This window comes from Microbacterium sp. MYb66 (assembly GCF_002979435.1).
Classification (GTDB): domain Bacteria; phylum Actinomycetota; class Actinomycetes; order Actinomycetales; family Microbacteriaceae; genus Microbacterium.
In genome coordinates this window covers 395,229-451,829 of sequence record NZ_PCOV01000003.1, presented here as the reverse complement: position 1 = coordinate 451,829, position 56,601 = coordinate 395,229, and the positions used below count along the sequence as shown (strand labels likewise).

The window sequence follows — 56,601 nt, the reverse complement described above, 5'->3', positions numbered from 1 at the left end:
CGCGCTTCGGCGCCGAGTTCCCGATCCGCTTCGACTTCCTCGACACGATGGACGGCGGCAACCTCAGCCTGCAGGTGCACCCGCTGACCGACTACATCCAGAACACGTTCGGCATGCACTACACGCAGGACGAGAGCTACTACATGCTCGACGCCGGCGACGATGCCGTGGTGTATCTCGGCACCAAGGAGGGCATCGACCGCACCGAGATGCTGCAGGACCTGGCGACGGCGCAGGACGGCGAGCATCCGTTCCCCGCCGACAAGTACGTCAACTCGTTCCCGGCCCGCAAGCACGACCACTTCGCCATCCCGGCCGGCACCGTGCACTGCTCGGGCGCGAACTCGATGGTGCTGGAGATCTCGGCGACGCCGTTCATCTTCACCTTCAAGCTCTGGGACTGGGGCCGCGTCGGACTCGACGGCATCCCCCGCCCCGTGCACCTCGACCACGGCGCCCGCAACATCCAGTGGGACCGCGACACCGCCTGGGTCGGCGACAACCTGATCGACCAGGTGCAGACGATCCGTACCGACGGCGACGTGATCGAGGAGAGCACGGGCCTGCACGAGCTCGAGTTCATCGAGGTACGGCGGCACTGGTTCACCGAGGGCGCCGACCACGACACGGAGGGCACGGTCAACGTGCTCAACCTGGTCGAGGGCGATGAGGTCCGCGTGGTCAGCCCGACCGACGCGTTCGAGCCCTTCGTGATCCACTACGCCGAGACGTTCATCGTGCCGGCCGCCGTGGGCGCGTACCGGATCGAGCGCACCGAGAACTCGCGCAGCGCCCGCTTCGCGACCGTCAAGGCGTACGTGCGCGGCTCGCGCACGAGCGACAACTGAACACAGCACCGGCAATGACGCACCACCCGCGAGGATCCCGCAAGGGAATCCCTTGCACCGCACTCATCACCTTGGTAGCGTGAAACCAGATTTCTGGTAACGATACCAACGAACAAGGGAGTTCTGAATGATTTCGCGACGCACGATCGCCGCTGCCGCGGCCGGTCTCCTCCTCGGCACCCTGGCTCTGGCCGGATGCTCCGGCGACTCCGGATCCGGGGACGGCGGCGAGGTGACCGGCACGCTCAACTTCTACACCGACAAGGCGGCGTGGAAGCCCGACTTCGAGTCGCTCAACGAGGTCAGCGGCGAGGCCGTCGACATCACCCTCAAGACCACCGGCTACTCGGACGCGAACCAGTACGACGCCTTCATCAAGCAGTCGTTCCGCACCGACAAGTCGCCGGGCCTGTTCACCTGGCACACCGGCGACTCGCTCAAGCAGCTGGTCGACGAGGGCCTGGTCGCCGAGACCACCGACATCTGGACCAAGGCGGTCGACGAGGGCTGGGTGAGCGAGGACCTGCGCGACAGCTACACGTTCGACGACAAGCAGTACTGCGTGCCGATGAACATCGCCTACTGGATCATGTTCTACAACAAGGCCGCGTTCGCCGACAACGGCGTCGAGGTGCCCACCACCTGGGACGAGCTGAATGATGCCGCCGAGACGCTGAAGGACGCCGGGGTCACCCCGTACTACCAGACCAGCGTGCTCTTCACGTTCCAGTGGTTCCAGCACCTGGTCGCCTCGACCGACCCCGACCTGTACGCCGGGCTCACCACGGGCGACGTCAAGTACACCGATCCCGAGATCGTCGACGTCATGAACGTGTGGCTCGACGAGCAGAAGGCCGGCTGGTTCAGCGACGCGGGCAGCACCACCGATCCCGCGGTCGGCCTCAAGCAGGGCGACTACGCCATGATCAACTTCGGCACGTTCTTCGCGGGCAACCTCGAGGGCGCGGGCATGACCACCGACGACTACGGGATGTTCGCGATCCCGGCCGTCAGCGACGACCTGGACGCCACCCCGGTGGCCGTCGAGTCGGGTCCGATCTGCACGGCCGAGAACTCGAAGCAGCGTGACCTCGGACTCGCCTACGCCGAGTGGTGGATGTCGCCCGACGCGCAGACCGCCTGGAACGACGCGCACGGCGACGTGGCGTTCAACCCGAAGGCGAAGGTCGCAGACCCCGCCCTCGCCGAGCTCGGCACCGAGATCGCCGGCGACGACTACATGCTGTACGACCGGTTCTTCGAGGCCATGCCCACCGAGATCGTGACCACCGCGATCGAGCAGTTCGGTGCGTTCAACGCCAACCCCGGCGACCCGATGCCGTTCCTGGAGAAGATCCAGGCCACCGCTGACAAGTACTGGGCAGAGCAGGAGTAAGCGGGCGGATGGCGCACCAGAAGACGCCGTACCAGTGGTCCGCCCGGGGCTTCATCGCCCCGGGCGTGATCCTGGTCGCAGTCCTGCTCTACCTGCCGCTGCTGTGGACGGTGTTCCTCAGCTTCACGAAGTACAACGGGCTCGGGAGCCCCCAGTGGATCGGCCTCGACAACTACGTCGAGATGCTGACCGACGGCGACTTCGTGGGCTCGGCGATGAACACCGTGCTCTGGGTGATCGGCACCCTGATCGTCCCGGTCGGCATCGGTCTCGCGATCGCGCTGCTGACCTGGAACCTCGGCGGCGGCATCTGGCTGCGCCTCCCCTTCCTCATCCCCTACGCCCTCTCCGGCATCGGCGTCGGCGTGGTGTGGTCGTTCATCCTCTCCTCCGGCGGAGCGCTCGACCAGGCCCTCGCCGCGTTCGGCGTGACAGACCCGCCGCGGTGGCTGCTGGATGCTCCGCTCAACACGATCGTCATGATCATCGCCTCCTCGTGGCAGGGCGTCGGCGTGAACGCGCTGCTGTTCACGATCGGCCTGCAGGCCATCCCGAAGGAGCCGCTAGAAGCCGCGCGCATCGACGGCGCCGGAGGCGTGCGCCTGTTCACCAGCATCCTGTGGCCGATGCTCCGCCCGCTCACGGCGGTGGTCGTCGGGCTCTCGATCGTCGCGAGCCTGAAGACCTTCGACATCGTCTGGGGCATGACCAAGGGCGGCCCGGGCACGGTCTCGGAAACCCTGGCACTGACGATGTACAAGGAGACGTTCGTGAACAGCGACTACGGACTCGGCTCGGCGATCGCGGTGTTCCTCACCGTCATCACCCTGGTCGCGTCGGTGCTGTACCTGCGTCAGCAGCTCTCCCCGAAGAAGGAGATGTGATGTCGAAGATCATCCGCACCGCCGTCCTCGTCATCCTCGGGATCGTGTGGCTGCTGCCCGCGTACCTCCTCGTCGTGAACGCGATGAAGGACCCGCTCACCTTCACGTCGAAAGAGTCGTGGATCCCCACCGAGTTCCACCTGTTCCAGAACTTCGCCGATGCGTTCGAGCTCTCGGGCATCGGCGACAGCATCCTGAGCACCCTGATCTACTCGATCGTCTCTCCGACCATCGCCGTGCTCGTGGGCGCCGCCGCCGGATTCGCGATCGTGGCCCTGCGTCTCAAGCGCGGCTTCCTGTGGTTCGTCGTGATCTTCGGCGGCACGGTGTTCCCGCTGCAGATGGTGCTGCTGCCACTGTTCGACGCGTACTCGCGCATCGGCCTGTTCGACACCCGGGTGGGCATGGTGATCATCTACACGGTCATCTCGATCCCGTTCTCGGCATTCGTGATGCGCAACTTCTTCACCGGCGTCGCGCACAACGTGTTCGAGGCCGCGGTGCTCGACGGCGCCACGACCTGGCGCATCTTCGTGCGGCTGTACCTGCCGATGGCGTCGAGCGCGCTGGTCGCGATCTTCATCCTGCAGGCGACGTTCGTGTGGAACGACCTGCTCCTCGGCCTGACGCTCAGCCAGTCCGACGACATCCGCCCGATCATCACCACTCTGTCCGGCATGCAGAGCACCTACGGCGGGGCTCAGATGTCGGTCGTGCTCGCCGCGGCCGTGCTCGTCTCGCTCCCCACCGTGGTGCTGTTCCTGTGCACCCAGCGGTTCTTCGCCAAGGGCCTCGCGCTCGGACAGTACTGATCCCCTCTCCTCCCGCCCCTCGAAAGGCACCATGCATCCGCTCATCCCCACCGTCGACGACCTCGCCGCCGATGCGGTCACCCACCACTACGACGACATGATCGCGCCGACCGGCCTCACGAACATGCTCGGCACCGTGCGCGTCGACCACGACCTGACCGCGATCAGCGCCGTGCAGTTCCCGCCCGTGTCGCAGGGGCTCACTCAGACCGCGGTGCTGTTCGTCGACGGCCGTCTCTTCGCGTCGTACGGCGTGCCCGTGACGCACGAGTGGCGGGCGGACCGCGTGGTGCGGCGGGCGACCGTCGGTGGACTCGAGATCGAGACCACGACGGTGTGCGTGCCGGGGAAGACGGCGGTGGCGATCGACATCGCGGTGCGCAACACCGGCGGATCGGACCGGGAGGTGCGGATCGGACTCTCGGCGGCTGCCCGGGTCACGCGCTCGCAGGAGGCCTGGCTCGACGCCGAGTCTCCCTCGGAACGCGACACCGCGACGGTCGACGGCGAGCGCCTGGTGTTCTCGTCGGCGGATGCCGCGGCCTGGAGCGTGCAGGGGCTGGCGGGCGGATCGGCGGCGCTGAGCGGGGTGGCCGACCTCCCCGACGCGTTCGACACCGGCATCGGCGGCAACGGGCGCGGCGGTGAGCTTGCGGTGGTGCTCGCCGTGCCGGCCGGGGGGATCGCGCGCACCGCGTACGTGCAGGCGGTCGGGCTCTCCCGGGACGATGCGGCGCGCACGTACGACGCCGTGACCACCGATGTGCCCGGCGCCGTCGCCGCGGCCGAGGACTTCTGGAACCGGCAGCTGCACGCCGCGTTCGACCCCGACGACGGGGAGTTCTCCGGCGCGCTGCCGGTGCTGGAGACGGCATCCGCTCCGCTGCGCCGCCTGTACTGGTGGGCGGTGCTCGGCGTGATCTGGTTCCGCCGCGACTTCGCCGGGAACGTGCTCGGGCGCTCTTACGACACCCTCATGCCCAACTACTGGGGCACCACCACGTTCATCTGGGACTACAGCCTGAGCTCCGTCAGCCATGCGCTGCTCGACCCCGCCGAGATGCGGAACCAGGTACGGCACTGGATCTCGCTCGACATCCACTCGCACTTCGGCACCTCGTCGCTCACCGGCGGGCCGGTCGGGCGCTGGTACTCCGTGAACGACTACGCCATGACCCGGCTCGTGCACGACTACGTGCGCTTCACCGGCGACACCGCGTTCCTCGACGAGATCGTCGGCGATCAGACCATCGCCGAGTCGGTGCGGCAGTGGGCGACGGCGTGGAAGGAGTTGCGCCGAGACACAGCACTCGCCGACTACGGGGAGATCGACAACCTGCTCGAGTGCGTCAGCTCGTACACGCACGAGGTCGCGAGCCTCAACGCCGCGAACGTCTGGAGCATGCGGACGGCGGCCTCGCTCGCCGAGCTGCGGGGCGACTCCGGTGCCGGCGCGGAACTGCGCGCCGAGGCCGACGCCCTGCTCCCGGCCGTGATCGAGCGCTACCTCCCCGGCCAGGGCATCTTCGCCGCGGGGCAGCCCGACGGCACGCAGTTGCCGGTGCGGCACTGCTACGACTTCAGCGTGGTCGGCACGACGATCGCCGACGACCTCGCACCGCGCATCCGCGACGAGATGGTCTCGTTCTTCCAGCGCGAGCTGCAGACCGACAACTGGATGCGGGCGCTCTCGCCCTGGGACCCCGACGCCAGCTACAGCCCTCGGCCCGACCATCAGTGGAACGGCGCCTACCCCGCCTGGCCTGCGGATGCCGGACGAGCCCTGGCCGCGCTCGGCGCCCCCGAGGTGCTCACGTCGTGGATCGAGGGGTTGTCGCGCACGGCGAACCAGGGCCCGATGGGTCAGGCGCACTTCGTCGAGGAAGCCGTGCCGGGTATCAACGGCGGAGCGCGCAAGGCCCCGCCGCAGCTGCCGTACATCATCGACTGGTCGTGCTCGTCGTCAGGCGCCTGGGTCGAGCTCGTGATCGAGGCGCTGTTCGGCGTCTCCGTCGCGGCTGACGGCACCGTCCGCGCGGCCGGCTGCGTCGCCGCACTCGACCCGCACGCGGTGCTGCGCGGCCTGCGCGTGGGCGACAGCACCTACGACATCGACGCCTCCGGAGGGATCTCCGAGACCCCCGGGCGCTGAACACGTCCTCGCAGTACCCCACGAACACGAAGGAGTGATCGAGATGAGAAGACGCATGATCGCGGCGGGTCTCGCCGCAGCATCCCTCTGCGCGGGAGTCCTGTTCGCCGCCCCGGCGAGCGCGGCCGTTCCCGCGGGCGGCGGCCACGGCGGTGGGCACGGCCCCGGGCAGTGCTCGCTGGTCGACAAGACGCTCACGGCGACGTCGAGCGTGAACCAGAACCTGACCGAGACCTTCACGACCTACGGGAACACCGGCGGGGAGTGGACCGGCGGCGACAGCACCTACTCGATGCCGCTCGGCAAGGGGAAGACCGGCTGGCTCTTCTCGGACACCTTCCTCGGCACCGTGAACCCCGACGGCTCGCGCCCGACCGATTCTCCGTTCGTGAACAACTCGGTCGTGGTGCAGGACCGCCGCGGCGACCTCACGACCATCACCGGCGGCACCCCCGAGGACCCGGCCGGCATCATCCCGCCCGAGCCCGACGGCAAGTGGTACTGGATCGGCGACCCGACGCCCGGCCGGCACGGCACGGTGCAGGTGCCGCTGCTGCAGTTCGCGCGCACCGGCACCGGGCAGTGGGACTTCGCGTGGACCGCGAACCGCCTCGCCACGCTCGACGGTCAGACGCTGCAGCTCGACTCGATCGTCGACCTGCCATCGGCGACCGGCATCAACTGGGGCTCGTGGACCCTCGAGGAGCGCGGCACGACCTACATCTACGGCATCGCCGACCCCGGCGGAGTGCGCTCGGCCTACGTCGCCAGGGCGCAGGGGAACGACGGGCTCAAAGGCGCCTGGACGTACTGGAACGGCACGACCTGGTCAGCGGCCGAGGCGGATGCCGTGCCCGTGGTGCCCTACGTCGCCAACGAGTTCAGCGTCGCCCCGTTCCGCGACGGCTACCTGCTCGTGACGCAGGACACGTCCGAGCTGTTCAGCACCCGCATCGTCGCGCGTACCTCGTGCTCGCCCACCGGACCCTTCACCGACCCGGTCGAGCTGTACCGCACGCCGGAGACCGGGGCGCTCGGCAGCTACGGAGACCCCGACGTGTTCACCTACAACGCGCACGAGCATCCGAATCTGCGACAGGGCAACCGCATCCTCGTCTCGTACAACGTGAACACGTTCGACAACGTGGGCGACGTGTACGACGACGCCTCGATCTACCGGCCGCGGTTCATCGACGTGCAGCTTCAGGTGAGCCGTTGACCGACGACCGCGCGGTGCTCCGAGGGCTGCTCGCCTCCGGAGCACCGCTCACCTGGGTGTTCACGGGCGACTCGATCACGCACGGCCTCATCCACACCCGCGGGGCTCGCAACTATGTCGACCACCTGCACGAGCTGATCCGCGGCGATGCCGGACGGGTGCAGGATGCCGTGATCAACACCGCGGTCACGGGGTGGCGGGCCGACCTGATCCTGGGCGACTTCGACCGCCGCGTCGCGCACTGGCGGCCCGACGTGGTGACGCTCATGATCGGTACGAACGACTGCACCGCCGAATGGCTCGACCCCGTGATCGAGGTGCCGACGTTCGCGGAGTCGATCGCGGAGTTCGTGCGTCGGGTACGGATGCTCGGCGCCGTGCCCGTGCTGCAGACACCGCCGACCGCCGACCTGCGGCATGCCCCCGATCGTGCACGCCTCGGTGAGTTCGCGCAGGCGATCCGCGACGTGGCCGCGCACGACGACGTGATCCTGGTCGATCAGTACGCCGCGTTCGCGGAGTTCTCGGCCGGGACGGGCCCCGGCAACGACGGCATGCCGTGGGGACTGCTCGACGACGCGTTCCACCCGAACGCCGCGGGGCATGCCCTGCTCGCGCTCGGCTGGGCCGGGGCGCTCGGGTTCACCGGTGCCGCCGGTGCCGCGGGCGCCGCCGGTGGCGGGTCGCGCGTGCTCGCGGACCTGTCGGCGCGGGTGGCCGTGGCGCGGCATCCGCAGTGGCCTCCCGTGTGACGGTCTTCGCGCAGCCGCGTTCGGATGCCGACCCGGCCCTCTGAATCCGACCCGGCCCCTTGTCTGCGCACGCAAGGGGCCGGGCCGAACGAAAGGGGGTGTTCGGCAGCGGGGTCAGCGGGCGACGTCGAGCACCCAGGTCACGCCGAAGCGGTCGGTGAGCATGCCGAAGCCCGCCGACCAGGCCGAGGCCGCCAGCGGTTCGATCACGGTCGCGTCTTCGGCCAAGCCGTCCCAGTAGCGCTGGATCTCGTCGAGGGAGTCGGCCCGCAGCGACTGGAAGAACGTGCGGTCGGTGATCGTCGCCCCGTTCTCACGGTGGGTGTTCCCCGCCGTCGCCACCGGGTCGGGGTCGTCCTGCCCGGGAATGTCGTAGGCCATGAGCCGGATGCCGTCGGCGGAGTCGAGCTGTCCGAACACGATCTTGTCGAAACCGGGCACGCCTTCGGGCATCCCGAACTGGCCGTAGGTGGCCGCGGTGACCTCGCCGCCGAACACCGACCGGTAGAAGTCGAGCGCCTGGCGGGCCGTGCCGCGGAAGTTCAGATGGGTCGTGGTGGTGATGGTCATGAGGTGTCTCCTTCTCGTGCGTTCCGCCGTTCGGACCGCCCGAAAGCAACGATCACAGGGGTAGAGGTCAGTTTCTGTCCTCTCCTTGACGCAGACTGAATCCCATGACCGGAAGCTCTTCGCGGATGCTCGCACTGCTGTCGCTGCTGCAGACGCCGCGCGACTGGCCGGGCCGCGTGCTCGCCGAGCGCCTGGAGGTCAGCCCTCGCACAGTGCGCCGCGACGTCGACCGGCTGCGCGAGCTCGGCTACCGCATCGGCGCGATCAAGGGTCCGGACGGCGGCTATCGCCTCGCCGCGGGATCCGAGCTGCCGCCGCTGCTGTTCGACGACGACCAGGCCGTCGCGATCGCGGTGGCGCTGCAGACCGTCCCCTCGAGCGGGATCGACATCGAGGAGGGCGCCGCGCGAGCCCTGGCCACCGTGCGCCAGGTCATGCCCTCGCGGCTGCGGCACCGCGTCGACGGCATCCGCTTCACGGGCGCCGAGAACGCGACCAGGGTCGATCCGGCGGTGCTCGAGGCGGCGAGCGCGGCGGTCCGCGATCGACAGGTGCTGCGCTTCGACTACGGCGCCGACCGCGATCGCCCGGCCCGACGCACCGAGCCGCACGCGGTGGTCGCCCGCGAAGGCCGCTGGTACCTGCTCGCGTGGGACCTGGAGGCCGCGGACTGGCGCACGTTCCGGCTCGACCGTATGCACCCCCGCATCCCCACCGGACCGTCGTTCACCCCGCGCCCGCTCCCGGCGGCGGATGCCGAGACCTCTCTCGCGGCGCAGGCGAAGGGTTCCGCGACCGAAGACCGCTGGCCGTGCGTGGGCGAGGTCGTGATCGCCCTGCCGGCCCGTGAGGTCGCACCCTGGGTCGACGATGGCGAGCTGGAGGAGCTCGCCGACGGCTCATGCCGCATCACGGTCGGCTCCTGGTCGTGGGTCGGGGTGCTCGCCGCGGTCGCCCGGTTCGATGCGCCGTTCACGGTGGTCGGTCCGGCGCCGCTGCGCGAGGCCGCGGGGGTTCTCGCGGCGCGGTTTGCGGCGGTGGCGGACTCTTCCTCCTGATCCAGGAGTTTTTGCGAACATCTCCCATTCTCTGCAGCTGCGCCGCCACGGGACGGAATCATTGCAGGCGATGACGTTCACTGGTGCGATGACAAACTTTGCCATCGGCACTAGCGTGGAGGTATGGCCACGATGAACATCTCTCTTCCGGACGCACTGAAGGACTTCGTCGAAACGCAGGTGGCCGAGCGGGGCTACAGCAACAGCAGCGAGTTCATGCGCGAGCTGATCCGCCACGAGCAGGCCCGCGAGCAGCTGCGATCCCTGGTCGTCGACGGGATGACGTCGGGGCCAGGTTCCGAAGTCGGCCAGGCGTACTTCGATCGCCTCCGAGACCGCGTCCACGCAGACGCCGCCGACGCGTGACTCCGGGACGCCTCGTCACGACAAGGCGGGCCGATGAGGACGTCGACGGCGCGGTCACTCACTATCTCGGGGAAGCAGGGCAACGGGTCGCGATCGCGTTCATCGATGACCTCCAGCATGCGATGAGCCGGATCGCTTCGCATCCCTCGCTCGGGTCGGCGCGCTTCGAACTGGTGACCGAGATTCCCGACATCCGCGCCTTCCCTCTTCGGAACCACCCGTACCTCGTCATCTACACCGACGACCCGGATGCCGTGCGGGTGCACCGCGTGCTCCACACGCGGAGAGACATCGCCGCCGTCCTCATCGACCGACTCTGACTTCGCACCCCGCGAGAGAGCCGCCCCACCCACGCCGGTAGACTGAGCATGCCCCGCCGGCCCCTTCCTTTGGAGTGCGCGTGACCACCGCCCCTGCACCTTCCCACCAGCACGTCCCCGACTCCGTCGAGAACGCGATCGCGACGCCCGAGAAGGAGCAGCCCTACGGCGCCCTCGGACTCAAGGCCGACGAGTACGAGCGCATCAAGGAGATCCTCGGCCGCCGCCCCACCTCCGGCGAACTGGCGATGTACTCGGTCATGTGGTCGGAGCACTGCTCCTACAAGTCTTCGAAGAACTACCTGCGCCGTTTCGGCCAGAAGGTCTCCGACGAGATGAAGGAACGCCTCATGGTGGGCATGGGCCAGAACGCGGGCGTCGTCGACGTCGGCGAAGGCTGGGCCGTCACCTTCAAGGCCGAGTCGCACAACCACCCGTCGTTCATCGAGCCGTTCCAGGGGGCGGCCACCGGCGTCGGCGGCATCGTCCGCGACATCATCTCGATGGGCGCACGCCCGGTGGCGGTCATGGACGCCCTGCGCTTCGGCGCGATCGACCACCCCGACACCGCTCGCGTCGTGCACGGCGTGACCAGCGGCATCAGCTTCTACGGCAACTGCCTCGGCCTGCCGAACATCGGCGGCGAGACGGTCTTCGACGCCGTCTACCAGGCCAACCCGCTCGTGAACGCACTCGCGGTGGGCGTGCTGCGCCACGAAGACCTCAAGCTCGCGAACGCGACCGGCGTCGGCAACAAGGTCGTCCTCTTCGGCGCCCGCACAGGCGGCGACGGCATCGGCGGCGCGAGCATCCTGGCCTCCGACTCGTTCGACGAGGCAGGCCCGACCAAGCGTCCCGCCGTGCAGGTCGGCGACCCGTTCGCCGAGAAGGTGCTCATCGAGTGCTGCCTCGAGCTGTACCGCGGCGAGCTCGTCGAGGCGATCCAGGATCTGGGTGCCGCCGGCATCTCCTGCGCGACCAGCGAGCTCGCGGCCAACGGCAACAGCGGCATGAAGGTGTCGCTCGACAACGTGCTGCTGCGCGACCCCACGCTCACGGCCGAGGAGATCCTCATGTCGGAGTCGCAGGAGCGCATGATGGCGATCGTCGCGCCCGAGAAGCTCGACGCCTTCCTCGAGGTCGTGAACAAGTGGGAGGTCGAGACCTCCGTGCTCGGCGAGGTCACCGGCGACGGTCGTCTCATCATCGACTGGCAGGGCGAGCGCATCGTCGACGTCGACCCCTCGACCGTGGCCGTCGACGGCCCCGTCTACGACCGCCCGGTCGCCTACCCGACGTGGATCGACGCCCTCCAGGCGGATGCCGCCGAGAACCTGCCCCGCGCGACCGACCCCGAGACGCTGCGCGAGCAGTTCCTCGCCCTCGTCGCCTCGCCGAACCTCGCCGACACCCGCTGGATCACGAACCAGTACGACTACTTCGTGCTCGGCAACACGGCCCTGAGCTTCCCCGACGACGCCGGCATGATCCGCGTCGACGAGGAGTCGGGTCTCGGCTTCGCGGTCTCGACCGACGCCAACGGCCGCTACTGCCAGCTCGACCCCTACGCGGGCGCGCAGCTGGCCCTCGCCGAGGCGTACCGCAACGTCGCCGTCACCGGCGCAGTGCCCACGGCCATCACCGACTGCCTCAACTTCGGCTCTCCCGAGAACCCCGAGGTCATGTGGCAGTTCGGTCAGACGGTCGACGGCCTGGCGGACGGATGCTACGAGCTGGGCACCCCGGTCACCGGCGGCAACGTCTCGTTCTACAACCAGACCGGCGACGTGCCGATCCACCCGACCCCGCTCGTCGGCGTGCTCGGCATCATCGACGACGTCTCGCGGCGCATCCCCTCCGGATGGCAGGACGAGGGCCAGAACATCTACCTGCTCGGCACCACCTCGACCGAGCTCTCGGGCTCGGCGTGGGCCGACGTGGTGCACGACCACCTCGGCGGACTCCCCCCGAAGGTCGACCTCGCGGGTGAGAAGCGCCTCGCCGGCCTCCTCGCCGCGGCCCGCGACGAGTGGTTGATCTCCTCGGCGCACGACCTCTCCGAAGGCGGTCTCGGGCAGGCTCTCGCCGAGGGCGTCATGCGCTTCGGCGTCGGCGCGCGCGTCTGGCTGAACGAGATCATCGAGCGCGACGGAGTGGATGCCGCATCCGCCCTGTTCTCGGAGTCGACCGGTCGCGTCCTCGTGACCGTTCCCCGCGAAGACGACGTGAAGTTCCGCGGACTCTGCGAGGGCCGCAACTACCCGGTGGCCCGCATCGGCGTGACCGACACCGAGGGCGCGAAGCTCGAGGTGCAGGACGTGTTCACCGTGTCGGTCGCGGAACTGCGCGAGCGCTCGCAGGCCACGCTCCCCTCGTTCTTCGGTCCGACCGTCACCGAGCAGGTCAGCGCATGAGCGATGTCAACCGCCAGAACCCGAACGACGAGGACTACGGCGATCTCGGCGAGAAGCGCAACCGCCGCATGCGCATCGTCGCCTGGACCGTCATCATCGCGCTGATCCTCGGCGGCGGCGGCGCGACTCTCTTCGCACTCCTCCCCGTCTGATCGCCACTCGACCGCGCCCGCCCCGAGGCGTACCCTCGGGCGGGAACGGAGGGCACCATGACCATCCAGCCCGTCGACGTCGCCCGCGATGAGGACATCGAGGGATATCTCCTCGGCTCGCCCGTGAGCGTGATGCGCGAGTTCATCACGAGTCCAGGACGAGGACCGCGGCTGCACCGGCATCCGTACGCCGAGACGTTCGTCATCCATCACGGCCGCGCGCTGTTCACGGTGGGTGACGATCAGGTGGTCGGCGTCGGAGGGCAGATCCTCGTCGTACCCGCTCTCATCGCGCACCGTTTCGAGGTACTCGACGGTGGCACGTACGAGGCGACGCACATCCACGCGAACGACCGCTTCGTCACCGAGTGGCTCGAATGACGCCGCGACTCAGCGGCTGAAGAGGTACCGGACGAGCGCGATGATCCCCTCGGAGTCACGTGTCTCGCGCCCGAGCGACTCCACGATGATCGCGCCCAGGATGGCCCTGCCGATCTGTGCGATCGGAGCATCCTCCGGCAGCTGACCGTCGCGGATGCCGCCGCGCAGCCGCTCCGAGAGGTGCTGCTCGACACCGAGGCTCGCGCCGAGGTGGGCGCCGACTCCGGCGTCTTCCGCGGCGGCCGCCACGAGTGACTGCAGCAGCGCCGCACCCTGTGTCGTGGCGAGGATGGCGAAGACCGACTGCAGCCAGGTCTCGACGTCGGCGGTCAGGTCGCCGGTGTCCGGCACGTCGAAGTCCACCGGGATGAGGCGCCCATCCACGAGACAGTCGGCGATCAGCGCTCCGCGCGACGGCCACCAGCGGTAGATGGTCTGCTTGCCGACCCCGGCTTCCTTGGCGATGCCCTCGATCGTGAGCCGGTCGTACCCCTGCGCGTGGAAGAGTCTCGACGTCGCATCGAGGATCGCCTCACGGGCCGCGGTGCTGCGCACGGGCCCGCTCCGATGCTCGTTGACCATGCACTCAGGATAGCCACAGATCCCTAGACGAGACGTGCCGTATGATCTTCGAGTCTGAAGGAGACCACTGTGGCATCACTGCTGTACCGTCTGGGTTCGTTCGCCGCACGCAAGGCGTGGACGGTGATCGTCTCGTGGGTCCTGATCCTCGGCATCGGCGTCGGCGCCTTCCTCGCCCTCGGCGGAACGCTGAGCAACAGCTTCGACATCCCGGGGACAGCCTCGGGCGAGGTGATCGACGAGCTGGCGGACAAGCTCCCCGACACCGCGGGCGGCACCGGAACGGTCGTCTACCGGACCGAAGACGGCTCCGCCTTCACCGACGAGCAGAAGCAGGCCATCTCCGACCTCGCCGTGAGTGCCGAGGATCTCGACGGCGTCGCCAGGGTGATCGATCCGTTCGACGCGCAGCGGCAGCAGGACGAGCAGGCCCAGCAGCTCGCAGACGGCCAGGCCCAGATCGCCGACGGACGCACGCAGCTGGACGCCGGTCAGACGCAGCTCGACGACGGTCGGGCACAGCTCGACGCGGGCCTCGCCCAGCTCACGGCAGCCCGCGCCCAGGCCGAGCAGGCGGGCGCACCCGCAGAGCAGCTCGCCGCCCTCGACGCGCAGCTCGCCGCGCTCAACGCGCAGCTGGCCGAGGTCGAGGCCCAGCAGGCGACTCTCGCATCGAAGCGGATCGAGCTCGACGAGAACGCCGACCAGGTGGAGTTGGGCTCGACTCTCCTCGACCTCGCGGACGGGATCGGCGTCGTCTCCGAAGACGGCTCGACCGCCATCGTCAACATCTCCTTCGTCGACCCGCGCCTCGAGCTCTCGGAAGAGGTCAAGCAGGGCGCGATCGACCACTTCGAGTCCGCCCCGGTCGACGGCGTCGACGTCGACTTCGGCACGGACATCGCGCAGGGCGTGCCGGAGATCTTCGGCGTCGGCGAAGCGGTCGGCCTCGTGTTCGCGGCGATCGTCCTCATCGTGATGCTCGGCTCGCTCATCGCCGCCGCCCTCCCCATCGTCACCGCCATCGTCGGCGTCGGAGTCGGCGTCACGGCATCCCTCGCCTTCTCGGGCGTCGTGAACATGGCCTCCGTGACACCGGTGCTGGGTGTGATGCTCGGCCTCGCGGTCGGCATCGACTACTCGCTCTTCATCGTCAACCGGCACCGGAAGCAGCTGCTCGCCGGGGTCCCGGTGCGCGAATCCATCGGCCTCGCCACGGGAACCTCCGGGACCGCCGTCGTCTTCGCCGGGACCACCGTGATCGTCGCGCTGCTCGCGCTCAACGTGACCGGCGTGCCGTTCCTCGGCCTCATGGGGACGGTCGGCGCCGTGTGCGTCGCGGTGGCGGTGCTCGTCGCCATCACCCTCGCGCCCGCCATCCTCGGGCTGGTCGGTACCCGGCTGCTCGGCCGCCGCGCGCGCCGCACGATCGGCCAGGAGCACGCGGCGGGCAAGCCCGTGAAGCGCATGTCGACCCTGCGCGCCGTGGTCACCGCCCTCGTGAGCGTCGTCGCGCTACTGATCATCGCGATCCCGGCGATGTCGATGCGCCTCGGGCTGCCGGACGGCTCGAGCGAACCGAGCGACTCGACCAGCTACCGTGCGTTCCAGACCGTCGACGAGCAGTTCGGCGAGGGCGCCAACGGACCGCTGCTCGTCACCGCGACCCTCGACGACGCAGTGAGCGACGACGACCTGCTCGCCACGCAGGTCACGATCGCCCAGGCCATCGCCGACCAGGACGACGTCGTGGCGGTCGCGCCGATCGCGGCATCCGACGACAACTCCCTGCTCGCGTTCCAGGTCGTGCCCGAGGAGGGTCCGAACAGCGCCTCCACCGAGAAGCTCGTGCAGGATCTGCGCTCGATGCCCGCCGTCGGCGACGGGATCACGCTCGGCGTCGCCGGTCAGGCCGCGATCAACATCGACATCTCCGAGGCGTTGGCCGGAGTCCTGCCGCTCTACCTCGTGGTCGTGGTCGGGTTGTCGCTGCTGATCATGATCGTGGTGTTCCGCTCGCTGCTCGTGCCGCTCATCGCCACCGGTGGCTTCGTGCTCTCGCTCTTCGCGACGTACGGCCTGATCGTGGCGGTGTTCCAGTTCGGCTGGGGTGCCGAGATCATCGGACTGCACAGCACCGGGCCGATCCTGAGCTTCCTGCCGGTGATCCTCGTCGGCATCCTGTTCGGGCTCGCGATGGACTACCAGCTGTTCCTCGCCTCCGGCATGCGCGAGGCATACGTGCACGGAGCCTCGGCGCGGGATGCCGTGGCCCAGGGCTTCCGCGCCGGTCGCTCCGTCGTGACCGCTGCCGCGCTCATCATGGTGTCGGTGTTCGGCGGGTTCATCTTCTCGGAGTCGACGATCATCCGCTCGATCGGGTTCGGCCTCGCGTTCGGCGTGCTGCTCGACGCGTTCGTCGTGCGGATGCTGCTGATGCCCGCACTCATGCACCTGCTCGGCCGCTCGGCCTGGTGGCTGCCGCGCTGGCTCGACCGCATCCTGCCGAACGTCGACATGGAGGGTGCCGCACTCGAGCGCGACCACCCCGGCATGAAGGCCGTGGCTGTTCCGACCACGACCGACTCGGTGCCCACGCGCGGGACCTCGGCCTGACGTCGGGCCCAGGCGCGGGCAGGGACCTCGGGTGTCGGTGACCTCGGGCCCGGACGTCGGCGGCCGTGCATAGAGTGGGCGCATGACCGCCGACGCCCGTGACCGCCTGCTCGAGCTGCGCGCTCACGCTGTGGCGAGGGTGCAGGCCACCGCAGCGACCCTCGATGAGCTGACCCACGACCGCGAGAGCTCGAACGACGACGACGAGCACGACCCCGAGGGCGTCACGCTGTCGTCGGAGTGGTCGCGTCTGACGGGTCTCGCCGAGGCCGCGGCATCCGAGCTCCGCCACGTCGACGATGCCCTGGCCCGGCTGGATGCGGGAACGTACGGCGTGTGTGCGCGGTGCGGGAAGCCGATCCCCGCCGCACGGCTCGAGGCGCGGCCGTTCGCCACGCACTGCGTCGCCTGCGCCGAGATCCTCGGGCACTAGCCTGACAAGGGTGGCCCGCGCGAGTAGCATCCATCGCATGCGCATCACGCTCGAGAACGTCGGCATCGCCGTCCGCGACCTGGAAGCCACCATCTCCTTTTTCACCGACCTGGGCCTCACCGTGCTCGGTCGCGACGAGGTCAGCGGCGAGTGGGCATCGACCGCGGTCGGCCTCGACGGCAACCACGCCAAGATCGCCGTGCTGCAGACCCCTGACGGGCGCGGCCAGATCGAGCTGTTCGAGTACATCCACCCGGAGGCGATCGAGACGGAGCCGACCCTCCCGAACGAGATCGGCATGCATCGCATCGCCTTCTCGGTCGACGACATCGACGAGTCCCTCGCGATCGCCGCACGGCACGGCTGCCATCCGCTGCGCGGGGTCGCGAACTACCAGGACGTCTACAAGCTCACGTATCTGCGCGGGCCCAGCGGCATTCTCGTGATGCTCGCGCAGGACCTCACGAAGAGCTGACCACCCACGGCGCGGAACCCCAACCCCAGCCCCAGCCCGAGCCCGAGCGTCGGCCCTCACAGCATCAGGCGGAGAGCTCTCCGACGGGAGGAGATTCTCGGCGAATCCATCCGCCCGAGGGGGAGAACTCCGCCCGAAGTCAGACGCCGAAGCGGGGCAGCCCCCGAAAGGAGCTACCCCGCAGCGCAGAGGGTGCTACGGCATCGCCGGACCCCCGGGGCCCGCGCCGGGAACCGGGTAGTACACCGGCGGGGCATCGTCCCAGGCCGACGGCAGCATCAGCAGGTCGTCGTAGTGATGCATCGCGATTCCGCCGAACGAGGCGTCGTCCTGGAACGCGGCGTAGGTCTTGTCGAGCTCGCCCTCGAGATACGTGCGCCCCTCTTCCCAGAAGGTCACCGTCTCGGGGTCGCCCGTGCCGGAGAGGTCCTTGGTCTCGATGCCGACCACGACCGAGTTCGGCTTGCCGATCTGGTTCGCATAGTCGATCTCGTGCTGCGCCTGGGCGATGATGCCCGCGCTGCCGTCGGCCGTGTCGCGGTAGTCCATGATCGCGATGTAGTCGGTCATGTCCTGGATGTGGTCGCTGAGCGCCTTGGTCTGCCCGTTCCAGGTGATCGAGGTGCAGCAGGCCGAGGAGTCCAACCACCGCGGGATCGCCGGACCGACGAGCACGGGGAGCCCGGACGCGTCGCGGCGCTCGATGAGAGTGTCGAGGATCTCGAGCCACCGGTTCGGGAGCCCGCCGTTGCCGGGCAGCTTCCAGTCGCTGAGGATGTACGGCTCGATGTCGACGTTGATGCCGTCGAAGCGCGCCGCCTCCGGCACGGCCAGGTTGTAGTCGAGGACCTTCTCGAACTCGTCGATCGCGAAGTGCTCGAACTGCTCGAGCGCCCCGAGGTACGGCGGACGCGTGCCCCCGGCGACGGTGGCCTGCACGTGATAACCGCGGCTCCGCGCCCACGTGACGAAGTCCGCGACGTCGCTCCGCGAGTCCCGCAGCATGTCGGTGGCGCCCTGGCGATCGACCCCGAGGTAGATCGTGCGGATGGGGTCGGACCCGAAGGTCGTGGTGTCGTCCATCACGTCACCCAGGCGGTCACGGGCGTCCTCATCGAACACGGCCTCGTACGAGGCACGCTCCCAGATCCACATCGCCCGGTCCTGGTCGTAGACGACGGGTGCCTGGGCGGTCGCTCCGCCGAGGGCGACGTAGGTGGTCGGCGCGTCGGACGCATGGCCGGACGAGTCGGTGGCCCGAGCCTCGATGCTCGCGAACCCGGAGCCCGAGACCGGGAAGGATGCCGCGTACTCGCATCCGCCCTGTGCCGTGGCCGCCTGCCACGCGCCGCCGTTCACCCGCACCTCGACGGTGGAGAGCGGCCGATCGGAGGCCACGTCGACGACCACGTCGAGCGACGAGCCCGCGTACGCGCCCTCGGTCGGCGAGACGACCGTGACGACCGGGCGGGATGCGGCGGGGTTGTCGACCTCGACCGCGAGGAACTCCGACCAGGTCGTATAGAGGGTGGTGAGGTCGCGGGCGCGCACCGCGAGATCGAGCCGGCCGTCGCGGTCGGCGATGTCGAGGTCGATCGTCCAGGTCCCCGCCGTGCCGGTGACCGGGATCGGGATCACCTCCTGCGCGCCGACGACGAGCACGAGCTCGGAGGCGTTGGCGAACGTCCCCTCGACCGTGAGCGTCGATCCGCTGACGGTGCCTCCGTCGACGGGGGAGGTGATGGTGAGCTCGGTCGTGACGGCCTGCGCGGAGGAGGCGCCGCCCGCGGCGACCATCCCTCCCGCGAGAAGGCTCACGGCGACCAGCGCCGACAGCCAGCGTGTGGGTCTCATCGGTGTCTCCTTCCGCTCCGCCGGGCGCGGAGTCGTCGTGACTGCCACCGTGACGCGCGAGAATCCGGCGGTCAACGGAAGGCGCCGGAAGAGGAAGGACTCAGGGAAGGAATCCGCCGTTCCGTCACGTCGCGGCGCACCCTCCCGACGGTGGAGACCTTGTTCCGTGCGCAGGAAATGAATACGGTTGCACGGAGGCAGGAGTCGAGCCGAGGAGGGCACGATGGGGGCGTTCCCGAACACGCAGCCGCTGTTCCTGAGCCTTGCGCAGCAGCTCCGCGAACGCATCGAGTCCGGCGAGTGGGCGGTCGGCGAGCGGCTGCCCACCGAGGGCACTCTGGCCTCGTCGTACGCGGTCGGGATCAACACCGTGCGACGGGCGATGAGCCGACTGGTCGATGAGGGCATCGTGGTGCGTCGGCAGGGCTCCGGCACCTACGTGTCCACGCGGGGCTCGAGTCGCCGACGCCCGACGATCGGCGTGATCGTGCCCTCGCGCAGCTACTACTTCCCCGCCGTCCTCGACGGCATCTCCGAGGTCGCCGATGCGGCGGGCGCGACGCTGCGCATCGCATCGAGCGAGTACGACGATGCGCTCGAGATCCGGCGCATCCGGGAGCACCTGGCGTCCGGATGCGCGGGGCTGCTGATCACCCCGACGCTGCATCTGGCCGACCCCACGAGCCGCCTCGACCTGCTGCGGTCACTGCCGATCCCCGTCGTGCTGATGGAGCGGATGCCGACGGACGGCGCACCCGACGACAGGCTCTCCGCGGTCGGCACCGACGTCGTCGCCGGCGGGTACGCGGCCGTCCGGCATCTGGCCACGCAGGGACGCCGACGGATCGGCTTCCTCGGCCGGTGCGACACCGCCTCGGCCGATGCGGCCTGGCGCGGCTTCCAGCGCGCGATCGAAGACCTCGCCCTGCCGGACGTCTCGGAGGCGGTGGTGCGACGACGGACGTGGGACCGCACGGCCCTCGCCGAGTACGCGTCGCGTGCCCGCACCGCTCACCTCGACGGCATCGTGTGCCTGGGAGACCGCGAGGCCGCGGCGCTCCTGCCGCGGCTGCGCGAGGTCGGGATATCCACTCCGGAGGAGATCGCCCTGGTGGCGTACGACGACGAGGAAGCCGCGGAGGCGCCGGTCCCATTGACCGCGGTCTCACCGCCCAAGCGCGAGATCGGTCGCCTCGCGGCATCCACCCTGCTGCGACACCTGACCAGCGACGGCGACCGATCAGCGGTGCGGATCCTGCTGCAGCCGGTGGTGCGGATGCGCGCGTCCAGCGCGACGCGGGAGGCGCGCGTTTTGCAACCGCTTGCATGATGCGGCTCCCCATCATAGGTTGAAGGGAGGGTCCGCTCGCCGGGCCGTCCGGCAGCCTGAGGAGTCCCGTGCACGACAGTCCCCGCCGCACCGCCCCGCGCGCACCCGTCCGCATCGTGCACCTCGGCCTCGGCGCCTTCCACCGCGCGCACCAGGCCTGGTACACCGCCCACGCCGACCCTGACCACGAGTGGGGCATCGCCGCCTTCACGGGCCGTTCGCCGGAGGCCGCGACGACCCTCGCGAGGCAGGACGACGTGTACACCCTCCTCACGCGCGGCGCCGAGGGCGACCACGTGGAGACGATCGAGACGATCGTGGCCGCACATGACGGCGGCGACACCGAAGCGCTGCGCGAGTATCTCGGCCGCCCCGAGGTCACCGTGGTGACGCTCACGGTGACCGAGAAGGGCTATCGACGAAAGCCGGATGGGCGTCTCGACACCGCCGACCCCGACGTCGTCGCCGACATCTCCGCCCTCGCCGGAGCGCTCTCCACCCGTGCCGACGACGCACCGGGCACGATCGAGAACGGCACCCTCCGCACGATGCCCGCTCGCCTGCTCTGGGCGCTCGACGCCCGCCGGCGCATCCTGCCCGACAGCACGATCACGCTGATCCCGTGCGACAACCTCGACGACAACGGCGGCGCGGTCCGTGCGGCGCTCGGCGACCTCGCCGCGCTCACCTCCCCTGCGCTCGGCGCCTGGATCGACGCGCAGGTCGACGTGATCAGCACCTCGGTCGACCGCATCACCCCGCGCACCACGGCAGACGACATCGACGCGGTCGCCGCACGGAGGGGTGTGCGCGATGAAGCCCTCGTGGTGACGGAGCCGTTCCGCAGCTGGATCCTGAGCGGACGCATCCGCTCCGACCGCCCGCGCTGGGAGGATGCCGGCGCCTCGTTCGTGTCCGATATCGAGCCGTTCGAGCAGCGCAAGCTCTGGATGCTCAACGGCGCGCACTCGCTTCTCGCCTCCGACGGCATCCTGCGCGGACACGAGACCGTCGCCGAGGCCATCGCCGACCCGGAATGCGCAGCTCTCGTGCACGACCTGTGGGATCTGGCGGAGAGCCTGCTCGAACGATCCGCCCGCCGCGTCGGCGTGGACCTCGACCTCCCCGCATACCGCGATGCCCTTCTCGAGCGCTTCGCGAACCCCGCGATCGTGCATCGCCTGCGTCAGATCGCGACCGACGGAAGCCTGAAGATGCGGGCCCGCATCTTCGATCCGGTCCGTCGCGCCCGCGCGGACGGCGCGACCGGAGAAGCGGGCATCGCGGCGATCGCGGCCTGGACCCGGTTCGTCGTCGCCGAGGTGCGAGCCGGCCGCACTCTCGACGACGTCGCCGCGGAGGAGCTGGCGCGACGGGCATCCGCCGCCGATCCGCATCGCGCCCTGCTCGACCTGCTCGCCCCCGACTTCGCCGCCGAGGCAGCAGTGGCCGCGATGCTCGACCGCCGCATCGACTGACCCGGCACGCAGACGAAGAGCGCCGATCCCGAGGGGACCGGCGCTCTTCGGCGTCTCAGGAGCGTCAGCCCTTCACGGCACCGGCCATCATGCCGGCGCCCAGTCGACCCTGCACGAACAGGAACAGGATGACCACGGGCACGGAGATGAGCGTCGCGCCGGCCATGATGCCGGCCCAGTCGGTCGCCGACAGCTCGCTGCTGAAGGTCTGCAGCCACAGGGGCAGCGTGGCGTTGCCCGGCTTCGTCATGACGACGAGCGCCAGGGTGTACTCGTTCCACGCCTGCAGGAACGCGAAGACGGATGCCGTGACGATGCCCGGTCCGAGCAGCGGCAGCGTGACCCGCATGAACGCCCCGAACCGGCTGCATCCGTCGACCATCGCGGCCTCTTCGAGCTCGGCGGGGATGCCGTGGATGAACCCGCGCAGCAGCCACACCGTGAACGGGACGACCGTGCCGATGTAGAGGAGGGACAGGCCGCCGACCGTGTTCAGCAGGTGCCAGCCGTCGAGCATGCGGAACTGCGAGATGAACAGCGCCTCGGTCGGGATCATCTGGACGATGAGCACGAGCAGGATGATGAGCCCGCCGCCCTTGAAGCGGAAGCGGCTCACCGCGATGGCCGCGAAGAACCCGAACAGCACGGCGACCACGACCACGATCACCGTCACGCCGGCGCTCATGCCGAGCGCCGACCAGAAGCCGCCGTCGGCGAGGATGCCGGCGAAGCTGTCGAAGCTCAGCGGGAACGGGAAGAACCGCGGCGTGCGCGAGAACAGCTCCTCGTTCTCGGAGAGCGCCGTGTTCACCATCCAGTAGATCGGGAACACGAGGAGCAGGGCCGCGGCCACCGCGACACCGTTCCAGGTGCGCCGACGGGTGTCGTTGCGGCTGCCGATGGTCCGGCGCGAGCGCGGTGGCACGACGGCGGGGATGTCGGTGGTCCTGGTCATGGTCGGGACGCTCATTCCGAGACCTCCTTCTGCTGGGCGAACATCTTCGCGATGTACTTCCAGGTGAGCAGCAGCGTGAGGATGAGCACGATCGTCGCGAGCGCAGACGCATCGCCGTACTCGCCCTGGCCGATGCCGATCCGGTAGATGTAGGTGCCGAGGAGGTTGGTCTCCTCGATCGAGACGCCCGCCTGCTGCAGCACGTAGATCTGCGTGAACACGCGCAGGTCCCACACGATCTGCAGGAGTCCGACGATCATGACCGCCGGGGTGATGAGGGGCATCGTGACGTGCCGGAAGCGCGTCCAGGGTCCGGCCCCGTCGAGCTCCGCGGCCTCGAGCACTTCGGCGGGGACCTGGGTGAGGGCGGAGTAGATCATGAACACGATCAGCGGCAGGCTGCCCCAGATCACGGTGATCGCGGCGATCGTGAACACACCCATCGGGGTGGACGTCCACGGGAACCCGGCCATGTCGGGGAATCCGATGCGCGCGAGGATCCAGTTCACCAGACCGTAGCGGGCGTCGAAGAGCCACTGCCAGATGACCATGGTCACCAGCGCCGGTGTCGCCCACACCAGCAGCAGCGTCACCTGCAGGGCGATGCGCGCCCAGCTGCTCACCTTCGTCAGCAGCAGCGCGATCAGCATGCCGATCACCATCGACAGCGAGGCGCACACGGCGCAGAAGAGCACGGAGCGGAAGAACACGACCCACATGTTCGGGTCGGTCAGGATCCTGCCGTAGTTCGCCAGGCCCACCCACTCGGGCTCCTGTCCGAACTGCTGCGCCAGACCGAACTTCTGCAGCGACATCACGAACTGCTGCAGGAGCGGCCAGCCGAGTGCGATCAGCACGGCCGCGAGGAGCGGCGCGATCAGGAGGTACGGGAGCAGCGCTCCCCGCACGCGACGCGGGCGCGTGCGGGGAGCGGGCTGCTGCGGGGCCGCCTCGGGGGCGACCTCGACATCGATCACGGGCGTGGACATCATCAGTCGGCGTTGAGGGTCTCTTCGATCTTCGCGCCGATGCGCGTGACCACCTCGTCGATGTCTTCCCCCTTGGCGATCGCCGAGTACAGGTCGACCGGGATGTTGTTGCCCTCGACGATCGCCCAGTTCGGGGCGGCCGGGGTGAGCGCACTCGTCTCGGCGATCTGCTGCTGGAGCTCGGCGTCGACGATGCCGTCGGGGATGGCCGAGGCGAAGGTCGTGTTGCCGGGGACCCAGCCGGAATCCTCGGCGAGCTGGGTCATGAAGTCCTCGCTCAGGATGAGCTTCATGGCCTTCTTCGCCAGCTCCTGCTGCGACGACTTCGCCGCGATGCCGACGTTGGATCCACCGAGGAACTGGTGGCTCTCGCCGCCGGCCTCGACCGGGGGAAGCGCCATCACACCCGTGACGTCGGCGAGCTCGGGCGCGATGCTGTCCTGCGCGAAGACGCGGTACGAGAACATCGCGACCTCGCCGTTGTTGTACGGCACCCACGGATTGCCGGCGGTCTCCTTCGCGTCGAGCGCACCGAGAGCCGAGTTCTTCCAGATGGTCTGCATCTGCTCGAGCGCGGCCTTGGCCTCAGGGGTGTCGAGTCCGCTGACCCAGGCGCCGTCCTTCTCCTCGGCGTAGTTCGCGCCGTGCGAGAACAGCCAGCCCTCCAGACCGTGCACGTCGACGACGGGGAAGTAGATGCCCTTGAAGCCCTCGACCCCCTCGGGGTTCGCCTGCTGCACCGTGGCGGCCGCGGCGACCAGGTCGTCGAGCGTCTCGGGTGCCTCGATACCGGCCTTCTCGAGCAGGTCTGTGCGGTAGAAGACCACGCTGGTGCCCGCGTAGAGCGGGTATGCGTAGGTCTTGCCGTCGAGCGTCGCCTGGTCGACGAAGCTGGGGATCAGGTCGTCGCCGTCGACCTCGTCGTACAGGTCGGAGATGTCGGCGAGCGCGCCGACGTTCGCGAACGTCGCGGTCTTCGTGTTGCCGATCTCGACGATGTCGGGGGTCTCGGACTCGCTCGCGAGCGAGGTCTGGAGCCGGGACACGATGTCGTCCCAGGGCTGCATCTCCACCGTCAGCGTGGAGCCGGGGTTCTGGGCGGCGAACTCCTCTTCGAGCCACGCGACGGCATCTTCGGACACCGAGTCCTGCATCAGCCACACGCGGAGATCTCCGCTCTCGGCATCGCCTTCTCCGCCGTTGCCGGCTCCTGCGCTGCAGCCGGTGACGGCCAGCACCGCGGCCAGTGAAGCGGCCGCCGCGATCAAGGTGCGTCTTGCCATTCTCGTTCCTCCATGGTCTTCCTCGACGGGCCCCGAGAGGCGCCCGATGAACGGGTGGTTCAACCGAATCTCACGGTAACGTGCAAACGGTTGCATTACAATAGCTTCTTCGTTGAAGAGGGTGTAACGGTTTTGTTTCTGTTTGATTACCAGGGCAAAATCAGGGTTCACCTGCATCGCGGTGCAGCAACGAAGGTCGGCGTACGCGCCTTCACTGCACCGCGTTGCAGAGCGTCAGACGGCGACGGTCGCGCTCGCGCGCGCCACACTCTCCAGCACCGCGATCGGGGCGAGCAGCTGCGCCGTGGGGATGGGCGCGGCTCCGGAATCGAGCATCCCGGCGAAAGCGTCCACCCCGGGCTGCACGTAGTCGGCGCCGAGCACGATGTCCCGGCTCACGACGCCGCGGCCGCCCACTGCCGTGGCGCGGAACGGGACCTGGCCGGTGCCGTCAGGACGCACGAACTCGAGCGTCACGAGCACCCCGCCGACCCGGTACCGCGCGACGACGCCGCCCGGAAGCTGCTGCACGTCGATGTCCTCGGGCTCTCCCGGGACCAGTCGCTGGGCGACGTCGGCGATGTGGATGCCGTAGAAGAAGATGCCGCTGTACGGGCTGCCGGCGTCCGCGGGACCGGTCACGGTGACCGCCTGCAGCTCGCCGATCGAAGCGAGCCCGTCGGCGACAGCATCCGTGTCGGCGACCCAGCGCAGCGCCGACGACGACGTGAGCACGGTGCCTCCGCGTTCGGCCGCGGCGACGATCTCCTCCGCGTCGGCCACGCTCGCTGCGAGGGGCTTGTCGACCCACACCGGCGTCCCCGCCTCGAGGAAGGGGACGGCGTGCGCGCGATGGAGCGCGCCGTCGCGCGAGGTGACGATCAGCGCGTCGATCTCCCCGAGCAGATCGGCCGACTCCGCGACGATCTGCTCGATGCCGCCGAGCTCGGCCAGCTCGCGGGTGCGCTCGTCCTCCCCCGCCACGAGGGCGACGACGCGGACCGCGACCTCGGCCGGCTGCTCCACGTTGAGGTAGCGGATGATCTCCTCCGCGTGACTGTTCTCGATGCCGACGATCGCGACGTTCTTCGTTTCCATGACTCTCATCCTCTTTCAGCCGCGAAGGTCGACGGGACGGCCGGTGCGGGCGGATTCGTAGACGGCGAGCACGACCTGCAGCGCGCGGCGCCCGTCGTCGGTGGTGATCGCGGGGCGTCCGCCGGAGCGGATCGCCTGCACGACGTCGAGATACTGCCGGCGATGAGCCATGTCGACATCGCTCCATCCCTCCGGCACGTCGTGCTCGACGAGGGATTCGGGGTCGGGCTGCGGAGCGGATGCCGAGGCGAAGAACGACAGCCCGTCGTTCTCCATCACGGCCGTCCCCTCCGAGCCGTGCACCGCGAGACGCACCGGGAGACCGGGATAGGCGGCGGTGCTGGCGAGCAGCAGGCCGATGGCCTCGCTCTCGAACTCGATCGTGGCGCCGGCGACATCCTCCACCTCGATGCCCTCGTGCGCCAGACGACCGGTCTTCGCACTCACCGAGATCGGGGTGCCGAGCATCCACAGCAGCAGGTCCAGCGCGTGGATGCCCTGGTTCATGAGCGCGCCGCCGCCGTCGATCGCCGCGGTGCCACGCCAGTCGCCGGACTCGTAGTACTCCTGCGGCCGGAAGAACGCCGACTCCACGATGCCGGACGTCACCCGCCCGAGCGCGCCGTCGTCGATCGCTCGGCGGATGAACGAGGCGACCGGCTGGAAGCGGCGCTGGCTGATCACCGAGACCGTGCGGCCCGAGGCGGCCTCGGCGGCGCGGATGCGGTCGGCGGACTCCAGCGTGACGTCGATCGGCTTCTCGACGATCACGTGCACCCCCGCCTCCAGCGCGTCGACCACGGCATCCGCGTGATAGGCGCTGGGGAGGCAGACCGCGGCGAGGTCGATGCGCTCCGCCCGGTACGCCTGCGTGGCGGACGTGTGGAACGGGACGCCGTACTGCTCCGCGAGCGCGCGGCCCCGGGTCTCATCGAGGTCGACGACCGCAGCGAGCACGCCGGCATCGCCGAGGGCCGCGACGAGACGCGCGTGGACGGCGCCGATCACCCCCGCGCCGACGATCGCGATGCGCAGCGTTTCGGTCATGATGATGTCTCCTGTCGTGGATGCGGGTGCATCCGTCGGGATCGGGATCGGGTCAGTCGGAGAGACGCGACCAGGGGAGGGCGGCGCCGCCCTGGTCTGCGGATTCCTGGGCGAGCAGGGCGAGACGCGTGGCGGCGAGCGATTCACGTGTCCCCACCTCGGGCGTGCGCCCGGCGGCGAAGGCGTCCAGCGCCTCCTCGGCCGGACGGCGTCCGGCCGGCAGGTCGAGGTTCCTCGTCGACCGGTCCTCGGTCGTCACCTCCACCCGGCCCCGTGCCCAGAAGATCTCTGCGGTGCCGCGGGTGCCGACCAGGCGCAGCCGGTAGTCGCCGTGCACGTCGGAGGCCTGCGGAGTGAGCCAGCTCACCTCGGCGGAGACCACGGTCGTGGGGGTCGTGAAGGTCGCGGCGCCGTAGCGCGCGAACTGCTCCGCCCCGTCGAGAGGCGCCGACACCGCACCCCGCACGATGCCCTCGTCGGCCGGGGCGAAGAGCAGGGCGGCGTCGAGGTCGTGCACGGAGAGGTCGGCGAGGATGCCGCCGTAGCGCGCCCGATCGAAGAACCACGCGGGTCGCTGGTCGCGGTTGAGCTTGTGCGGACCCGACGAGGTGATGCCGACGATGTCGCCGAGCTCACCCGTCCGGACGACGTCGAGGGCGGCGAGGGTCTCGGGGTAGCCTCGCTTCTCGAGCAGCAGGTTCACGGTGCGGCCGGCCTCTGCCGCCGCCCTCTCGATCTCGTCGAGCTCGGCGATCGAAGTGCACAGCGGCTTGTCGGCGAGCACGTGGGCACCGGCGCGGAGCGCTGTGACGACATCGGCTCCGCGTGCTCCGTAGACCCCGGCGATCATCGCGATGTCGACGCCCTCGGCCAGCAGATCCTCGGCACAGTCGAACACGGGGACGCCGAATCGGGCGGCGTGGCGCTCGGCCACGGCACGGTCGTCGTCCTGCACGCCGACGAGCTCGAATGCGGCGCGGTCGTCACGCGTCAGCTCGTCGAGCACGTAGTCGACGTGCGGATGGGCGGCACCGATGATCGCGATCCGAGGCATGGGCGACAGTAAATCATGCGACCGGTTGCACGGTCAACCGTCGATCGAGCGCGCCGCCTCCGTCGTGGCCCGCACGACCAGGTGCGTGGCGATCGTCACACGGGCATCCGAGTGCTCCCCGCTGGCGAGGACGCCGAGCAGGAGTTCGGCCGCCGCATCCCCTGCCGCCGCCGAGGCAGCGGAGATCGTCGTGAGGGCCGGATGAGTGCCGGAGGCGAGAGTGTCGTCGCAGCCGATCACGCTCATGTCGCGCGGGACGTCGATGCCGCGGAGCGCGAGCCCCGCCATCACCCCCTGGGCCACGACGTCGTCGAAGGCGATCACGGCCGTCGCACCGGAGGTGAGGATCCCGCCGACGGCATCGCGGCCTCCCGCCGAGCTCGGTCGCCCCAGCTCCTGCACGATGACCTCGAGACCCGCGCGCTCGGCGGCCCGGTCGAGGGCGGCGCGGCGCTGCTGGTCCGACCACGACTCGCGCGGTCCGGAGAGGTACACCACCCGGGTGTGGCCCAGTCGGTGCAGGTGCGCGACCGCTTCGTCGAGGCCTCCGCTCGGGTCGATCAGCACCCGCGCCAGGCCCTCGATGTCACGGTTCACGAGCACGACGGGCCGGGCGGCATCGAGTTCGCGGATGCGCTGCTCGTCGAGCCGGGGAGAGGCGAGCACGAAGCCCTCGACCTGGGCGCTGAGACGGGAGGTGAGGTTCGCCTCGCGGTCGGCGATCTCATCGGAGTCGCCGAGGAACACGGCGTAGCCGGCGGCATCCGCCAAGGTCTGCACCCGCCGCACGAGCGGAGGGAAGAACGGGTTGGCGATATCGGGTACGACGACGGCGACATTGCCGAAGCGTCCGGTCGACAGCGCGCGAGCGGCGTGGTTCACGACGTAGCCGAGCTCGTCGGCCGCGGCCTTGACCCGCCGCACGGTCTCGGGGTTCAGCAGCTCGGGGCGGCTGAACGCGCGCGACACCGTCGAGCGCGAGACCCCGGCCACGCGCGCGATGTCGCCGATCGTCACCGATCCGGATGTCGGCTTCCTGTTGCCTGTCACGTCACACACACTAAGCCCGTGCACCGTGGCAGCGCGCGTGCGAGACCTCGGGAATCTCCTCGTCGGGGCGGCGAGCGCGCGGAACGGATCACGCTCGGGGGCTTGACTTTGCAAGCGGTTGCATTAATCTTGCGAATCATGAGCACGACGACGTTCGCCCTGCACGCCCACCCCGACCGCACCGCGATGGGGGCCGCGGCGGCCCGCTCGGCTGCCCGCACGCTGCGCGAAGCGGTGGCCGCGCGCGGGACCGCCCGGATGATCGCCGCCGCCGCCCCCAGCCAGCTCGACGTGTACCGCGCTCTTGCGGCCGAGCCCGACGTGCCGTGGGATCGGATCACGATCCTCCACATGGACGAATACCTCGGACTCGATGCCACCGCACCCCAGCGCTTCGGCAACTGGCTCCGTGCGCACCTCGTCGACGCGGTGCAGCCCGCGGCCTTCCACCCGATGCGCACCGAGCTCGGTACCGAGGCGGCGACCGAGGAGTACGCGGCACTGCTGGCCGAGGGCCCCATCGACCTGGTGTGCCTGGGCATCGGTGTGAACGGCCACATCGCTTTCAACGATCCGCCCGACGCCGACCTCAGCGACCCGTGCCCGGTGCGCGTGGTGCAGCTCGACCTCGCCAGCCGCGTGCAGCAGGTGGACGACGACTGCTTCGATACCCTCGACGCCGTGCCCACCCATGCGCTGACACTGACGATCCCCGCACTCATGAGCGGCGCGCACCTCGTCTGCGCGGTGCCCGACGCGCGCAAGGCCGAGGCCGTGCGCGCCCTCGTCGAGGAGCCCATCAGCGCGCACTGGCCCTGCACCGTGCTGCGCCGCCACTCCCGCTGCGAAGTGCACGTCGACCGCGACGCCGCCTCACTCCTGCACCCCGCTGCCGCCGCGGCGGCCCCGGCGGCACGATGAGCGCGCGGACACTGCGCGGCCGGGACGCACTCGGCTCCGGCGGCCTCGAGATCGTGGTCGAGCACGGCCGCATCAGCACGCTCACTCCGACCACGGACCCCGGCGACGGCGCCCCCTGGATCGGACCCGGACTGATCGACCTGCAGGTCAACGGCCACCTCGACGGCGATGCCAATGCGGCCGAGCCGTCGCCCGACCACATCACGGCGATGGCCCGATCCCTCGCCGCGCACGGGGTCACCCGCTTCCTCCCGACGGTCATCACGGCTTCTCCCGCCGAGATGCTCGATCGGATCCGCGCGATCGGCGAGGCCGTGAGCGCGTCGCCGGCGACCTCGCGAGCGGTCGCCGGCATCCACGTCGAGGGCCCGAGCCTGTCGGACCAGGACGGCCCGCGCGGCGTGCATCCGCTCGCGCACATCCGTCCGCCGTCGATCGCCGAGCTGCAGTCCTGGCTCGACGCCGCCCCCGGCCTCCTGCGCGTCGTGACCCTGTCTCCGCATCACCCGGGATCGGTCGAGGCCACGCGCTTCCTCGTGGCGCACGGCGTGCGCGTCGCGGTCGGGCACACGCATGCGACGGATGCCGAGATCGCCGCGGTCGTCGATGCCGGCGCCACACTCTCCACGCATCTGGGCAACGGGGCGCATGCCGTGCTCCCGCGGCATCCGAACTACCTCTGGACGCAGCTCGCGGAACCGCGGCTCGCCGCCGGCGTCATCGCCGACGGCCACCACCTGCCCGATGCCACGCTCGCGACCATGATCGCGGCGAAGCGCGACCACGGCCTCTTCCTCGTGAGCGACGCCGTGGCCACGCCGGCCTCGCTCCACCAGGACGGGGTCTCGACCGTCGGCGGCGGCGTGCACCTCGCCGACGACGGCGCCCTTCGGCATGCGGCCACCGGATTCCTCGCGGGTTCCGTGCAGACCCTCGACGTCGGCGTCGCGACCGTGGCGCGCGTCACCGGGTCCCTCGCGACCGCGATGCGCCTCGCATCCTCCGCCCCGGCGTCCGTCCTCGACGACGGTCCGCACTGGACGGCGGGGGCCCGCGCCGACGTGCTGCTCTTCGACTGGGCACCCGGCGACCGCACGATCTCTCCGCGCGAAGTCCTCATCGCCGGAGAACCCACGACCGACAGGACCGACGCACCCGCCGCCGCAGGAGGCCTCCGATGACCATCGACCGCGCAGAGGTCATCGTGACCAGCCCGGACCGCAACTTCGTCACGCTGAAGATCACGACCGCCGACGGGGTGAGCGGTCTCGGCGACGCGACGCTGAACGGGCGAGAGCTCGCGGTCGTCGCGTATCTGACCGAGCACGTCGTGCCGCTGCTGATCGGCGCCGACGAGTCGCGCATCGAAGACACCTGGCAGTTCCTCTACCGCAGCGCCTACTGGCGGCGCGGCCCCGTGACCATGGCCGCGATCGCCGCGGTCGACATGGCGCTGTGGGACATCAAGGGCAAGGTCGCCGGCCTCCCCGTCTACCAGCTGCTGGGAGGCGCGAGCCGGAATGGGCTGATGGCCTACGGGCATGCCTCGGGCAAGGAGCTGCCGGAGCTGTTCGACTCGATCCGCGCGCACCAGGAGCAGGGGTACCGGGCGATCCGCGTGCAGACCGGGGTGCCGACGCTCAAGGCGATCTACGGGATCGCCGCGCAGGGCGCCGACGTCGGCGACGCGTCGGTGCGCTACGACCACGAGCCCGCGCGCCGTGGCGCGAAGCCGGTGGAGGAGGACTGGGATACCCGGGCCTACCTGAACCACCTGCCCGGCGTCTTCGAGGCGGTGCGGAACGAGTTCGGCCCCGACCTCCCCCTCCTGCACGACGGCCACCACCGGATGACGCCCATCCAGGCCGCGCGGCTGGGCAAGGACCTCGAGCCGTACGACCTCTTCTGGCTCGAGGACTGCACGCCGGCCGAGAACCAGGAGGCGCTGCGCCTGGTGCGCCAGCACACCACGACGCCGCTCGCGATCGGCGAGATCTTCAACACGGTGTGGGACTTCAAGGACATCATCCGCGACCAGCTCATCGACTACGTCCGCGGTGCCGTCACCCACATGGGCGGGATCACGGCGCTGAAGAAGACCCTCGACTACGCGGCGATGTACCAGATCAAGTCGGGCATGCACGGTCCGACCGACATCTCGCCGGTCGGCATGGCCGCCGCGATGCATCTCGGCCTCGCGATCCACAACTTCGGCATCCAGGAGTACATGCAGCACGGCTCCCGCACCGACCAGGTGTTCCGGCAGTCGTTCACGTGGACCGACGGATACCTGCATCCCGGCGATGCTCCGGGGCTGGGGGTCGAGCTCGACGTCGACGAAGCGGGGAAGTACCCGTACGAGCAGGCGTACCTGCCGTACAACCGCCTCCTCGACGGCACCGTGCACGACTGGTGAACTCCCGCCTCGGCCGCGCGATCTCGCCTCAGATGAGGGCGGCACGCGCAGTAGGCTGAACGCATCATGCAAGAGTTCTGGCAGTGGGCGGGCAACTTCTGGTGGCTCATCTTCCCGATCATGGGAATGGCCGGCGGAGCTGCGAAGGCGTGGGAGCAGGGCTCCAAGCGCCGTCACGAGCGCCGTCTGGAGACCCTGAAGGTCAAGGCGCAGCTGAAGAACGCCGAGATCGAGGCGCGCGCGCTGACCCAGCAGGCCAAGCGCCGCGGGCCCTCGGTCGTCGACACCGCGGCATCCGTCGCCCCGAACGACCTGGTCGCGCGACTGTTCGCCGAGCATGACGAGATCACCGCACGCTGGCTCGACTACGAGCTCGACGTCGCGAAGCTCATCGCGTTCCCCGCCATGAGCGACGGACGCCAGCCGCTGACCGCCGCCTTCCTGCGCGCGAAGAAGACCGCCGATGCGCTGCGACCGGCCTCGGCCGACGCCAAGGTGTCGGAGCAGCAGGTCACCGAGTACCTGCAGGCCGTGGGCGACTACGCGGTGGCGTTCGAGATCGCCGAGAAGGATGCCCGGCGCCTGCGCGACTCGACGTTCACCGAGCCCGAGCGCAAGCGCCTCGAGCGGGCGCAGCAGCTGCTGAAGGTCGCGGTCGACGAGTCGGCGACCCAGGCCGAGCGCAACGTCGCCTACAAGCGCGTGCGTGAAGAGCTCGACGGGCTCATCCTGCTCTCCGACGACGCCGTCACGGTGCTCGAGAAGCAAGTCGCCCGCGAGATCTCCGCCCCGGCCGCGCCGCCGACCTCGGCAGCATCCGCCGGTCAGCCGTCCGCTGCCCCCGAGCCCCCGACCGCGGAGCCCGAGCGGATCAGGCTCCCCCTCCGCGACGACAAGCCCTGAGACGCGAGCACACATCCGCGGGCTCTGCCCGCACCCCGCCCTCACGGGCGCACGACGACGGAGGCATGCCGCAATGATCACCCGGTTCGAAGAGCTCGACTGGCAGGCCACCCCGATCGGCGACCTCACCCTGCGCAGGCGCACGGAGCCGGCGGTCGGTCAGGAGATCTACGAGGTCAAGCTCGGCGACGAGTACCTGATGTCGAGCCTGTTCACGGTGGCGGAGGAAGAGCTCGCGGATCTCGGCCTCGCCGCGGTCGACGGCGACGGCCTCTCGGTCCTGGTCGGAGGGCTCGGGCTCGGGTACACCGCCGTCGCCGCACTGCGCGACGCGCGGGTGGAGTCGCTCACGGTGATCGATCGTCTGGGCGCGGTGATCGGCTGGCACGAGCGCAAGCTCCTCCCCGTCTCGGCGGAACTCGTCGATGACGCGCGCACGAGTCTGGTCGAGGACGACTTCTTCGCCGTCATGCGGGCGGCACCCGCCGAAGGGCACCGCGGGTACTCGGCCATCCTGCTGGATGTCGACCACTCTCCGCGCCACCAACTGGACCCCACGCACGCCGACCTCTACGACGCGCCCGGTCTGCGGGCGCTCGACCGCCACCTCGCCACCGGAGGGGTCTTCGCCCTGTGGTCGGACGATCCGCCCGACGAGGAGTTCCTGGTCGAGCTGGACGCCGTGTTCGATGACGCCGTCGCACACGTGGTCGACTTCGAGAACGCCGTCACGGGCGGGATGTCGTCGAACACCGTGTACGTCGCGCGCAGTCGTGCGGCGAGCGCCGTGACACCCGATGCCGCCGTCCCGCACCACCAGGAAGACGCATGACCCCCGAGAACGTCACCGGTCCGATCGCCCACCACGCCGAAGGACCCGTCTGGTGGCCCGGCTGGGGTGGACTGCGCTGGGTCGACGGCGACGCCGGCGACCTGCTCGCACTCGGGTCCGACGGCGTGACCCGTCAGCACATCGACGACGAGTACCTGGCCTTCGCGCGCCCGCGCGCCGGCGGCGGCTTCGTCGCGGTCGGCGCCCGCACCCTCTACCTCGCCGACGCCGTCGACGGCGAGGTCCGCGCGGTCGCCTCCCTGATCGACGACCCGCGGGTGCGCATGAACGACGGATGCTGCGACCCTCGCGGACGCCTGCTCGCGGGGTCGATGGCCTATGACGCGGTGCCCGACGCCGGAAGCGTGCTGCGGCTCGATGCCGACTTCGCCGTCACGACCGTCCTGCCGCGGGCGACGATCTCGAACGGCATCGGCTTCTCGCCCGACGGCCGCCGCGCCTACTACGTCGACACCATGACCCATCGGATCGACGTCTTCGACGTGGCCGAGGGCGAGCTGCGCGGCCGCCGTGCATTCGCCGTGATCCCGGCGGATCAGGGGCTGCCCGACGGGCTCACGGTCGCCGCAGACGGCAGCGTCTGGGTCGCGCTGTGGGGCGGCAGCGCGGTGCGCGGCTACGACGCGAGCGGGGCGCTGGTGGAGACGATCGAGCTGCCTGTTCCCCAGGTCAGCGCCTGCACGTTCGGGGGCGACGACCTCGGCACCCTCTACATCACGACCTCGGCGCAGGGACTCCCCGCCGACCACGGCACCGACGCGGGCTCGCTGTTCGCGGTGCGCCCGGGAGTGCACGGCATACCCGTCACCGTCTTCGCGGGCTGAGACGGCCGACGGCCTCTGCCCGAGGCACGGTGCACTAGCGCGTCCTGGCTCCGCACGACTCGCGGATCGTCAGCCTCGGCACGATCGAGATCTGCTGCACCGGCGACTGGTCTCCCTCGCGGATCCGAGTGAGCAGGAGCGCGGCAGCCATCCTCCCGATGCGATGCTTGGCCGGCGACACGGCGGTCAGGGGGACCGGGGCGACGTCCGCGACCTCGTCGTCGTAGGAGACGATGGCGAGGTCGTCGGGTACGCGCAGCCCTCGACGCTGCGCCGCCACCTCGAGGAGCGTGGCCTCGCGGTCTCCGAAGACGAGAGCAGCGGTGCAGCCGCCGTCCAGCATCTCCTGGAGCACATCGTCGGCGTGGGTCTCCAGCCACTCGGCACTGGTCCTCGACACCACCGTGCCCACCATGCCCGCAAGATGCGGGACGGACGCCTCATACCCGCGACGGACTCCGGACGACGGGGCGGAATCCGCCCGCAGCGCCAGCGCGATCCGGCGGTGGCCGAGCCGGTGCAGGTGCGAGACCCCCTCGAACGCACCGGCCTCATGATTCGAGCACACGTACTCGGTCGGGTCGAAATAGCCCAGACTCCGGATGCGTCTCTCCAGCATCACCACCGGTATCGGGATCCTCTCCAATCGACGGAGCAGGGGACCGGGATCCGCGTCGTCGGAGATGATCGGCGTGATCAGCAGGCCGTCGACGCCGGACTCGACGAACCGGGCGATCGCCTCCTGCTCGACGCGGGAGTCGTACTGCGAGGTCGCGAGAGCGATGGAGGTTCCCGAGCCCGAGAGGCCCGCCTCGATGCCCTGCAGGACGGTCGGGAAGTAGAGGCGGGTGTCGGGGATCAGCACGCCGATCGTGCGCTGTTCGGTTCGCTGCCGGGAGGCACTCGACACGTACATGCCGGAGCCTTGGCGGCGCAGGATCAGCCCTTCGTCGACCAGGACGTCGACGGCCCGCCGCACGGTGCTGAGCGAGTAGCCCGTGGATTCCACCAGCTGCTTCTCGGTCGGGAGAAGACTGCCCAGCGGCCAGCTGCCCGCCGCGATCCCTCGACGGAGCTCCTGAGCGAGCGCTTCGAACTTCAGCGCACGGGGCGTGAGGTCGGATGGGGTGGGGTGCACGGCTGTCATGATTCTTCCGATCAGTACACCCGCACCTGGCCGACCTGGACCAGGTCGGAGCCGTTCGTGCGGCGGCAGACGAGCCGGATTCGCGTCGTCGCGACGGGCTCGAACGCCACGGTTCGGTGACGTCGACGATTGTCCCGCACCTTGCCGAGCGTGCGCCAGTGCCCGTCGACGAATGCCTCGAGGTCGAAGTCGGCGACGATCTCGGGAGGTATCCGGAACTCGTTGCGGACGTAGTGGAGATTGTTCAGGTAGGCGTTGACGTCGTCGTTGAACACGACACGCACTTCCGACACCTGGACCTCGTTCTCCCACTCGAGCGTCAGGATCTCCGGGTCCCCCGTGACCAGGTCTCGTCGCGGACGCGACGACCACATCCGCGGCCCGCCGTACGGGCGCCCGTACCCCCCGACGACGTTGGCCGCCTCCAGACCAGCCACCTGACCTTCGCACCGCGTGGCGAGTCGGACTCGTGCCAGCTTCTTGATCCCCCAGCGCACCACGTCGTCGGGGCGATCGGCGACGAGATGCGCGTCGATCTCCTCGACGGGCGCCGAGACGGGGCGGGTCATCGAGACCGTGCCGAACAGATACTGGCCGCTGGTCCCCCACCGCACTCCCGGGGTCGCTTCGAGGACGATGACGGTCGACGCATCCGGGTTGCCGCCGGCGGGGAGCTCGTCGATCAGCGAGGCCCAGCCGACGTGACCGGCCGGAAGATCGATGCTGCCCGAGTCGAGCTTCACGGCAGGGAAGTAGGTGCGGCCGTCGAGGGTCTCGTGCACGGTCCACGAGACGGAGGCGTCCTCATCGCTCGCGAGGTGCACCCGCACCGGCCCCGATTGTCCTCGCGGAAGCAGGAACGCGGTGTCGTCCGTGAGCAGGAGCGAGGAACCCGGTTCCTCCAGCTGATCCCAGCGGAGCTCCGACGTCGCGGTCGCCCGTGCCTGCAGCGCGAGATTCGCGGGGTCGTCATCCTTCACACCGATGAGTGCGGCATCCTGTCGCATCAGCCGACGCTGCAGCGTTCGGATGTGCGCATCGTGAAGCTCCTCGGGCGTCCAGTCCGATGCCGCGCACAGTGCCGCGGCGGTTCCGGCGGCCTCGCCCATCACCGCGCAGGTCGCCATCACGCGCAGCGAACCGAACGCGACATGCGTGGCACTCACGTTGCGTCCGGCCATCAGCAGATTCTCCACATCGATGGAGCGGAGGATGCCGAAGGGGATGTCGTAGGTGCCGCTCGGGTAGATCTGCTGAGCGGCGGATCGAGGCTCGTACACGCCCTTCGAGGGGTGGAGATCGATCGACCATCCGCCGAATCCGATGGCGTCCGCCTTGCGCGTCGCGGAGACGACATCCTCCTGCGTCATGGTGTGCGCGCCGATGATCCGGCGATACTCCCGCTTTCCCGGAACCGACCCGACCCATTCGAGAGTGAGGTTCTCGGCATCCGGGAACCTCCCGGAGTTCTTGATGTGATCCCAGATGCCGTAGATGACCGCCCACAGCTCGTCCCTGATCCGCTCGTTGTCGGCGACGATGTCCAGCTCCCCGCCCCATTCGATCCACCAGTAGTCGGCGCCGTTGTCACCGGTGCGGAGCACGCGGCTCTCCGGGATCGTCGTGCTCGCGAGGTCGATCGCGAAGGCGGGCGGGACGAAGGGCACCGGCTCGGACTCTCGGCGGGTGTAGAACAGCAGCGTGCTGCCCAGCGTGAGCTCGTCCTCCTCCTCCGGCGCCAGATCCTCGCCGAACGCGTCGCTCGCCTCCCGGCCCCGTCGTGTCCGAGCGCCGGCGCGGGCTGCCACGGAGCCGTCGCCGGTGGCGTCGACGAAGGTGTGCGCGGCCACCGTGACCTCCCCCTCCGACCCCAGAACCACTCCTTCGACGGACGAGATCCGGCCTCCGCGCATCCGCACATCGGTGATGTGCGTGTTCAGCAACAGCGTGAGGCGGGGTTCGGCCTTCACGGCATCGAGCACGACGAGGTCCCAGTAGTACGGGTTGCCGAGCGGATTGCGGTACTCGTTCTCGACGTACAGCTCTCCGATGATCCCCGTCTCGCGCGCGAACCGGTGATGCCCGGTCGCCGTCGCGCCGCAGACCCAGACCCGCACCTCGCTGCTCGAGTTCCCCCCGAGCACCGGACGATCCTGCACCAGCGCCACGGTCGCCCCGTTGCGCGCCGCCGCGATGGCGGCGGCGACACCGGCGAGCCCCCCGCCGATGACAGCCACGTCGACATCGTGCCTCGTCCGATTGCTCATGATCCCTCTTCCGTCTTCCCGGTCCCCCGGGGGCTCACGCGATTCGCGAAAGGTCTTCGGCCCGCACCCGGTGCGCGAGCTCTTCGCCCGTGAGCACTCGGATCGCCTCGTCGACGGCTCCTCTGCCGAGCCGCTGGAGGTCCGAGCCCGTGGCGCCGGCGATGTGGGGCGTCAGGAAGACGTTCTCCAATGCCCAGAACGCCGAGTCGGGGGCGGGGACCATGGGTTCGGTGACATCGAGGATCGCGAAGAGGTCGCGGGCGCGGAGCACATCGATGAGCGCATCCTGATCGATCACCGACCCGCGGGCGGTGTTGATGAGCGTCGCACCGGTGCGCATGCTCTCCAGCAGGCCGCGAGTGATCATCCCGCGCGTGCCCGGAGTGGCCGGGGCGTGCAGGGAGACCACATCGCTGTCGCGCATGAGCGTCTCCAGCGATGCCAGTCGGGCTCCCAGCGACTCCGCTTCGACGGCGTCGATGTACGGGTCGTACACGAGCACCTGCAGATCGTGTCGGGCGATGAGACGTGCCACCGCGCGTCCGACGCGGGATGCCCCGACGAGGCCCACGGTCTTCCCGGTGATCCCCAGCGTGTCGAGTCGCGGTGCACGATCGAGCGCCGTGCCGTCGCGGACGTAGTCGCGACGCAGTCGGAACACGCCCTTCAGGCTCGCGACGATCATGGCCGCGGCATACTCCGCCACCGCCTCCGCGTTGCGTTCGACCTGCGTCGACACGCGCACTCCGGTCTCCCACGCGTCGCCCGTGAGGAGCCTCTTCACGGAACCGCCCGTGTGGATGATCGCCTCGAGCGCGGAGAACCCCTCGAGCACCTCCGCAGAGATCTCGGTCGTCCCCCAGCTGGTCAGGAGCACCTCGGCGGAACGCCTGTCCTCCGGTTCGAGCTCGCTGAGGTCTCCACCCACATGCACGATCCGTCCGTGCTCGCGCAACGGCGCGAGCACGTTCGCGGGGAACAGCCGGTCGAAGTCCCGCTCGACGGCGCTGATGACGATGGTCGGCAGCCGTCCGCGGCCGCGACGGTCACTTGACGGCACCGGAGGTCATCCCTTCCATGATGCGGCGGCCGATCCACAGGTACAGCAGGATCATCGGATAGATGACGATCACGACGCCCGCGAACAGGCCTCCCCAGTTGGAGTTGTACTGCATCGTGCCGTACAGCCGCAGAAGCGCCGCCGGCAGAGTCTGCTGGTCCGGCGAGCTGATCAGCACCAGCACGAGGAGCGCTTCGTTCCACATGTGCAGGAAGTTCAGGACGAAGGCGCTCTTCACCGCCGGCCATGCGACGGGCATCATGATGCTCCAGAAGGTGCGCGCCGGCGATGCCCCGTCGAGCGCCGCAGCCTCGGGGAGCGCAGACGGAAGCCCCTTGAACGCGGCGGTGAGCAGGAAGATCGTGAACGGGAGAGACGTGCCGACGTAGATGAAGACGAGTGTGATCCGGTCATCCCACCAGCCGAAGAGGATCTCCACGGCGAACTGGTGCACCTCCGTCTTCGCGATGAAGAGCGGGACGAGGATGGTCTGCACCGGCAGGGCGACGCACAGCGCCGTGTAGGTGTTGACGCCCGCGATCCATCGGCGCGGGCTCCTCGCGAGCACGTATGCCGCCGGCGCACCCAGCGCGATGGTCAGGGAGGCGGAGACCGTCACGATGACGATCGTGTTGAGCGTCACGCCGCCGAAGCCGGACACCGTCCACGCGCTGACGAAGTTCTCCCACTCGGGCGATGCGGGGAGACCGAAGGGCGTGGCGAAGATCTCGGAGTCCGATTTCAGGGACGTGATCCCCACCCACACGGCCATCAGGAGGTTGAAGGACACCCAGACCCACAGGGCGACCTGGATGCCGCGCGGGATGACGAGGTCGCCGATGGGAGCTGTCCACCGACGGTGTCCGGTGCGCCGGAGACGGGGGTGGCGGCTGCTCTTCGTCGGCCGCTTCGACGCCTCGGGGGCGCGAGGAGGCCGGGTCATGGTCGTCATGACAGTTCCACCTTGTCTCTCTTCAGAAGTCTCCGCACGAGCATCACCAGGACCGACGTGAGCAGGAACAGCACCACGCCGATCGCCGAGGCGTAGGCGAGCTGCGGACTTCCGTCCGGCCCGCCGGTCGTCGCGAGGTACTGCTGCACGGAAGCGGTGCGCGCCTGAATAGGCGGCACGCCCTGTGATCCCACGAAGGCGATGACGATCTCGAAGGTCTTCATGCTGCTGATGATCCACAGCACGATCGCCACCGAGAGCGAATCCCAGCTCAGCGGGACGGTGATCATCCTGAACTGCTGCGTGCGTGTCGCGCCCGCCAGTTCGGCCTCCTCGTAAAGGTGCGCGGGTATCTGATCGACGCCCGTCGCGACGATCGCGAGGTAGTAGCCGCTGACGCTCCACACGAGACCGACGATGATCACCTGGAACACGACATCCGGAGACAGCCACGCTCTGCGCAGTGCGTCGAGCGAGAGCGCCTCCAGGATCTGGTTGAAGCCGCCGTTCGGGTTCAGGAGGAAGCCGAACGCCACACCGATCGCGATCGGCGAGATGATGACCGGCACGAAGACGACGGATCGGATGAACGCGCCGCCCCGCATCCCGCGCAGGGCGATCAAGGAGGCGAAGACCACCGCGAAGACCAGGACGCCGCCGACGATCAGCAGGACCGCCGTGTTCACGAACGACGAGCGGAACGCGTCGGACGACCACAGCCCGATGTAGTTGCGCAGGCCCACCCAGGCGACGTCATCTCCCGGTCCCGACCACGAGGTGAGCGAGATGACGGCCGTGAACACCGACGGAATCACGAGGGTGATGGTCATCATCGCCAGCGCGGGAACGAGGAAGGGCAGCGCCAGCCGATCGACACCCGTGGCGTCGGTCGATGGTCGTCGATCGGCGCGGCGCCGGAGAAGGAGAGGAGTCGCCATGGGGGGCCCGCCGATCAGCCGTTGGCGGCGAGGTATGCAGCAGTCTGCTCCTTGCCGCGTGCGACGAACTCTTCTGCGGTGATGGTGCCCGAGAAGAGGGCGTCATCCAGAGGCAGCAGGATGTCGTTCCACCACGTCGGGTGGAGCGCTGCGGCGAGGTCGTGCGACTGGGTGACCGAGTCGGCGTTCTCGATCTGCTCGACCAGACCGCGCAGCGGCTCCGGCTGCTCCACACCCGCGCGCGCCGCGATGAAGCCGGCCTCGGACGCGTACAGCTTCTGGAACTTCTCCTGCGCCGCGAAGGCGAGGAATTGGTTCGCCGCGTCCAGGTTCTTGCTGTCCGCATTGATCGCGAGCCCGCTCGCGGTCACCTCGACCGTGGGCGTGCCCCCGGGCACCGAGGGGAACATGAACGTCCGCGCCGTGAAGCCGTCCTTCTGCTGGTCTCGCGTCTCCCCTTCCATATAGGAGCCGCCCAGCATGAAGGAGTGCGCTCCCTGCGCCCACTGGTTCTGCGCGTCCGGGTACTTGGTCCCCATGTAGTCGGTCTGCAGGTAACCGCCGTCGACGATCTCCTGCACGCGCTGCGCGGCCTCCAGGACATACGGCTGGTCCCAGTTCTCCGGAGCCTCCGCCAGCGAGCGGAGAGCCCCCGGCCCTTCGGCCTGGACGAGCAGCTGGTAGAGCCAGAACACGTTGTAGCTGGGCACCGTGCCGTCCGCGCCCAGTGGAGTGAGGCCTTCCGCCTTCTGCTCATCCAGGAGTGCGATGAAGTCGTCCCAGTCCTCGGGCGGGTCGCTCTCGAGCTCCGGGAATTGCGAGGCGTCGAACCAGATCGCGGACGAGTTGACGTAGGTCGGCAGGATGCCGACACCCTCCTCACCCGATGCAGCCTCCCGGACCGCATCCGTGAAGCTCTCCCCCACCGAGATGTCCTCGCCCGGGATGTCGGTCTCCATGAGCTCGTCGAGATCGGCGAGGAAGCCGCGCCCCTCGTAGTCCAGGATGTTCCGGCTTCCCGCGTCGAAGAGGTCCGGTCCGGTCCCGTTGCCGAGAGCGTTGATGAGGTTCTGAGTGACCTGACGGCCGAGGTACTGCACCTCGATCTCGATGCCGGTCTCTTCCGTGAAGGCGGTCCGCACGGTCTCGAAGATCTCCTGCTGCGCCTCGCCGACGTTCCACGCAGACCAGTAGGTGAGCGTGGCGTCCGCGTCGTCATCGCCGCCCCCACGGATCTGCGTACCGCAGCCGGCCGTCACGAGAGTCGTGACGAGCAGCGCTCCTGCCGCAGCCGCAGCGCGACGGCGAGCGCGATTCGAACTCAAATTCATTACGTACTCCTTTGTGACGTAGCTTCAGGATCCGCTCGGGATGCGCGGTGTTCTCTGATTCAACGGGCCCGCAGAAGAATGAATCAAGCATGAATCCCGATTGATTCCTTCGTCCGGAGTGCGCGGCGCATCGGGCGCGCGGACAGCGCGGCGCACCCGGCCTTCGTGCGGGTCGACCCCTCTCAGAAGTGGAGTTCGCACTCGGCGCGGCGCGACCCGGGAGCGAGGGTCACCGACACACTCGAGCCCGCCACGGCCACGGATCCGCCCGAACAGGACGAACTCGACGGGATGCCGAGCGCCGCGAACGTCACGCTCAGCACCGTCGCGGAGCCCGCATGCTCATCGATCGCGACGATCACCGCGCCGTCCGACCGCGTGCTGACCGCGACGGTGCACGGCGAACTCGCCGAGACCCCGTCCACGGTCTTCGCTCGCCAGAAGACGAACAGACGGGTCTCGCGCGCGTCGAACCGCAGCGCCTGACAGTCGGCGGAGTTCTCGATCACCCCGAAGCTCGGCGCGGCGGCGAACGCCTGCGTCTCGGCGAGAGAAGCCTGGGGCAGCACTGCGTACTGATACGACCGCCCGGAGAAGTTCTGGCCGTGCCAGAGCCACAGCGTGAGGTAGCGGCGTGAGCGCGGAGTCGCGTCGATTCCGGCCGTTGTGTTGATGTCGGCCCACGAGCCCGTGCGTTCCTCGCGTTTCATCTTCACACTGCCGCCGACCGGGAAGAAGTACCCGCCGACACCGTCGATGTGGACGCTCAGCGGGCCGGTCGCGTTCTCGGTGCGCGAGCTCGGCAGGGTCCCGATGCGGACGACACCGTCGACGCGCAGTGTCGCCGCCCCCGCGGCGTGGAGATTCCGATTCTCGACGACGGTCTCGACGATGCCCCCGGTGGTGGACGAGATGTCAGCGCCCAGCGCGACGAGGACACCGTCCTGAGCGAACCAGGCCTTGCGGGCATGCATGTCGCTCCCGCGGAACGCTCCCCCGGTCCCCCCGTGATCGTGCGGCGCGTGAAGATCCTGCGCGAAGACCGTCGCGGCGTCGGAGGAATCCGGCATCACTGTCGATCCGCCCGTCCATCCCCCCGGCGGGCGCCCCTTGCCGGACGTGCCGCCGACCCGATCGGGGAGAGCGAGCTGCTCCACGGTCGTGCCGGGAAGCCGATAGCGATCGACCGTCGGCCAGAACTCGTCGTCGTAGTGGGTCGTGTCCGCGTCGTACACGTACGTCATGCCGCTGCCGGAATGGTACCCGCGGATGTTCTCCAGCGTGCTGCATTCGTACCAGGAGATCGTCGGGCTCGACGCCGCGATCGCGATCGCGTGGTCCGCGTTGCGCACGATGCATCTGGCCATCGAGTTGTAGACGATCGAGCCGGCCGACGGCTCGGGAACGGCGGCCACCGCACTGTTCGTCAGCGCGACGACCAGGCCCGTCCTTGCCACCGACCCCGTCTCGAAGATCCGTCCGGTGGAGTCCTCGTCCACCCAGGAGCGCGCGCGCCCGCGGATCTGCGCCGCCACCGGTGCGGGAGCAGCTTCTGCGAGCAGGAGCAGTCCCTCCACCGCCGCGAAACCGGCATCCTGACTGCGGGCGAGCGGGCGAGCGACGGCGCGGCCCCGCACGTGGTCCATGACCCTGCCGCGGTAGACGACCGGCAGGTAGCTCTTGCCGACCAGGTCGAAGAACGCCTCGTACTCCGGTCCGGCCGCCCCCAGGTCGAGGAGCGCGAACAGGCGCGAGGCCGCGAGCAGGAGCTCGATTCCGTACGAGCCCGTGTACGGGACGCTTCCATGCTGGATCATCGAGCCGTCGGCGTGGAAGCCGTCGCCCTGGAGCACGGTCGCCCACACCGGCGCCAGGCCCGCGCGCGCTCTCTCGAGCCGCGGGACGTCTCCATCCACAAGAGCGCGGACCATCACCGTCTGGCACATGTCCATCCGGTTCGCCCCGGTCGACTCCTTCACGGGAAGGCCCTTGAGCGGGTCCAGGAACCACGGGTCTGGAACGAAGTGGTCGATCGCCGCACACCCCGCGGTGACCTGGGCGGCCGGCAGCTCGTCGCCGACGAGCACCAGGATGCTCGCGAGCGCTCGAGGCGATCCGATCTGCCAATCCCACCAGTTGTCCGCGGCGGCCATCGCGGTGCCTGACGCGAACCCCGCCGCGGTGAGCGAGCCGAGACCCGAGGAGATCTGCGCGGCCAGGGTCGAGTCGGCGTGATGGATCGACCCCGGGGTCGCCCATGCCACGGCGAAGTCGAGCAGCCGCGTGTACGACTGGCGGATCTTCTGCGCCGTGCGCACGCCCTGAGCATCGGGATTCGCGCCCGTCACGAGGAGATCGGTGAACACCGACACCGCGGTGGGATCGAGCATCGCCCGCCATCCGGTGACACGGGCGTCCAGCGCCGAGAGCGCCGTCGCGAACCTCGCGTCGGACGGGATGACCTGGTGGCGACCGGTGACGATGTCCGTCCAGCGCGCTCGCAGCACCGGGTCGATCGACATCGTGCCCGCCCACGGCGCGGGGAGCGTCGAGAAGATCGACTCCGCGAGCGTGAGCGCTGCCATGCCGGTGGACACCCGAAGCAGGGTGCGTCGTGTGAGCTGAACCATGAATCGTCCTCCGCATCGTCGCGTCTGAGACGGAACGTAGCTTCGGGCGAAGGAATGAGTCCAGAGTGAATGCGACGGCTGAGACGGCCGACGGCCTCTGCCCGAGGCACGGTGCACTCAGCAAAAGGAACCGTGCCCCGGACACAGGCCGCCGGGTGGGAGGTGGGATCAGGCCAGGTGCACCCGCTCGGTGTGCTGGTGCTGGCGACCGAGGCCCTCGATCTCGATCGTCATCTCGTCGCCGTCCTGCAGGTACGGGAACCGTCCGGAGAGCGCGACGCCCTGCGGGGTGCCGGTGTTGATCACGTCGCCGGGTTCGAGCACCAGATACTGACTCAGCTCGTGGACGATCTGCAGCACCGGGAAGATCATGTCGGCGGTCGAGGAGTCCTGACGCGGCTCGCCGTTCACGAACGACCGCAGTCGCAGCGCCTGCGGGTCGACCTCGTCCGCGGGAACGAGCGCGGGCCCCAGCGGGTTGAACGTCTCGGAGCACTTGCCCTTCGACCACTGCCCTCCCGACACGTCGAGCTGGTACGCCCGCTCCGACACGTCGTTCGAGATCGTGTATCCGGCGATGACCTCGCGCGCGGCATCCGGCGACGACAGGTACCGGGCGGTCTTGCCGATCACGATCGCCAGCTCGACCTCCCAGTCGACCTTCTCGGCGCCCGGCGGCAGCAGCACGACGTCGTTCGGGCCGACCACCGTGTTCGGGTGCTTGAAGAAGATGACCGGATGCTCGGGCGGCAGCGACCCGGACTCGGCCGCGTGCGCTGCGTAGTTCTGGCCGATGCAGACCACCGCGGCAGGACGCGCGACGGGGGCGCCGATGCGCAGTCCGTCGACGTCGACCGATGCCAGGGCGCCGCGGACCAGGGCCTCGCGCACGCGGGAGATGCCGTCGGACGCGAGGAACGCACCGTCGATGTCGGCGGTGAGGGGCGCGAGGTCGTAGACGACGCCCGCCTCGCGCGCATAGGGACGTTCGCGGCCGATCGGGCCGAGTCGCAGCAGCTCCATGATGATCCTTCGGTCAGCGCGCGGCGGCGGCGTAGGTCGGGTTGACGATCGGCACGGACTCGCCGGCGAGGTACCGGATGATGTTCTCCGCCGCATGGACGGGCAGATCCTCCAGCGCCTCGGGGGAGTACCAGGCGGCGTGCGGCGTGAGCAGCACCTGTTCGAGGTCGCGCAGCGGGGAGTCGGCGGAGAGGGGCTCCCCCGCGAAGACGTCGAGGGCGGCGGCGCCCAGGTGCCCGTCGCGCAGCGAGGTCGCGAGTGCGTCCTCGTCGATGAGCGGACCGCGGCACGTGTTCACGACGACCGCGCCCTGCTTCATGGTCGCGAGAGCGGTGGCATCGATCAGGTGCCGGGTGGCGTCGGTCAGCGGCACGTGCAGCGTGAGGATGTCGGCTCGCGCCACGGCATCCGGGATCTCGACGAGCTCGCAGCCGGCCTCGCGCACGGCGTCGGCGGCGGCGTAGGGGTCGGCGACGAGCACCCGGAACCCCAGGGCGCGGCATCCGCGGGCCACGATCGAGCCGATGCGGCCGAAGCCGAGCACCGAGACGGTGGTGGTCGACGGGCGCACGGCGAGCGGGCGGGCGTCGACGGCCTTCCAGGTGCCGGCGCGCACGGCGCGGTCGTAGGCCGGGAGGCCGCGGGCCTGCGTCATGATCATCGCGATGGTGTGCGCGGCGACCTCTTCGATGCAGTAGCTCGGGGTGTTCGCGACGGCGATGCCGCGGGCGGTGGCCGCCTCGACGTCGACCATGTCGTAGCCGATGCCGACGCGGCTGATGATGCGGAGGTTCGGCATCCGGTCCATCACCTCACCGGTGATCTGAGCCCACTGCACGACGAGCCCCTCGGCGTCGGCTCCGAGAGCGGCGATGTCTTCGAGCGCACCGGATGCCGCGCGCTCGGACCGCAGTCCGGCCTGCCGGAGGGTGTCCTCGATGACGGTTCCTGGAAGGTCGCAGTCGCTGACGAGGATGAAGGGCTCAGTCATGAGAGCGATGCTATAGCATCTAGCAAATAGATGTACAGCACTGCCGTTTGCCGCCATTTGCTATAGCATCGGACGCATGACTACACGCCGCGCTCTGATCACGGGGGCCAGTTCCGGTATCGGAACCGCCGCCGCCCTCGACCTCGCCCGCGAGGGCACCGCCCTCTGGATCACGTATGCCGGACGGGAGGCCGAAGCTCTGCGCGTCGCGGAGGAGTGCCGCGCCGCCGGATCGCCCGAGGTGCACGTCTCGCGCCTCGACCTGCGCGAACGCGAGTCGATCGACGCGCTGGTCGGCGAGATCACGTCCGCCTGGGGCTCACTGCACGTGCTCGTCAACAACGGCGGCGTGTGCCCTTACACGGCCTACGACGACATCGAGTTCGACGAGTGGGACCTGGTCCTCGAGACCAACGCCCGCGGAACCTTCTTCCTGACGCGCGGCGCCCTTCCGCTGCTCCGGGCCGCCGAGGGGGACCGCTCCGTGATCAACATCGCCTCGATCGCCGGCCAGGTCGGCGCGCTGCAGACCGGCATCCACTACGCCGCGAGCAAGGGGGCGATCCTCGCGATCACGCGCAGCTTCGCCCGGCACCTCGCGTCGGAGGGCATCCGCGTGAACGCGGTCACCCCCGGACCGGTCAAGAGCGCGATCACCGACCAGTTGCAGGGCGCAGGCCGCGAGAAGCTCGAAGCCGGCATCCCGCTCGGGGCGTTCGGCCAGCCGGAAGACGTCGCCTGGATCATCGCGTCCCTCGCGTCGGAGCGCGCCCGCTTCATCACCGGCGCCACCTACGACGTCAACGGAGGAGTGCGCATTGACTGACCGCGCCGCCCGCTCTGCCCTCGATACCGTGCAGGCGCAGCTCGACGCGTTCAACGCGCACGACCTCGACGCCTTCGTGGCCACCTATGCACCGGATGCCGTGATCACCGGCGTCGCCCCCGAACCCGTGGAGGGCTCGGCCGCGATCCGCGCGTTCTACGAGCCGCGGCTGCAGAACCCCGAACTCTCGTGCGTGATCGAGACGAGTGTGCTGTTCGGCAGCCGATGGGTCGTCGCGCAGGAGCAGGTCATCAACGCGGGTGTCGCGACCGAGACCATCGCGACCTTCGACGTGGAGGACGGACTGATCTCGCGCGCCTCGATGCTCAAGGCCTGAGGCGGGCGGCCTCGTTCGCCTGCAGGAGTGAGACGACGGACGTGGCGAGGAAGATCGCTGCGACCGCGACGACGGCGACGAGGGAGACAGTGCCTTCGGCGACGAGCGCGATGAGGGCTGCGACGGCGCTCGCAACGAAGCCGATCCAGACGGTCTTGGCGGCCGCTCGGTGGGATGCCGCCCACGCGGCGTCAGTTCTCATCGTGGCGTGCGTGCGGATCCCGGCGATCCGGTTGCGGCGCAGTCGGCCCCGGCTCGCGAGCTCCGTCAACACCGCGGTGAGCAGCAGCAGCGCGGGGAAGATCACGGCGATGACAGGCATGCCAGCAGTTTAGATCGACTCCTTCAGCCCTTCAGAAAGCGCGGTCGCAGCCTCGGAGTGCGCGAGGCGGCTCACTCGTGCTCGGGCAGGATCGGCGACGACCACCCAGGATCCCGGCCCAGCTGCGTCGCCCGCGACACCGACGCCGCACCGTAGCGATCGCGCAGGGTGTCGAGCACACCGTCGAGGCGGGCCTCGTCGCCCCAGTCGATCGGCAGCTCGGGCTGCACGCTCTCGGTGCGGTCGAGTTGCGACAGGGAGATGCCGATCAGGGTGATGCCGCGCGCGGTGATCTCGGCTTGCGCCGCGGCGAGCAGGGTGCGGGCCACGGTGAGCACGATGGCGGTGCGGTCGGTGGGTGCACGGAGCGAGCGTGAGCGCGTGGCCTTCGAGAAGTCGCCGAACCGCAGACGCAGCACGACGGTGCGGCAGACGCGGTCGCCGTCACGGAGGCGCCGAGCGAGCCGATCGACGATCTGCGTGAGGATGAGATCGAGTTCTTCGGCCGAGCGGGGGCGGCTGCCGAGCGCCCTCTGCGAGCCGACGGACCCGCGCCGCCGGGCGGTGTCGACGGGACGAGGATCCCGCAGCCGGGCCAGCGCGTGCACATGAGCGCCCGTCGCCTTGCCCAGCATCCGCTCCGCCGTCGCGGCCTCGAGTTCCGCGAGTTCTCCGACCGTGCGGATGCCGTAGCGGTGCAGCTTCTCGGCCGTCACGGCCCCCACTCCCCACAGTCGTTCGACCGGAAGGGGGAGCAGGAACTCCTCCTCCCGCTCGGGTTCCACGACCAGCAGGCCGTCGGGTTTGCTCACGGCGCTGGCGACCTTGGCGAGGAACTTGGTGCGCGCGACCCCGACCGAGATGGCCAACCCGGCCTCCGCGCGCACGCGTTCCCGCAGCCGCGCCGCGATCTGCTCCGGCGTGCCGGCGATGCGTCGCAGACCGCCGACCTCGAGGAACGCCTCATCGATCGAGAGCCCCTCGACGAGCGGTGTGGTGTCACGGAAGATCGCGAACACGTCTTTGCTCGCGGCGGAATAGGCGTCCATGCGCGGCGGGACGACGACGGCATCCGGGCAGAGCTCGCGCGCCTGTCGGCCGCCCATCGCCGTGCGGACGCCGCGGGCCTTCGCCTCGTAGCTCGCGGCCAGCACGACACCACCGCCCACGATCACGGGCCGACCGCGCAGTTCGGGCGCATCACGCTGCTCGACCGAGGCGTAGAACGCGTCGAGGTCGGCGTGCAGCACGGTGGCTTCCCCACGCATCCGTTCTCCCGTCGACGTGCGGATCGTCGCACGGACCGGGGACATCGGCGACGGTGTCGACAGCGGATGACGCGGTGTCGGTGCTCGCGGATATCGTCGGCGCGTGCCGGAACCGGTGATGCAGTGGTGGGCGCGACGGCAGTTCTCCCGCGGTCGCGCCGTTCCGTATGACGTGGGCACCTACCGTGCCGGATGGGCGGCGTACCCGGAGCTGATCCGTCAGTACCACCCCGAGCTCAACCACGGCATCGCGCTGTCGCAGGTCCCGCTCGCCGCCGATGTGCTGCTCTGCTGGGAGTGCCCCGTCGGCCATCGGTTCGCCGCCACCCCGACCGAGCAGCGCGAGCGCCCGGGACAGGTCCGGCGTCGCTCGGCGTGGTGCCCGGAATGCTCTGTGCTCGCGCGCCCGCAACCGGTCGTGCTCGGCGAAGCACGAGCCATTCCCCGCAAGCCCCGTCGCCCCGCACCCGCACTCTGCACCAAGACTCCCGACCTGCCCGCCGGCACCGCGTTCGTGAGCGAGTGCGCGCCGCGCCCCGCATCCGCGGTGGAAGGACGCCTGCGGGCGGAGCTCGGCGCACGGATCGAGTTCGACGCGACCGTGAACGCGGTGAAGGTGTCCCGGCCGTTCTTCCGCCACACGGAGGTCTGGCCCGACATCGTGTTCCCGGAGCTGCGGGTCGCGCTCGAGTACGACACGGTCGGGCGGCACGGCCTGGAGCACGTCGGCAAGCGGCAGGATGGCGATCTACGGAAAGACCGCGCTCTCCGCGCCGCGGGGTGGGAGGTGATCCGCATCCGCACCGGGAAGCTCGAGCCTCTCGGTCCGCACGACCTCGACCTGTCTTCGATCGGGGCGAAGAGCCTGGCCCGCATCATCGACGAACTGCGCGGGATCCGCGGCGCGCTCCTCGTGGACGCGTATCTGCGGTGACGGATGCCGCGGCTCCCGCCCACCCGACACGAGGCGCTGCGCGGGGAGCCTGTCCTCTCAGTCCGTCCCGAACCGGAAGACGCCGGGATCGAGCGTGAACCCGAGGCCCGCGGCATCCGTCGGCCGGACCCGCCCCTCGAACGACGGACCGCCGAGGACGAACGACGGCGCCGGGTCGTAGGGGTTGATGCCCCGCGCGAAGGTCTCGACACCGATGCCGAGGTGCGCGGTGACCTCGGGATAGACGTGCCCCGAGACGGGCACTCCGCGCTCGGCCGCCCAGGCGATCAGCTCGCGCGCCGGTGTCACGCCGCCGATCGCGACGACATCGAGGCGAAGCGCTTCGACTCCCCCGACCTCGACCAGCGCCTTCAGCACGGCAGGATCCGTGACCTCATCGCCGACAGAGACGGCCAGACCGGATTCGCGACGGATGCGCGCGACACCCGCGGCGTCTTCGGGCAGCAGCGGGTCTTCGAGCCAGGCCAGCTGCGGGTCGCCCCACTGCGCGATCTCGGCCAGGGCGGCATCAGCGTCCGGCCAGCCGAAGCCGACATCGACGATCAGGCCGATCCCCGCGGGCAGTTCGACGTTCAGCAGAGCGAGCAGCTCGCGCATATATGCCGGATCGGGAATGCGGGAGATCTTCACGTGCGTCCAGCCGCCGGCCTGCGCGAGGACCTCGTCGGCGACCTCGCGCGGAGCACGGTCGGGCGAGGGGTACGCGGCGACGAGGATCGAGTCCCGCGGGGCGTCTCCGGTGCCGAGCAACTTCCACAGCGGCGCATCCGCGCGCCGGGCCGCGATGTCCCACAGGGCGATGTCGACGAGGCCGATCGCCCGCCGCACCAGCCCGACCCGGCCGACGATGGCACTGCCGCGCAGCATCCGCTCCCACGTCGATGCGGGGTCGTGGGCATCGGCGCCGACCGCGTGCACGGCCACGAGGCGTTCGACGATCTCGGCCATCGGCGCCTCGCGCGACAGGCAGTATGCGACGCCGGTCGTGCCGTCGTCGGCGGTCGCCCGCACCGCGCTGTACTCGCGGCGGGTCACCGTCATCGCCCCCAGCTGCAGCGGAGCGGGAAGAGGCAGAGCGGCCGTAGCCGTCTCGATGCGCGCGACCGTGCTCATTCGGGCTTCTTCGCCAGAGGCACGCCGTAGTCGACCATGAAGCCGCCGTCGACGTAGAGGGTCTGTCCGTTCATGTAGCGGGACTGGTCGGAGACGAGGAAGCTGACCGCTGCGGCGATCTCGCTCGCCTCGGCCAGGCGCTTCGCGGGGATGCGCGACAGGATCGTGTCGAGGCTGAGGGTGCCGGCCTCGACACCCTGGCGGAAGACCCCTGTGTCGACGTAGCCGGGGGCCACCGCGTTCACCCGCACGCCGCGCGAGGCCCACTCGGCTCCGGCGGTCGAGGTCAGGCCGATCACCGCGGCCTTCGTGGTGGCGTAGGGCGCGCGTCCTGCCGAGCCGCGGGAAGAGATCGAGGAGATGTTGACGATGCGGCCTTCGCCGCGCTCCAGCATCCGCTTGCCGGCGGCCTGCAGCGCCGAGAAGACGCCGTGCAGGTTGACATCGACCACGGCGGCCCACTCGTCCCAGCTGAGGTCTTCGATGCCGCGGTGGCGCTGGATGCCGGCGTTGTTGACGAGCACCTCGATGGGTCCGAGCTCGGCCTCGATCTCGCCGAACACCCGGTCGACTCCGGCGTGGTCGGTCACGTCGAGCTCGCGCCACAGGATGCCGGCGGCGTCGTCGCCCGCCGTGAGTCCTGGCACCCGATCGGCGGCGACGACGAGGTAGCCGTCGGCCGCGAGACGCCGGCCGATCTCCCAGCCGATGCCGGCGGATCCTCCGGTGACGATGGCGACGGGGCGCTGCGCGGTCATGTCTCTCCTCAGCGTTTCAGGATTTGCTATAGCAAGTCTAGTCGGTCGCCCTGACACACGTCGAGGCCGGATGACCTGCCCTGCGCCGGGTATGGGAGAGTGATCGCGTGGGGAACATAGGCGCGAAAGACCCGACGATCCAGCAGATGCGCTGCTTCCTCGTGCTGGCGGAGGAACTGCACTTCGGCCGGGCGGCCGCGCGCCTGCACATCAGCCAGCCGCCGCTGTCCCGTCACATCCAGAGCCTGGAGAGCGCTGTCGGGGTGGCCCTTGTCAACCGCGCGGGTCGAAGGATCGACCTCACGCCCGCGGGCGAGGCATTCCGCAAGGAGTGCGAGCACGCGGTCAAACGCCTCGACCGGGCAGTGGGCCTCGCGCGCCAGGTCGCTGCGGGGCAGGCCGGCGATCTCGTCATCGGATACGTCGAACCCGTCGGCATCGATCTTCTTCCGCGGGTGCTCGGTGACTTTCGGGTCCTCCACCCCGACCACAACCTCCGCCTCGTGGAGATGCACACCCTCGCGCAGGTCGAAGCCCTCCTGGACGGACGGATCGACTGCGGACTCCTTCGCACGACGACCAGCTCATCGACGGAGCTGGAGTTCGACACCGTGTGGAAGGACGAACTGGTGATCGCCCTCTCCGAACGTCACGCTCTCGCACGCAGGAGCGCCGACCGGCTGCCGCTCGGCGCTCTCGAGGACGAGCCGCTCGTCGTCTACGAGAACTCGCTCGGCGTCGGCATGCTCACGGCGACTCTGGCGGCATGCTCGGACGCGGGATTCAGCCCCTCCATCTCGCACACGGCGAGCAGCACTCCGATGCTGCTGTCGCTCGTGGCCGGAGGCGAAGGTGTCGCTCTCGTCTCGAGCGAGATCGCGAAGGTTCCCCGCCCGGGTGTCGCCTTCCGCAAGATCGAGGGGCCGCGCGTCACCTCCGACGTCCTGATGGGCTGGCGACGAGCCGAGTACTCCCCGGCGCTCGACGACCTGCATCAGCTCCTTCGGAGCAAGAGCCTGCAACTTTGATACCTGAACAGGTATCAAAGTCGCGGGAATTGAGATCAGTTCGAATATCAAACTGCAATACCGTGAGTCTCACGAAGCTTTCGTGGCACCTGCGAGGAGGCAGTTATGAACCGGGACGATGTCCAGTGGCGAGGGTACTTCGCCGCACTCCCCACTCCCTTCACGAGAGAGGGCAGTCTCGACACCGCCGCGTTGCAGGACACCACGAAGCTCTTCATCGAGCAGGGTGCGCACGGACTCCTCGTGAACGGCAGCACGGGCGAATGGACCGCTCAGACCGTCGACGAACGTCGCCAGGTCGCCGAAGTCGTGATCGCCGAGGCCGACGGCCGGATCCCGGTTCTCGTCAGTGCGACAGCCCCCGATCTCGCCACCTCCGTCGCCTTGATCCGTCACGCCGACGTGGTCGGGGCGGACTCGGTCCTGCTCACTCCCCCTCCCGGCGCACGGCTGACGGATCCGGAGCTCGAGTGGTACTACCGGACCGCCTTCGGCGAGACGGGGCTCCCGACCTGGCTCTACAACTTCCCCCAGGAGAGCAACAGCAACCTGTCCATCCCGCTGATCGGGAAGCTCGCGCTGATCGAGAACGTCGTCGCCATCAAGCAGAGCTCTCCTGACGATCGCGAGTTCTACGAGACGATCCGCGCGGTGGGCGACCAGCTGGTCGTCTTCGGTCACATGCTCTCCCGCGTCGGGCTCGGACTGATCCACGCCCGCCAAGGGGGCGACGGCCACTTCGGGTCCGGGATGCCGCTGGGCGCGAAGATGCCGATGTTCTTCGAGCACGCCTGGCGCGGGGAGATCGACGAGGCCGCGCAGATCGCCGACCAGTTCGAGCAGCTGATGAAGGCCATCCGCCAGGGGGGCGATGGATACAACTGGCGCCACGGCGGGATGCAGGCCGCGCTCAAGGCGGTCATGAACCTCCAGGGGCAGTCCGGCGGCTATCCCCGCGAGCCGAAGCTGCCGATCACGGACTACGACGCACTGGAAGCGATCGCCACCGCGCTTCGCGGCGCCGGTATCGATCTCACCGACCGGAGGCGCTCGGATGTCTGACCTCATCCACCCGTTGGACGCGTACCGCGCTCAGGCCCGGGCGAACATGGAGCCGGCGGCGTGGGCCTACCTGAACGGCGGAGCGGTCGACGAGATCACCGTCCGACGCAACTCCGACTACTTCGCGGGCATCCGGCTCCTCCCGCGCGTCGGCGTGGATGTGGGGAACCTCGACACGTCGCAGCGGTTGTTCGGCATCGACATGCCGTTTCCGATCCTGTTGGCGCCGGCCGCCCTTCAGCGCCTGTTCGCAGACGCCGGCGAGCGCGGCACCGTGGAGGGCGCGAAAGCCGCCGATGCCGTCACGATCATCAGCATGGAGACGAGTGTCGCGACGCGCGAACTCGCACCGGCTGCCGGCCCGTTCCTGCAGCACCTCTACATCCAGCGCGATCGACAGCTGACGAGGGAACTGGTCCGCCTCGCGGAAGACGTCGGCGCCCGCGGCATCGTCGTCACCCTCGACAACCCGGTGCCCGGGATCCGCTATCGACAGGATGCGGGGATGATGGGGCTCCCCTCGGGCATCGGTCGCGCGAACCTCGAGTCGGGTGGCGTCCCCCTGCTCACGGGCGGCTACCTCGATCCGTCCGTCACGTGGGATGACGTCGAGTGGCTGGTGTCGCTGACCGACCTGCCCGTCATCGGCAAGGGGATCCTTCACCCGGACGACGCCGTGCGCGCCGTCGATGCCGGTATGGGCGGCGTGATCGTCTCCAATCACGGAGGCCGCAACATCGACACGGTCGCGCATCCGATGGAATGCGTCCGAGCGGTCTCCGACGCGGTCGCCGGGAGGGTGCCCGTGCTGCTGGACGGCGGCATCCGTCGGGGGACCGATGTCCTGAAGGCCCTGGCCTTCGGTGCGGACGCCGTGCTCATCGGGCGCCCCTACGTGTGGGGGCTCGCCGCAGCCGGGGCCGCGGGAGTCGCCGACGTCATCCGGATCATGCGCGAGGAGTTCGCCTCGGCGATGGCGATGTGCGGGATCGCCACCCTCTCGGACATCACCCCCGCCCTCATCGTCGGAAACGAGGCATGACCATGGAACGCCGGATCATCACCACCCCCCATGCTCCTGCCATCGGTGCGCAGTTCGCGCTCAGCC

General features: G+C 69.5%; 54 protein-coding genes (2 of these 54 running past the window's edge). 31 read left to right on the top strand and 23 right to left on the bottom strand.

Annotated features, from left to right (window positions below; translation table 11 throughout):
- From CQ045_RS09400 to CQ045_RS09370, 7 genes are all read left to right on the top strand, one after another.
- On the top strand, positions 1–848 hold the 3' end of the coding sequence (locus CQ045_RS09400) for a class I mannose-6-phosphate isomerase (RefSeq protein ID WP_105722985.1). 991 nt of this gene lie to the left of the window's left edge; 848 of the gene's 1,839 nt are visible here — the last part of the coding sequence; the start codon falls outside the window, past its left edge; its stop codon occupies positions 846–848.
- 127 nt (positions 849–975) lie between these two features.
- On the top strand, positions 976–2,244 hold the full coding sequence (locus CQ045_RS09395) for an ABC transporter substrate-binding protein (RefSeq protein WP_105722983.1): 1,269 nt from the start codon (positions 976–978) through the stop codon (positions 2,242–2,244).
- A gap of 8 nt (positions 2,245–2,252) precedes the next feature.
- A complete protein-coding gene (locus CQ045_RS09390; RefSeq protein ID WP_105722981.1) occupies positions 2,253–3,128 on the top strand; it encodes a carbohydrate ABC transporter permease in 876 nt (291 codons plus the stop codon).
- The gene (locus CQ045_RS09385; RefSeq protein WP_105722979.1) at positions 3,128–3,940 is read left to right on the top strand and encodes a carbohydrate ABC transporter permease; all 813 of its coding nucleotides are present in this window, start codon (positions 3,128–3,130) and stop codon (positions 3,938–3,940) included. Before CQ045_RS09390 ends, CQ045_RS09385 begins: the two co-directional genes overlap by 1 nt.
- Before the next feature lie 31 nt (positions 3,941–3,971).
- Positions 3,972–6,092: a hypothetical protein gene (locus CQ045_RS09380; RefSeq protein WP_105722977.1), complete on the top strand. Its 2,121-nt coding sequence runs from the start codon at positions 3,972–3,974 to the stop codon at positions 6,090–6,092.
- A 43-nt stretch (positions 6,093–6,135) separates the two neighbouring features.
- Positions 6,136–7,311: a DUF4185 domain-containing protein gene (locus tag CQ045_RS09375; protein WP_181156511.1), complete on the top strand. Its 1,176-nt coding sequence runs from the start codon at positions 6,136–6,138 to the stop codon at positions 7,309–7,311.
- The gene (locus CQ045_RS09370; protein WP_105722972.1) at positions 7,308–8,063 is read left to right on the top strand and encodes an SGNH/GDSL hydrolase family protein; all 756 of its coding nucleotides are present in this window, start codon (positions 7,308–7,310) and stop codon (positions 8,061–8,063) included. The genes CQ045_RS09375 and CQ045_RS09370 overlap by 4 nt, the downstream gene beginning before the upstream one ends.
- Before the next feature lie 114 nt (positions 8,064–8,177).
- On the opposite strand, the gene CQ045_RS09365 is transcribed toward CQ045_RS09370, so the two are convergent.
- Positions 8,178–8,633 (bottom strand): VOC family protein, encoded by a 456-nt coding sequence (locus CQ045_RS09365; protein WP_105722970.1) that lies wholly within the window; start codon positions 8,631–8,633, stop codon positions 8,178–8,180.
- A 104-nt stretch (positions 8,634–8,737) separates the two neighbouring features.
- On the opposite strand from CQ045_RS09365, the gene CQ045_RS09360 reads away from it, so the two are divergent.
- The 6 genes from CQ045_RS09360 to CQ045_RS09340 all read left to right on the top strand — a co-directional run bounded on the left by CQ045_RS09360 (position 8,738) and on the right by CQ045_RS09340 (position 13,324).
- A complete protein-coding gene (locus tag CQ045_RS09360) occupies positions 8,738–9,691 on the top strand; it encodes a YafY family protein (protein WP_105722968.1) in 954 nt (317 codons plus the stop codon).
- Between the two features lie 123 nt (positions 9,692–9,814).
- Positions 9,815–10,057: a ribbon-helix-helix protein, CopG family gene (locus CQ045_RS09355; protein ID WP_105722967.1), complete on the top strand. Its 243-nt coding sequence runs from the start codon at positions 9,815–9,817 to the stop codon at positions 10,055–10,057.
- Positions 10,054–10,377: a type II toxin-antitoxin system RelE/ParE family toxin gene (locus CQ045_RS09350; protein ID WP_105722965.1), complete on the top strand. Its 324-nt coding sequence runs from the start codon at positions 10,054–10,056 to the stop codon at positions 10,375–10,377. Before CQ045_RS09355 ends, CQ045_RS09350 begins: the two co-directional genes overlap by 4 nt.
- An 80-nt stretch (positions 10,378–10,457) precedes the next feature.
- Complete coding sequence (gene purL / locus CQ045_RS09345; protein ID WP_105722963.1) at positions 10,458–12,791, top strand: phosphoribosylformylglycinamidine synthase subunit PurL; 2,334 nt, start codon at positions 10,458–10,460, stop codon at positions 12,789–12,791.
- Positions 12,788–12,943 (top strand): hypothetical protein, encoded by a 156-nt coding sequence (locus tag CQ045_RS18825; protein WP_181156510.1) that lies wholly within the window; start codon positions 12,788–12,790, stop codon positions 12,941–12,943. Before purL ends, CQ045_RS18825 begins: the two co-directional genes overlap by 4 nt.
- 57 nt (positions 12,944–13,000) lie before the next feature.
- A complete protein-coding gene (locus CQ045_RS09340; RefSeq protein WP_105722961.1) occupies positions 13,001–13,324 on the top strand; it encodes a cupin domain-containing protein in 324 nt (107 codons plus the stop codon).
- A 9-nt stretch (positions 13,325–13,333) separates the two neighbouring features.
- Here CQ045_RS09340 and CQ045_RS09335 read toward each other — a convergent pair whose 3' ends face one another.
- Entirely contained in the window at positions 13,334–13,906 is a 573-nt protein-coding gene (locus tag CQ045_RS09335) for a TetR/AcrR family transcriptional regulator (RefSeq protein WP_105722959.1), read from the bottom strand.
- Positions 13,907–13,975: 69 nt separating this feature from the next.
- Between CQ045_RS09335 and CQ045_RS09330 the strand changes: the two genes are divergently transcribed.
- The 3 genes from CQ045_RS09330 (at position 13,976) to CQ045_RS09320 (ending at position 17,430) form a co-directional block, all read left to right on the top strand.
- Positions 13,976–16,522, top strand: coding sequence for an MMPL family transporter (locus CQ045_RS09330; RefSeq protein WP_105722957.1), 2,547 nt, complete (start codon positions 13,976–13,978; stop codon positions 16,520–16,522).
- Between the two features lie 82 nt (positions 16,523–16,604).
- Positions 16,605–16,955, top strand: coding sequence for a TraR/DksA C4-type zinc finger protein (locus CQ045_RS09325; protein ID WP_105722955.1), 351 nt, complete (start codon positions 16,605–16,607; stop codon positions 16,953–16,955).
- A 37-nt stretch (positions 16,956–16,992) separates the two neighbouring features.
- Positions 16,993–17,430, top strand: coding sequence for a VOC family protein (locus CQ045_RS09320; protein ID WP_105722953.1), 438 nt, complete (start codon positions 16,993–16,995; stop codon positions 17,428–17,430).
- Positions 17,431–17,625: 195 nt separating this feature from the next.
- Here the strand turns inward: CQ045_RS09320 and CQ045_RS09315 are convergent, their stop codons facing one another.
- Complete coding sequence (locus CQ045_RS09315) at positions 17,626–19,284, bottom strand: Ig-like domain-containing protein (protein ID WP_105722951.1); 1,659 nt, start codon at positions 19,282–19,284, stop codon at positions 17,626–17,628.
- 223 nt (positions 19,285–19,507) lie between these two features.
- Between CQ045_RS09315 and CQ045_RS09310 the strand changes: the two genes are divergently transcribed.
- Both CQ045_RS09310 and CQ045_RS09305 read left to right on the top strand, forming a co-directional pair.
- The gene (locus tag CQ045_RS09310) at positions 19,508–20,614 is read left to right on the top strand and encodes a substrate-binding domain-containing protein (RefSeq protein ID WP_105722949.1); all 1,107 of its coding nucleotides are present in this window, start codon (positions 19,508–19,510) and stop codon (positions 20,612–20,614) included.
- Positions 20,615–20,682: 68 nt separating this feature from the next.
- The gene (locus CQ045_RS09305) at positions 20,683–22,092 is read left to right on the top strand and encodes a mannitol dehydrogenase family protein (protein ID WP_258131013.1); all 1,410 of its coding nucleotides are present in this window, start codon (positions 20,683–20,685) and stop codon (positions 22,090–22,092) included.
- 64 nt (positions 22,093–22,156) lie between these two features.
- Here CQ045_RS09305 and CQ045_RS09300 read toward each other — a convergent pair whose 3' ends face one another.
- From CQ045_RS09300 to CQ045_RS09270, 7 genes are all read right to left on the bottom strand, one after another.
- Positions 22,157–23,062, bottom strand: a complete 906-nt coding sequence (locus CQ045_RS09300) for a carbohydrate ABC transporter permease (RefSeq protein ID WP_258131012.1) — start codon at positions 23,060–23,062, stop codon at positions 22,157–22,159.
- On the bottom strand, positions 23,059–24,039 hold the full coding sequence (locus CQ045_RS09295) for a carbohydrate ABC transporter permease (protein WP_258131011.1): 981 nt from the start codon (positions 24,037–24,039) through the stop codon (positions 23,059–23,061). The genes CQ045_RS09300 and CQ045_RS09295 overlap by 4 nt, the downstream gene beginning before the upstream one ends.
- Positions 24,039–25,319 carry an extracellular solute-binding protein gene (locus tag CQ045_RS09290; RefSeq protein ID WP_181156509.1) on the bottom strand — a complete coding sequence of 427 codons (1,281 nt, stop codon included), beginning with the start codon at positions 25,317–25,319 and terminating at the stop codon, positions 24,039–24,041. Before CQ045_RS09290 ends, CQ045_RS09295 begins: the two co-directional genes overlap by 1 nt.
- 234 nt (positions 25,320–25,553) lie before the next feature.
- A complete protein-coding gene (locus CQ045_RS09285; RefSeq protein ID WP_181156508.1) occupies positions 25,554–26,417 on the bottom strand; it encodes a Gfo/Idh/MocA family protein in 864 nt (287 codons plus the stop codon).
- A 15-nt stretch (positions 26,418–26,432) separates the two neighbouring features.
- Entirely contained in the window at positions 26,433–27,464 is a 1,032-nt protein-coding gene (locus CQ045_RS09280) for a Gfo/Idh/MocA family protein (protein WP_105722941.1), read from the bottom strand.
- A gap of 52 nt (positions 27,465–27,516) precedes the next feature.
- The gene (locus CQ045_RS09275; RefSeq protein ID WP_105722939.1) at positions 27,517–28,518 is read right to left on the bottom strand and encodes a Gfo/Idh/MocA family protein; all 1,002 of its coding nucleotides are present in this window, start codon (positions 28,516–28,518) and stop codon (positions 27,517–27,519) included.
- 33 nt (positions 28,519–28,551) lie between these two features.
- Complete coding sequence (locus CQ045_RS09270; protein ID WP_105722937.1) at positions 28,552–29,568, bottom strand: LacI family DNA-binding transcriptional regulator; 1,017 nt, start codon at positions 29,566–29,568, stop codon at positions 28,552–28,554.
- A gap of 138 nt (positions 29,569–29,706) precedes the next feature.
- Here CQ045_RS09270 and CQ045_RS09265 point away from each other — a divergent pair, with 138 nt between their 5' ends.
- The 6 genes from CQ045_RS09265 (at position 29,707) to CQ045_RS09240 (ending at position 35,485) form a co-directional block, all read left to right on the top strand.
- The gene (locus CQ045_RS09265; RefSeq protein ID WP_219844406.1) at positions 29,707–30,489 is read left to right on the top strand and encodes a 6-phosphogluconolactonase; all 783 of its coding nucleotides are present in this window, start codon (positions 29,707–29,709) and stop codon (positions 30,487–30,489) included.
- Entirely contained in the window at positions 30,486–31,670 is a 1,185-nt protein-coding gene (locus CQ045_RS09260) for an N-acetylglucosamine-6-phosphate deacetylase (RefSeq protein ID WP_105722935.1), read from the top strand. Before CQ045_RS09265 ends, CQ045_RS09260 begins: the two co-directional genes overlap by 4 nt.
- Positions 31,667–32,905 (top strand): D-mannonate dehydratase ManD, encoded by a 1,239-nt coding sequence (manD, locus tag CQ045_RS09255; protein ID WP_105722933.1) that lies wholly within the window; start codon positions 31,667–31,669, stop codon positions 32,903–32,905. The genes CQ045_RS09260 and manD overlap by 4 nt, the downstream gene beginning before the upstream one ends.
- A gap of 66 nt (positions 32,906–32,971) precedes the next feature.
- Positions 32,972–33,808: a hypothetical protein gene (locus CQ045_RS09250; RefSeq protein WP_105722931.1), complete on the top strand. Its 837-nt coding sequence runs from the start codon at positions 32,972–32,974 to the stop codon at positions 33,806–33,808.
- Between the two features lie 73 nt (positions 33,809–33,881).
- Positions 33,882–34,640 (top strand): spermidine synthase, encoded by a 759-nt coding sequence (locus CQ045_RS09245; protein WP_105722929.1) that lies wholly within the window; start codon positions 33,882–33,884, stop codon positions 34,638–34,640.
- Positions 34,637–35,485 (top strand): SMP-30/gluconolactonase/LRE family protein, encoded by an 849-nt coding sequence (locus CQ045_RS09240; RefSeq protein ID WP_105722927.1) that lies wholly within the window; start codon positions 34,637–34,639, stop codon positions 35,483–35,485. The genes CQ045_RS09245 and CQ045_RS09240 overlap by 4 nt, the downstream gene beginning before the upstream one ends.
- A 34-nt stretch (positions 35,486–35,519) precedes the next feature.
- Here CQ045_RS09240 and CQ045_RS09235 read toward each other — a convergent pair whose 3' ends face one another.
- The 9 genes from CQ045_RS09235 to CQ045_RS09195 form a co-directional block, all read right to left on the bottom strand.
- A complete protein-coding gene (locus CQ045_RS09235) occupies positions 35,520–36,632 on the bottom strand; it encodes a substrate-binding domain-containing protein (RefSeq protein WP_105722925.1) in 1,113 nt (370 codons plus the stop codon).
- A gap of 11 nt (positions 36,633–36,643) precedes the next feature.
- Positions 36,644–38,899, bottom strand: coding sequence for an FAD-dependent oxidoreductase (locus CQ045_RS09230; protein WP_105722923.1), 2,256 nt, complete (start codon positions 38,897–38,899; stop codon positions 36,644–36,646).
- A 34-nt stretch (positions 38,900–38,933) separates the two neighbouring features.
- On the bottom strand, positions 38,934–39,959 hold the full coding sequence (locus CQ045_RS09225) for a hydroxyacid dehydrogenase (protein ID WP_105722921.1): 1,026 nt from the start codon (positions 39,957–39,959) through the stop codon (positions 38,934–38,936).
- Complete coding sequence (locus CQ045_RS09220; protein ID WP_105722919.1) at positions 39,946–40,911, bottom strand: carbohydrate ABC transporter permease; 966 nt, start codon at positions 40,909–40,911, stop codon at positions 39,946–39,948. The genes CQ045_RS09225 and CQ045_RS09220 overlap by 14 nt, the downstream gene beginning before the upstream one ends.
- Positions 40,908–41,849 carry a carbohydrate ABC transporter permease gene (locus CQ045_RS09215; RefSeq protein ID WP_105722917.1) on the bottom strand — a complete coding sequence of 314 codons (942 nt, stop codon included), beginning with the start codon at positions 41,847–41,849 and terminating at the stop codon, positions 40,908–40,910. The genes CQ045_RS09220 and CQ045_RS09215 overlap by 4 nt, the downstream gene beginning before the upstream one ends.
- Positions 41,850–41,863: 14 nt before the next feature.
- The gene (locus CQ045_RS09210) at positions 41,864–43,180 is read right to left on the bottom strand and encodes an ABC transporter substrate-binding protein (protein ID WP_105722915.1); all 1,317 of its coding nucleotides are present in this window, start codon (positions 43,178–43,180) and stop codon (positions 41,864–41,866) included.
- A 182-nt stretch (positions 43,181–43,362) separates the two neighbouring features.
- Entirely contained in the window at positions 43,363–45,810 is a 2,448-nt protein-coding gene (locus tag CQ045_RS09205) for a polysaccharide lyase 8 family protein (RefSeq protein WP_105722913.1), read from the bottom strand.
- 168 nt (positions 45,811–45,978) lie between these two features.
- On the bottom strand, positions 45,979–46,833 hold the full coding sequence (locus CQ045_RS09200) for a fumarylacetoacetate hydrolase family protein (protein WP_105722911.1): 855 nt from the start codon (positions 46,831–46,833) through the stop codon (positions 45,979–45,981).
- Positions 46,834–46,846: 13 nt separating this feature from the next.
- On the bottom strand, positions 46,847–47,824 hold the full coding sequence (locus CQ045_RS09195) for a C-terminal binding protein (protein WP_105722909.1): 978 nt from the start codon (positions 47,822–47,824) through the stop codon (positions 46,847–46,849).
- A 76-nt stretch (positions 47,825–47,900) separates the two neighbouring features.
- On the opposite strand from CQ045_RS09195, the gene CQ045_RS09190 reads away from it, so the two are divergent.
- The gene (locus CQ045_RS09190) at positions 47,901–48,650 is read left to right on the top strand and encodes an SDR family NAD(P)-dependent oxidoreductase (RefSeq protein WP_105722907.1); all 750 of its coding nucleotides are present in this window, start codon (positions 47,901–47,903) and stop codon (positions 48,648–48,650) included.
- A complete protein-coding gene (locus CQ045_RS09185; protein WP_105722904.1) occupies positions 48,643–48,987 on the top strand; it encodes a nuclear transport factor 2 family protein in 345 nt (114 codons plus the stop codon). Before CQ045_RS09190 ends, CQ045_RS09185 begins: the two co-directional genes overlap by 8 nt.
- On the opposite strand, the gene CQ045_RS09180 is transcribed toward CQ045_RS09185, so the two are convergent.
- Both CQ045_RS09180 and dinB read right to left on the bottom strand, forming a co-directional pair.
- Complete coding sequence (locus tag CQ045_RS09180; protein WP_105722903.1) at positions 48,977–49,309, bottom strand: SdpI family protein; 333 nt, start codon at positions 49,307–49,309, stop codon at positions 48,977–48,979. The genes CQ045_RS09185 and CQ045_RS09180 overlap by 11 nt on opposite strands.
- Before the next feature lie 71 nt (positions 49,310–49,380).
- Positions 49,381–50,577 carry a DNA polymerase IV gene (dinB, locus tag CQ045_RS09175; RefSeq protein ID WP_105723235.1) on the bottom strand — a complete coding sequence of 399 codons (1,197 nt, stop codon included), beginning with the start codon at positions 50,575–50,577 and terminating at the stop codon, positions 49,381–49,383.
- A gap of 118 nt (positions 50,578–50,695) precedes the next feature.
- On the opposite strand from dinB, the gene CQ045_RS09170 reads away from it, so the two are divergent.
- Positions 50,696–51,511: a zinc-ribbon domain-containing protein gene (locus CQ045_RS09170; protein WP_181156531.1), complete on the top strand. Its 816-nt coding sequence runs from the start codon at positions 50,696–50,698 to the stop codon at positions 51,509–51,511.
- A 57-nt stretch (positions 51,512–51,568) separates the two neighbouring features.
- Here the strand turns inward: CQ045_RS09170 and CQ045_RS09165 are convergent, their stop codons facing one another.
- Positions 51,569–52,645, bottom strand: a complete 1,077-nt coding sequence (locus CQ045_RS09165; RefSeq protein WP_105722899.1) for an enolase C-terminal domain-like protein — start codon at positions 52,643–52,645, stop codon at positions 51,569–51,571.
- Positions 52,642–53,403, bottom strand: coding sequence for an SDR family NAD(P)-dependent oxidoreductase (locus CQ045_RS09160; RefSeq protein ID WP_105722897.1), 762 nt, complete (start codon positions 53,401–53,403; stop codon positions 52,642–52,644). The genes CQ045_RS09165 and CQ045_RS09160 overlap by 4 nt, the downstream gene beginning before the upstream one ends.
- A gap of 107 nt (positions 53,404–53,510) precedes the next feature.
- Between CQ045_RS09160 and CQ045_RS09155 the strand changes: the two genes are divergently transcribed.
- The 4 genes from CQ045_RS09155 to CQ045_RS09140 form a co-directional block, all read left to right on the top strand.
- Positions 53,511–54,431, top strand: a complete 921-nt coding sequence (locus CQ045_RS09155; protein WP_146115217.1) for a LysR family transcriptional regulator — start codon at positions 53,511–53,513, stop codon at positions 54,429–54,431.
- A gap of 105 nt (positions 54,432–54,536) precedes the next feature.
- Complete coding sequence (locus CQ045_RS09150; protein ID WP_105722893.1) at positions 54,537–55,493, top strand: dihydrodipicolinate synthase family protein; 957 nt, start codon at positions 54,537–54,539, stop codon at positions 55,491–55,493.
- Positions 55,486–56,535, top strand: a complete 1,050-nt coding sequence (locus CQ045_RS09145; RefSeq protein ID WP_105722891.1) for an alpha-hydroxy acid oxidase — start codon at positions 55,486–55,488, stop codon at positions 56,533–56,535. Before CQ045_RS09150 ends, CQ045_RS09145 begins: the two co-directional genes overlap by 8 nt.
- A protein-coding gene (locus tag CQ045_RS09140) for a RidA family protein (protein WP_219844405.1) crosses the window boundary here: on the top strand, positions 56,532–56,601 show its 5' end (the start). The gene runs 329 nt beyond the window's last position; only the first 70 of its 399 coding nucleotides appear in the window; the start codon lies at positions 56,532–56,534; its stop codon lies beyond the right edge, outside the window. Before CQ045_RS09145 ends, CQ045_RS09140 begins: the two co-directional genes overlap by 4 nt.

Excerpts from the sequence above, each read along its gene's own strand:
- CQ045_RS09385 (WP_105722979.1), top strand. The coding sequence starts at position 3,128 with ATGTCGAAGATCATCCGCACCGCCGTCCTCGTCATCCTCGGGATCGTG.
- CQ045_RS09295 (WP_258131011.1), bottom strand. The coding sequence starts at position 24,039 with ATGATGTCCACGCCCGTGATCGATGTCGAGGTCGCCCCCGAGGCGGCC.
- CQ045_RS09210 (WP_105722915.1), bottom strand. The coding sequence starts at position 43,180 with ATGAATTTGAGTTCGAATCGCGCTCGCCGTCGCGCTGCGGCTGCGGCA.
- CQ045_RS09335 (WP_105722959.1), bottom strand. The coding sequence starts at position 13,906 with ATGGTCAACGAGCATCGGAGCGGGCCCGTGCGCAGCACCGCGGCCCGT.
- CQ045_RS09320 (WP_105722953.1), top strand. The coding sequence starts at position 16,993 with ATGCGCATCACGCTCGAGAACGTCGGCATCGCCGTCCGCGACCTGGAA.
- CQ045_RS09205 (WP_105722913.1), bottom strand. The coding sequence starts at position 45,810 with ATGGTTCAGCTCACACGACGCACCCTGCTTCGGGTGTCCACCGGCATG.
- CQ045_RS09250 (WP_105722931.1), top strand. The coding sequence starts at position 32,972 with ATGCAAGAGTTCTGGCAGTGGGCGGGCAACTTCTGGTGGCTCATCTTC.
- CQ045_RS09145 (WP_105722891.1), top strand. The coding sequence starts at position 55,486 with ATGTCTGACCTCATCCACCCGTTGGACGCGTACCGCGCTCAGGCCCGG.
- CQ045_RS09160 (WP_105722897.1), bottom strand. The coding sequence starts at position 53,403 with ATGACCGCGCAGCGCCCCGTCGCCATCGTCACCGGAGGATCCGCCGGC.
- CQ045_RS09390 (WP_105722981.1), top strand. The coding sequence starts at position 2,253 with ATGGCGCACCAGAAGACGCCGTACCAGTGGTCCGCCCGGGGCTTCATC.
- CQ045_RS09220 (WP_105722919.1), bottom strand. The coding sequence starts at position 40,911 with ATGACGACCATGACCCGGCCTCCTCGCGCCCCCGAGGCGTCGAAGCGG.
- CQ045_RS09215 (WP_105722917.1), bottom strand. The coding sequence starts at position 41,849 with ATGGCGACTCCTCTCCTTCTCCGGCGCCGCGCCGATCGACGACCATCG.
- CQ045_RS09165 (WP_105722899.1), bottom strand. The coding sequence starts at position 52,645 with ATGAGCACGGTCGCGCGCATCGAGACGGCTACGGCCGCTCTGCCTCTT.
- CQ045_RS09195 (WP_105722909.1), bottom strand. The coding sequence starts at position 47,824 with ATGACTGAGCCCTTCATCCTCGTCAGCGACTGCGACCTTCCAGGAACC.
- CQ045_RS09200 (WP_105722911.1), bottom strand. The coding sequence starts at position 46,833 with ATGGAGCTGCTGCGACTCGGCCCGATCGGCCGCGAACGTCCCTATGCG.
- CQ045_RS09315 (WP_105722951.1), bottom strand. The coding sequence starts at position 19,284 with ATGAGACCCACACGCTGGCTGTCGGCGCTGGTCGCCGTGAGCCTTCTC.
- CQ045_RS09310 (WP_105722949.1), top strand. The coding sequence starts at position 19,508 with ATGGGGGCGTTCCCGAACACGCAGCCGCTGTTCCTGAGCCTTGCGCAG.
- CQ045_RS09265 (WP_219844406.1), top strand. The coding sequence starts at position 29,707 with ATGAGCACGACGACGTTCGCCCTGCACGCCCACCCCGACCGCACCGCG.
- CQ045_RS09360 (WP_105722968.1), top strand. The coding sequence starts at position 8,738 with ATGACCGGAAGCTCTTCGCGGATGCTCGCACTGCTGTCGCTGCTGCAG.
- CQ045_RS09285 (WP_181156508.1), bottom strand. The coding sequence starts at position 26,417 with ATGGAAACGAAGAACGTCGCGATCGTCGGCATCGAGAACAGTCACGCG.
- CQ045_RS09275 (WP_105722939.1), bottom strand. The coding sequence starts at position 28,518 with ATGCCTCGGATCGCGATCATCGGTGCCGCCCATCCGCACGTCGACTAC.
- CQ045_RS09300 (WP_258131012.1), bottom strand. The coding sequence starts at position 23,062 with ATGAGCGTCCCGACCATGACCAGGACCACCGACATCCCCGCCGTCGTG.
- CQ045_RS09240 (WP_105722927.1), top strand. The coding sequence starts at position 34,637 with ATGACCCCCGAGAACGTCACCGGTCCGATCGCCCACCACGCCGAAGGA.
- CQ045_RS09230 (WP_105722923.1), bottom strand. The coding sequence starts at position 38,899 with ATGAGCAATCGGACGAGGCACGATGTCGACGTGGCTGTCATCGGCGGG.
- CQ045_RS09180 (WP_105722903.1), bottom strand. The coding sequence starts at position 49,309 with ATGCCTGTCATCGCCGTGATCTTCCCCGCGCTGCTGCTGCTCACCGCG.
- CQ045_RS09260 (WP_105722935.1), top strand. The coding sequence starts at position 30,486 with ATGAGCGCGCGGACACTGCGCGGCCGGGACGCACTCGGCTCCGGCGGC.
- manD (WP_105722933.1), top strand. The coding sequence starts at position 31,667 with ATGACCATCGACCGCGCAGAGGTCATCGTGACCAGCCCGGACCGCAAC.
- CQ045_RS18825 (WP_181156510.1), top strand. The coding sequence starts at position 12,788 with ATGAGCGATGTCAACCGCCAGAACCCGAACGACGAGGACTACGGCGAT.
- CQ045_RS09150 (WP_105722893.1), top strand. The coding sequence starts at position 54,537 with ATGAACCGGGACGATGTCCAGTGGCGAGGGTACTTCGCCGCACTCCCC.
- dinB (WP_105723235.1), bottom strand. The coding sequence starts at position 50,577 with ATGCGTGGGGAAGCCACCGTGCTGCACGCCGACCTCGACGCGTTCTAC.
- CQ045_RS09375 (WP_181156511.1), top strand. The coding sequence starts at position 6,136 with ATGAGAAGACGCATGATCGCGGCGGGTCTCGCCGCAGCATCCCTCTGC.
- CQ045_RS09365 (WP_105722970.1), bottom strand. The coding sequence starts at position 8,633 with ATGACCATCACCACCACGACCCATCTGAACTTCCGCGGCACGGCCCGC.
- CQ045_RS09245 (WP_105722929.1), top strand. The coding sequence starts at position 33,882 with ATGATCACCCGGTTCGAAGAGCTCGACTGGCAGGCCACCCCGATCGGC.
- CQ045_RS09235 (WP_105722925.1), bottom strand. The coding sequence starts at position 36,632 with ATGACAGCCGTGCACCCCACCCCATCCGACCTCACGCCCCGTGCGCTG.
- CQ045_RS09355 (WP_105722967.1), top strand. The coding sequence starts at position 9,815 with ATGGCCACGATGAACATCTCTCTTCCGGACGCACTGAAGGACTTCGTC.
- CQ045_RS09380 (WP_105722977.1), top strand. The coding sequence starts at position 3,972 with ATGCATCCGCTCATCCCCACCGTCGACGACCTCGCCGCCGATGCGGTC.
- CQ045_RS09290 (WP_181156509.1), bottom strand. The coding sequence starts at position 25,319 with ATGGCAAGACGCACCTTGATCGCGGCGGCCGCTTCACTGGCCGCGGTG.
- CQ045_RS09170 (WP_181156531.1), top strand. The coding sequence starts at position 50,696 with ATGCAGTGGTGGGCGCGACGGCAGTTCTCCCGCGGTCGCGCCGTTCCG.
- CQ045_RS09325 (WP_105722955.1), top strand. The coding sequence starts at position 16,605 with ATGACCGCCGACGCCCGTGACCGCCTGCTCGAGCTGCGCGCTCACGCT.
- CQ045_RS09395 (WP_105722983.1), top strand. The coding sequence starts at position 976 with ATGATTTCGCGACGCACGATCGCCGCTGCCGCGGCCGGTCTCCTCCTC.
- CQ045_RS09340 (WP_105722961.1), top strand. The coding sequence starts at position 13,001 with ATGACCATCCAGCCCGTCGACGTCGCCCGCGATGAGGACATCGAGGGA.
- CQ045_RS09280 (WP_105722941.1), bottom strand. The coding sequence starts at position 27,464 with ATGACCGAAACGCTGCGCATCGCGATCGTCGGCGCGGGGGTGATCGGC.
- CQ045_RS09190 (WP_105722907.1), top strand. The coding sequence starts at position 47,901 with ATGACTACACGCCGCGCTCTGATCACGGGGGCCAGTTCCGGTATCGGA.